47 protein-coding genes and 1 pseudogene are annotated in these 57,671 nt (G+C 42.5%); 24 read left to right on the top strand and 24 right to left on the bottom strand.

Going from position 1 to position 57,671, the window contains the following annotated elements; all coding sequences use genetic code 11:
• The first annotated feature begins 695 nt into the window (after positions 1-695).
• Complete coding sequence (locus DD657_RS11210; RefSeq protein WP_068691677.1) at positions 696-2,054, top strand: DUF389 domain-containing protein; 1,359 nt, start codon at positions 696-698, stop codon at positions 2,052-2,054.
• Positions 2,055-2,182: 128 nt separating this feature from the next.
• A complete protein-coding gene (locus tag DD657_RS11215; RefSeq protein WP_068691679.1) occupies positions 2,183-2,728 on the top strand; it encodes a DUF3332 domain-containing protein in 546 nt (181 codons plus the stop codon).
• 314 nt (positions 2,729-3,042) lie between these two features.
• Here the strand turns inward: DD657_RS11215 and DD657_RS11220 are convergent, their stop codons facing one another.
• Both DD657_RS11220 and DD657_RS11225 read right to left on the bottom strand, forming a co-directional pair.
• A complete protein-coding gene (locus DD657_RS11220) occupies positions 3,043-3,654 on the bottom strand; it encodes a response regulator (RefSeq protein ID WP_287049918.1) in 612 nt (203 codons plus the stop codon).
• Between the two features lie 191 nt (positions 3,655-3,845).
• Positions 3,846-4,115, bottom strand: a complete 270-nt coding sequence (locus DD657_RS11225) for a hypothetical protein (protein WP_021989128.1) — start codon at positions 4,113-4,115, stop codon at positions 3,846-3,848.
• Positions 4,116-4,353: 238 nt separating this feature from the next.
• On the opposite strand from DD657_RS11225, the gene DD657_RS11230 reads away from it, so the two are divergent.
• From DD657_RS11230 to DD657_RS11245, 4 genes are all read left to right on the top strand, one after another.
• Entirely contained in the window at positions 4,354-4,917 is a 564-nt protein-coding gene (locus DD657_RS11230) for an outer membrane beta-barrel protein (RefSeq protein WP_287049919.1), read from the top strand.
• Between the two features lie 122 nt (positions 4,918-5,039).
• Positions 5,040-6,035: a hypothetical protein gene (locus DD657_RS11235; protein ID WP_287049920.1), complete on the top strand. Its 996-nt coding sequence runs from the start codon at positions 5,040-5,042 to the stop codon at positions 6,033-6,035.
• 22 nt (positions 6,036-6,057) lie between these two features.
• Positions 6,058-6,642, top strand: coding sequence for a Yip1 family protein (locus DD657_RS11240; RefSeq protein ID WP_287049921.1), 585 nt, complete (start codon positions 6,058-6,060; stop codon positions 6,640-6,642).
• Between the two features lie 162 nt (positions 6,643-6,804).
• Complete coding sequence (locus DD657_RS11245) at positions 6,805-9,012, top strand: carboxypeptidase-like regulatory domain-containing protein (protein ID WP_287049922.1); 2,208 nt, start codon at positions 6,805-6,807, stop codon at positions 9,010-9,012.
• Positions 9,013-9,100: 88 nt separating this feature from the next.
• On the opposite strand, the gene DD657_RS11250 is transcribed toward DD657_RS11245, so the two are convergent.
• The 8 genes from DD657_RS11250 to DD657_RS11285 form a co-directional block, all read right to left on the bottom strand.
• Positions 9,101-9,856, bottom strand: coding sequence for a CDGSH iron-sulfur domain-containing protein (locus DD657_RS11250; RefSeq protein WP_287049923.1), 756 nt, complete (start codon positions 9,854-9,856; stop codon positions 9,101-9,103).
• A 163-nt stretch (positions 9,857-10,019) separates the two neighbouring features.
• Positions 10,020-10,787: a TPM domain-containing protein gene (locus DD657_RS11255; RefSeq protein ID WP_287049924.1), complete on the bottom strand. Its 768-nt coding sequence runs from the start codon at positions 10,785-10,787 to the stop codon at positions 10,020-10,022.
• A gap of 69 nt (positions 10,788-10,856) precedes the next feature.
• Positions 10,857-11,294 (bottom strand): TPM domain-containing protein, encoded by a 438-nt coding sequence (locus tag DD657_RS11260; protein ID WP_021989121.1) that lies wholly within the window; start codon positions 11,292-11,294, stop codon positions 10,857-10,859.
• A gap of 286 nt (positions 11,295-11,580) precedes the next feature.
• Positions 11,581-12,171 carry a LemA family protein gene (locus DD657_RS11265; RefSeq protein ID WP_021989120.1) on the bottom strand — a complete coding sequence of 197 codons (591 nt, stop codon included), beginning with the start codon at positions 12,169-12,171 and terminating at the stop codon, positions 11,581-11,583.
• 295 nt (positions 12,172-12,466) lie between these two features.
• Entirely contained in the window at positions 12,467-13,789 is a 1,323-nt protein-coding gene (locus tag DD657_RS11270; RefSeq protein ID WP_287049925.1) for an MATE family efflux transporter, read from the bottom strand.
• A gap of 315 nt (positions 13,790-14,104) precedes the next feature.
• Positions 14,105-15,055, bottom strand: coding sequence for a calcium/sodium antiporter (locus DD657_RS11275; RefSeq protein WP_021989117.1), 951 nt, complete (start codon positions 15,053-15,055; stop codon positions 14,105-14,107).
• A 93-nt stretch (positions 15,056-15,148) separates the two neighbouring features.
• Positions 15,149-16,075, bottom strand: a complete 927-nt coding sequence (locus DD657_RS11280) for a DUF3137 domain-containing protein (RefSeq protein WP_021989116.1) — start codon at positions 16,073-16,075, stop codon at positions 15,149-15,151.
• Positions 16,076-16,193: 118 nt separating this feature from the next.
• Positions 16,194-16,745, bottom strand: coding sequence for a LemA family protein (locus tag DD657_RS11285; RefSeq protein WP_287049926.1), 552 nt, complete (start codon positions 16,743-16,745; stop codon positions 16,194-16,196).
• Between the two features lie 86 nt (positions 16,746-16,831).
• On the opposite strand from DD657_RS11285, the gene DD657_RS11290 reads away from it, so the two are divergent.
• From DD657_RS11290 to DD657_RS11310, 5 genes and pseudogenes are all read left to right on the top strand, one after another.
• Positions 16,832-17,440: a LysE family translocator gene (locus DD657_RS11290; RefSeq protein ID WP_021989114.1), complete on the top strand. Its 609-nt coding sequence runs from the start codon at positions 16,832-16,834 to the stop codon at positions 17,438-17,440.
• A 62-nt stretch (positions 17,441-17,502) separates the two neighbouring features.
• Positions 17,503-17,946 (top strand): annotated as a pseudogene (locus tag DD657_RS11295) (lipocalin family protein); the annotation flags it as partial.
• 218 nt (positions 17,947-18,164) lie between these two features.
• Positions 18,165-20,039, top strand: coding sequence for a methylmalonyl-CoA mutase family protein (locus DD657_RS11300; protein WP_021989113.1), 1,875 nt, complete (start codon positions 18,165-18,167; stop codon positions 20,037-20,039).
• A 91-nt stretch (positions 20,040-20,130) separates the two neighbouring features.
• Entirely contained in the window at positions 20,131-22,287 is a 2,157-nt protein-coding gene (scpA, locus tag DD657_RS11305) for a methylmalonyl-CoA mutase (RefSeq protein WP_021989112.1), read from the top strand.
• A 116-nt stretch (positions 22,288-22,403) separates the two neighbouring features.
• Entirely contained in the window at positions 22,404-25,199 is a 2,796-nt protein-coding gene (locus tag DD657_RS11310) for a sensor histidine kinase (protein WP_287049927.1), read from the top strand.
• A gap of 52 nt (positions 25,200-25,251) precedes the next feature.
• Here the strand turns inward: DD657_RS11310 and DD657_RS11315 are convergent, their stop codons facing one another.
• From DD657_RS11315 to DD657_RS11325, 3 genes are all read right to left on the bottom strand, one after another.
• Positions 25,252-25,971, bottom strand: coding sequence for a pirin family protein (locus DD657_RS11315; RefSeq protein WP_287049928.1), 720 nt, complete (start codon positions 25,969-25,971; stop codon positions 25,252-25,254).
• A 228-nt stretch (positions 25,972-26,199) separates the two neighbouring features.
• Positions 26,200-27,528: an MFS transporter gene (locus DD657_RS11320; protein WP_021989109.1), complete on the bottom strand. Its 1,329-nt coding sequence runs from the start codon at positions 27,526-27,528 to the stop codon at positions 26,200-26,202.
• Between the two features lie 78 nt (positions 27,529-27,606).
• Entirely contained in the window at positions 27,607-28,242 is a 636-nt protein-coding gene (locus DD657_RS11325; RefSeq protein WP_287049929.1) for a lactate utilization protein, read from the bottom strand.
• A 144-nt stretch (positions 28,243-28,386) separates the two neighbouring features.
• Between DD657_RS11325 and DD657_RS11330 the strand changes: the two genes are divergently transcribed.
• Positions 28,387-30,066, top strand: coding sequence for a SulP family inorganic anion transporter (locus tag DD657_RS11330; protein ID WP_021989107.1), 1,680 nt, complete (start codon positions 28,387-28,389; stop codon positions 30,064-30,066).
• 93 nt (positions 30,067-30,159) lie between these two features.
• On the top strand, positions 30,160-31,305 hold the full coding sequence (locus tag DD657_RS11335) for an OprO/OprP family phosphate-selective porin (RefSeq protein WP_021989106.1): 1,146 nt from the start codon (positions 30,160-30,162) through the stop codon (positions 31,303-31,305).
• On the opposite strand, the gene DD657_RS11340 is transcribed toward DD657_RS11335, so the two are convergent.
• The 3 genes from DD657_RS11340 to tatA form a co-directional block, all read right to left on the bottom strand.
• Positions 31,295-33,409, bottom strand: coding sequence for a type IA DNA topoisomerase (locus DD657_RS11340; RefSeq protein WP_287049932.1), 2,115 nt, complete (start codon positions 33,407-33,409; stop codon positions 31,295-31,297). The genes DD657_RS11335 and DD657_RS11340 overlap by 11 nt on opposite strands.
• A gap of 251 nt (positions 33,410-33,660) precedes the next feature.
• Positions 33,661-34,461 carry a twin-arginine translocase subunit TatC gene (tatC, locus tag DD657_RS11345; protein WP_021989104.1) on the bottom strand — a complete coding sequence of 267 codons (801 nt, stop codon included), beginning with the start codon at positions 34,459-34,461 and terminating at the stop codon, positions 33,661-33,663.
• Between the two features lie 18 nt (positions 34,462-34,479).
• The gene (tatA, locus tag DD657_RS11350) at positions 34,480-34,662 is read right to left on the bottom strand and encodes a twin-arginine translocase TatA/TatE family subunit (protein WP_068692403.1); all 183 of its coding nucleotides are present in this window, start codon (positions 34,660-34,662) and stop codon (positions 34,480-34,482) included.
• Between the two features lie 145 nt (positions 34,663-34,807).
• Here tatA and DD657_RS11355 point away from each other — a divergent pair, with 145 nt between their 5' ends.
• The 4 genes from DD657_RS11355 (at position 34,808) to DD657_RS11370 (ending at position 41,392) form a co-directional block, all read left to right on the top strand.
• On the top strand, positions 34,808-36,226 hold the full coding sequence (locus DD657_RS11355; protein WP_021989102.1) for an amidophosphoribosyltransferase: 1,419 nt from the start codon (positions 34,808-34,810) through the stop codon (positions 36,224-36,226).
• A gap of 327 nt (positions 36,227-36,553) precedes the next feature.
• Positions 36,554-39,640 carry a beta-galactosidase, LacZ type gene (lacZ, locus tag DD657_RS11360; RefSeq protein ID WP_021989101.1) on the top strand — a complete coding sequence of 1,029 codons (3,087 nt, stop codon included), beginning with the start codon at positions 36,554-36,556 and terminating at the stop codon, positions 39,638-39,640.
• A 119-nt stretch (positions 39,641-39,759) separates the two neighbouring features.
• A complete protein-coding gene (locus DD657_RS11365; RefSeq protein ID WP_147379420.1) occupies positions 39,760-40,719 on the top strand; it encodes a hypothetical protein in 960 nt (319 codons plus the stop codon).
• Positions 40,706-41,392, top strand: a complete 687-nt coding sequence (locus DD657_RS11370; RefSeq protein WP_287049934.1) for an ATP-binding cassette domain-containing protein — start codon at positions 40,706-40,708, stop codon at positions 41,390-41,392. Before DD657_RS11365 ends, DD657_RS11370 begins: the two co-directional genes overlap by 14 nt.
• A gap of 99 nt (positions 41,393-41,491) precedes the next feature.
• On the opposite strand, the gene cydB is transcribed toward DD657_RS11370, so the two are convergent.
• From cydB to DD657_RS11385, 3 genes are read right to left on the bottom strand one after another with little or no spacing between them, the layout of a single operon-like run.
• Entirely contained in the window at positions 41,492-42,610 is a 1,119-nt protein-coding gene (gene cydB / locus DD657_RS11375; RefSeq protein WP_118773329.1) for a cytochrome d ubiquinol oxidase subunit II, read from the bottom strand.
• 36 nt (positions 42,611-42,646) lie between these two features.
• Positions 42,647-44,200, bottom strand: a complete 1,554-nt coding sequence (locus tag DD657_RS11380) for a cytochrome ubiquinol oxidase subunit I (RefSeq protein ID WP_273133655.1) — start codon at positions 44,198-44,200, stop codon at positions 42,647-42,649.
• A gap of 4 nt (positions 44,201-44,204) precedes the next feature.
• Positions 44,205-44,414 (bottom strand): DUF4492 domain-containing protein, encoded by a 210-nt coding sequence (locus DD657_RS11385; RefSeq protein WP_021989096.1) that lies wholly within the window; start codon positions 44,412-44,414, stop codon positions 44,205-44,207.
• A 138-nt stretch (positions 44,415-44,552) separates the two neighbouring features.
• Between DD657_RS11385 and DD657_RS11390 the strand changes: the two genes are divergently transcribed.
• Both DD657_RS11390 and DD657_RS11395 read left to right on the top strand, forming a co-directional pair.
• Positions 44,553-45,659 (top strand): AI-2E family transporter, encoded by a 1,107-nt coding sequence (locus tag DD657_RS11390; RefSeq protein ID WP_021989095.1) that lies wholly within the window; start codon positions 44,553-44,555, stop codon positions 45,657-45,659.
• Positions 45,652-46,236 carry an outer membrane beta-barrel protein gene (locus tag DD657_RS11395; protein WP_118773330.1) on the top strand — a complete coding sequence of 195 codons (585 nt, stop codon included), beginning with the start codon at positions 45,652-45,654 and terminating at the stop codon, positions 46,234-46,236. The genes DD657_RS11390 and DD657_RS11395 overlap by 8 nt, the downstream gene beginning before the upstream one ends.
• 117 nt (positions 46,237-46,353) lie before the next feature.
• Here DD657_RS11395 and lon read toward each other — a convergent pair whose 3' ends face one another.
• Both lon and DD657_RS11405 read right to left on the bottom strand, forming a co-directional pair.
• A complete protein-coding gene (gene lon, locus DD657_RS11400; RefSeq protein WP_068691719.1) occupies positions 46,354-48,768 on the bottom strand; it encodes an endopeptidase La in 2,415 nt (804 codons plus the stop codon).
• Between the two features lie 204 nt (positions 48,769-48,972).
• Positions 48,973-49,236: a type B 50S ribosomal protein L31 gene (locus tag DD657_RS11405; protein WP_021989092.1), complete on the bottom strand. Its 264-nt coding sequence runs from the start codon at positions 49,234-49,236 to the stop codon at positions 48,973-48,975.
• Positions 49,237-49,417: 181 nt separating this feature from the next.
• Between DD657_RS11405 and DD657_RS11410 the strand changes: the two genes are divergently transcribed.
• The 5 genes from DD657_RS11410 (at position 49,418) to DD657_RS11430 (ending at position 53,508) form a co-directional block, all read left to right on the top strand.
• On the top strand, positions 49,418-50,848 hold the full coding sequence (locus DD657_RS11410; protein ID WP_273133658.1) for a RapZ C-terminal domain-containing protein: 1,431 nt from the start codon (positions 49,418-49,420) through the stop codon (positions 50,846-50,848).
• Positions 50,845-51,594, top strand: coding sequence for a nucleotidyltransferase family protein (locus DD657_RS11415; protein ID WP_021989090.1), 750 nt, complete (start codon positions 50,845-50,847; stop codon positions 51,592-51,594). The genes DD657_RS11410 and DD657_RS11415 overlap by 4 nt, the downstream gene beginning before the upstream one ends.
• Positions 51,578-52,366 (top strand): peptidoglycan editing factor PgeF, encoded by a 789-nt coding sequence (gene pgeF, locus DD657_RS11420; protein ID WP_287049939.1) that lies wholly within the window; start codon positions 51,578-51,580, stop codon positions 52,364-52,366. Before DD657_RS11415 ends, pgeF begins: the two co-directional genes overlap by 17 nt.
• 103 nt (positions 52,367-52,469) lie before the next feature.
• Entirely contained in the window at positions 52,470-52,811 is a 342-nt protein-coding gene (locus tag DD657_RS11425) for a CidA/LrgA family protein (protein WP_021989088.1), read from the top strand.
• A gap of 7 nt (positions 52,812-52,818) precedes the next feature.
• A complete protein-coding gene (locus tag DD657_RS11430) occupies positions 52,819-53,508 on the top strand; it encodes an LrgB family protein (RefSeq protein WP_021989087.1) in 690 nt (229 codons plus the stop codon).
• A gap of 94 nt (positions 53,509-53,602) precedes the next feature.
• On the opposite strand, the gene DD657_RS11435 is transcribed toward DD657_RS11430, so the two are convergent.
• Genes DD657_RS11435 through sppA form a run of 3 tightly spaced genes read right to left on the bottom strand, consistent with a single transcriptional unit; the run spans position 53,603 to position 57,281 of the window.
• Positions 53,603-54,418 carry a purine-nucleoside phosphorylase gene (locus DD657_RS11435; protein ID WP_021989086.1) on the bottom strand — a complete coding sequence of 272 codons (816 nt, stop codon included), beginning with the start codon at positions 54,416-54,418 and terminating at the stop codon, positions 53,603-53,605.
• Positions 54,396-55,448, bottom strand: coding sequence for a tetraacyldisaccharide 4'-kinase (lpxK, locus tag DD657_RS11440; protein WP_021989085.1), 1,053 nt, complete (start codon positions 55,446-55,448; stop codon positions 54,396-54,398). The genes DD657_RS11435 and lpxK overlap by 23 nt, the downstream gene beginning before the upstream one ends.
• 30 nt (positions 55,449-55,478) lie before the next feature.
• Complete coding sequence (sppA, locus tag DD657_RS11445) at positions 55,479-57,281, bottom strand: signal peptide peptidase SppA (protein ID WP_021989084.1); 1,803 nt, start codon at positions 57,279-57,281, stop codon at positions 55,479-55,481.
• Positions 57,282-57,671: the final 390 nt, after the last annotated feature.

The following is a 57,671-nucleotide window of genomic DNA, read 5'->3' on the forward strand; positions in this document are numbered from 1 at the left end:
TGTTTTGATATAATAGCCATACGCTATACTTTTCGCAAGAAAAGTTTTTTGTTCTTTGGTTAAACTATTATCAGACGCTATTTTCTCTAAAAAACGGGTATATCCTGATCGTTTATGTAAGTATAATGTTTTTGACTTATGATATAGTCCATTCTGTTTATTACAAATCTAAAAAAGTAATCTTCCAAAAGCAAAAATGATGTCACTTTTTTGATATAATTTAACTAAAAATTGGAAGCTTAGAAGTGAGTAAGTTATCTAAAAAGGTATATTATTCTTATCTTGTTTATATAGATTTTGTTTAATATTTTATTGAAAATCAGTATGTTGTCATGGTTTTTGTTAGACGTATTGACGTGTGATCGGTTTATAATGAAATTATTACGATTGGGAGCAGATATTTTAAGCCGGCTTGATCAACGTGTAAAGAAAAAACTTAAAGACAAAAAATCAATATATCCGTTTTTCCGATAATATATCCGGAAGAATATCCGGGTTATTTTCCGGGGTGAGTTTTATTTTTTCGGGGTTTCCGGGTGATAGATATAATGATCTGTTATTCAATCGAATAATGTTGGTGTAAAATAAAAATGACGAATATTAGGTTGTGGACCTTCACCTATGTTTTTGTTTTCTTGTTTTATAGCCGGAAAAATCAGTAAATTTGCGTTTCGATATTTAAATTGAAAGTTCGTATGAAATTCTCGGAGTTATTTACCCAATTTAAAGATTATTTGAAAGGAATCCTTGATCCTTCCGGGGATCGCGAAGGTGAGGCTCAAACGGTGGAAAATATTTGCAGTGGAATTAACTTCAAAGGCAGTAATCTTTGGGTATTGATCTTTGCTATCTTTATCGCTTCTTTGGGGTTGAATGTGAATTCAACGGCCGTTATTATCGGTGCGATGTTGATATCTCCTTTGATGGGGCCGATCATGGGCATCGGTTTAGGGCTTGGAATTAATGATTTCGAGTTGATAAAAAAGGCATTCCGTAATTTAGCCATTGCTACGGTGTTCGGAATTCTGACATCTACGTTCTATTTTTTGATTTCTCCTTTAAACGAGGCCCGTTCCGAGTTACTGGCGCGAACGACTCCGACGATTTATGACGTTTTGATCGCTTTTTTCGGCGGGATGGCTGGTATTGTCGCTTCGAGTACGCGTTTAAAAGGGAATGTGATTCCCGGTGTAGCTATTGCTACGGCTTTAATGCCTCCCTTGTGTACGGCCGGATTCGGTCTTGCCAGCGGGAATTTCTCTTATTTTTTCGGTGCGTTTTATCTGTATGTGATCAATTCGGTTTTCATTGCTTTTGCTACGACATTGGGTGTAAAACTGATGCATTTTTCCAAAAAGTCGTTTGTCGATAAAGTGCGGGAAAAAAAGGTGCAGCAACTGGTTTATACGATTCTTTTCCTGACCGTGGTGCCGAGTGTTTATATTACATATAATATGGTGCGTACCAATATTTTTGAAACCAATGCGAACCGGTTTATCACCAACGAGATCAATTTCCCGAATACATTCGTCGTCAACAAGCATATACAGGCGGAAGCTCCGGAACGTAGCATATCCGTTTCGTTGATCGGAAAAAAAGTATCGGAAGAATCAATTGTGATGTTGCGTCAGAAAATGGAGCAATATGGATTGAAAAACGTTGCGCTGTCGATTTCTCAGGGACTTGGGGAAGATGAAAAAGAAGACGGATTGAATAGCCTTGTCCTACAGGATTTTTATCGTTTAAACCGGGAGAAAATGGTTAGTCAGGAAGCGGAGATCAGCTTGTTGAAAGCCCGCCTGACCAATTATACGGTTTATGATTCAGCGACCGTGGAGCTTGGACCGGAATTGAAGATTTTGTTTCCTTATGTAAAATCGATCGCTTTGTCCCGTATGGTACGTATAAATGTCGAATTACAGACAAACGATACTTTGAATGTAGCTTTTTTGTCTTATCAAAAGCCTCCTTCAGAGGATGATGAAGAGCGTTTTAAAACCTGGTTGGAAACCCGTTTGAAAACAAAACGTATAAAAGTGATAGAAGAAAAATAAGTAAAAGGAGATATAGGCCTTGATGTATTCTCTTTTTTTTCTATTTTTTTTAACTTTGCATAATAGAAGTATAATAGGGATTAAAATTTCTTAGGAACAATACTATAAATCTTTTAAATTTATCTATCATGAAAAAATTATTAACCAAATTTACTGTTGTTGTATTAATTGCTTGTACTGCAATTTTGATGTCAGGATGTTACGGATCGTTTTCACTTACTTCAAAGTTGCATCGTTGGAACGGTCAGGTTTCTAACAGCAAGTTTGTAAATGAATTGGTATTTTTCGGTTTGTGTATTCTGCCGGCCTATGAATTGTGCTGTTTGGGAGATGCATTGATTTTTAACTCTATCGAATTTTGGGGTGGTAACAATCCGGTAGCAATGGGAGCTGATGAAGTAGAAGAAATGGATGTGTTGCACGAAGGACAGATGTATAAGATGATTAAGAAACAAAATCAGTTGACGATTGCTTCGACGGACGGACAGGAAGCTGTGGATTTTCGTTATTTCCCGAAAGAAAAAGCGTGGTATCTGATGGACGGTGAGAATAAAACAAAAGTAGTGGAAATGCGTGATAAGAGTGTTTTCACTTATTTGCCGAACGACAAAACCCTGGTGTTCGATCAGACAACAGCAAATTTAATCGAGCAGGAAGTTATGGCTGCCAGATAATTTGTTTTTAGAAATACAGGAATCCGGATTTCATTGTGAGATCCGGATTTTTTATAGCAATAAAATGTCACTTTTACTTCATGATTTTGTCACAATGACGTGACAACGAATGTATATTTTTGAAACTGAAAAGAAATGATGTCTTTTTCGGGTGTAAATCTGAATTTTATCGATCGGTGAAGTGAAATTTCTGATTTTGATTTCCGGTTTGATTTAAAGAGATATTGATTTTCAGTTTTTGACGTTCGTTTTTTTCATAAGTTTTGGTTAGACAGGTTAAGTTCCCACCGTGATGGTCCGGGGACTTTTTTTATTTAAATCAGCTTTTCCGTAATAGCCAGTTTGACCATGGCTGCGGTGTTTTTAACTCCTAATTTTAATAGTAGATTTTTACGGTAGCTGTTAATCGTTTCAACACCTAAAAATAACTTTGAAGCGATCTCTTTATTTGTGTAGCCTTCTACGACGAGTTTTAGCAACTCGGTCTCCCGCAATGTCAGAAAAAGTTTGTTGTTGTTATGTGCTTGTAAAACATTGTCGGCTTCTTCGCTGAAATAAGAGTTTCCGTTATATACTTCCCGTATGCCTTCAATAATTTCTTCCGGTAAGGCATTTTTTAATAAATACCCGTTTGCTCCGTTTTGGAGCATTTTTTGCATATAGAAATATTCTTTAAAGCCGGTAAGAGCAATTATCCGGACAAAGGGATAAAATCCCCGTATATATCGACATAAGTCCATACCGTTGATATCCGGCAGATTGATGTCTAGTAATATGACGTCCGGTGTCGTTTTTTGCAATAATTCTTTGCAGTCTTTACCACAGAGGGCCGTCCCTATGGTACGGATATCCGGACAGCTATCGATTAATTTTTTGATACCGTCGGTTACAATAGGATGGTCGTCGACTACGATTACTTTTATCATAATTGTTTTTTGTTTTTAATTCGGTTTTTAAAGTGCACTGTCGAAACGGGACTGGGGCCAGTAAGTATTTCCGATATAAGCCAGGGGTGTGTTGGCCTGGGGGGATTGTTTACATCCCGTGCTATTTTGATCCTATTCTGGCAGCAATAAACGGATGAATCGTATTGTCCCATGTCATGTGTATATGGCGTTCAACAGGCATTGCAATTGTCCCTCTGTTTCCTGCTTTCCACATTCCTGTGCCCATTCACTCCTCCGACGGGCAAAATCATAGGCTTTTTGTGCATTTTGTATAGATATTTTCGTCCCCATCGTTCACAGAGAATGGCTTTTTCTGCCGTTCCGATTGACGGCTTGTAAAGACATTGTTCCAGTGAAGCCGGAGTTACTTCTGCCGGCAGGGTAAAACTTCCCATATACATAAGTGCAACAACCCAAAGGATTCTGTTTTGTATTTTCATAGGGATACGCTTTTTTATTAATACAAATATATAATTTTTAAGAAAAACATGACACCCCCATTTTGGGGGGTATTTGTTAATTATCAGTAGAATACCCCATTTTGGGGGTATTTTGGTGTATTCGTTTGTTTTATTTTTGTTGTAGTTCATTAATATGATAAAACAAAATTTAACTAACGACAGAATTGCGATCGCCGAAAAGCAAATAGAGTAGGCATTATTACTAAAATCAATCACCATGAAAACAACAATTATGAAAAGTTTCGTTTTGACGTTGGCTATTGCATTGTCCGGAATGTATGTACAGGCTCAGGAAAAGGGAGATGTGTCTGCCGGATTACGTCTGAATTTGGGGACCAGTCCTGCTGCCGGCTTGAGTTCGCAGTTCGGGGTGGGATTGGATTTCAATTGGAGTATTACGGATGCCATCCGTTTATCTCCGGAATTCAATTTCTTTTTCCCAAAAAAAGTAGCAGAGGCATTGGGTGCAGAGTTGAAATGGAATACCTGGGATTTCAGTATCAACGGGCAATATCTTTTCAAACTTGGGGATGTTGTGTTATATCCTCAATTCGGTCTTACGATACAGGGTGCGTCAGTCAAATGGGAGGGTGCAGACGAATGGGAGGAGTATGGAGGAGGTGCTGCAAAGTCGAGTGAAACTAAATTCGGTATCAATTTCGGAGCCGGTGTCGAATATCGGCTTTCAGAAGCCATTTCTCTTGATTTCCGGGCAAAATACAATGTGGTAAGCAACTGGTCACGGGCTGTGGTCGGTGTCGGTGCTGCTTATCATTTCTAAGGGCATATTCCTTGATGGGTGCCTGTCTTTTATAAGGCGGGCATTACATTATGCTGATTATCATTGTTTTTTTTGCCGGACACGGGATTTTTCGATTGTCCGGAAATTAATACAGATAAGTTATGAAGGCTAATAGATTTTTTATTTTGAACGTATTTGTTCTATTGACATATGTTCTTCTTGTTGTTTTTAGTTGCAGTGATAAGGATGATGGTCCGGACCGGAATCCTATCGAGAAAGAGTATTTCAGTATCAAAGAGGCGGAGTATGTCGGAAATGATTTCCCTCAGGCAACAGGAAGTATTGCTTTGGATCGGGTAAATATGAACAGAAATGTGCTGGCCGGAGGGTCTTCGGTTGTAACTTTAGTATCTGAAAGGCAGATTACGGAGGTTTATGTCGGTGTGGTAGGAACCGCAGGCTATTATCGTTATGTGCCCGGAACGGTCCGGGCCGATGAAGCCACGATATATCCGCTCGTGTTGTTGATCAGTCAGAGTCTGGATCATTCTTTTACGATCCGGATTGCTGCGCGTATGGCAGACGGAGAAATCACAGAAATATTTACTTCGGAAATCGGATACATACGTGCCGGAACGGGAGCTTTGCAAATCAGTCTTTCCTTTGACAATGAGAAAGATGTGGATCTGTATGTCGTACAACCTGACGGAGAGGTTATCTATTACTATAACGAAGGAGGTTATGATTATGAATTGGATTCCCTGCTTTGGGGGCTGGATATTGATTCGAATGCCGGTTGCGTTATCGATGGGATTAATAATGAAAATGTGTTTTATCCTGCCGAGTATGTACAGTCTGGTAAGTATGAAGTATGGGTGAATATGTATTCCAATTGCAGACCCGAGATTGCGACCAATTGGGTGATTACAACAATTTATAAAAATGATCTGATCAGGGTAACTTACGGTCAAAATCCGGCCGCAGGAGTCTTCCCTGCCGGAACAGAGAGTAATCCGATCGGCGGGGAGTTGACGGGTGCGCTCAAAGTCATGGAGTTTACTGTAAGTGGCGGATCTCGTGCTGTGATTACCCGGACGGCAGTACGCCCTCCTTTGTCTGCTTCGGCGAAGAAGAAGATGGAGGCTGTTCGTAATTGATGAATTCTTAAAAAAAAATATGATGAATCTTATAGAAAGAACGAAGAGCATTCTGATTTCTCCAAAAGAGGAATGGAGTAAAATCGGGCAGGAGAACGATACTCCGGTGAAATTGCTTACGACTTATCTGTTGTGGCTTGCTATCTTACCGGCTGCGGCTGCTTTTATCGGTTACGGATTGATCGGTTTCCGGATTCCTTTGGTGGGGCATATCGCCTCTTTGGAGTGGGGCATACGGATGGCGCTTTTGCAGTATGTTTCGGTTATAGGGGGTGTCTTTCTGACGGCTTTTGTTTTTGACATGTTGGCTTCGTATTTCGGGGCAGAGAAAAGTTTTAACAAAGCTTTTCAGTTGGCGACCTATTGCTATGCGGCTGTTTGTGTCGGCGGTATTTTTTACATTTACTGGAGTCTTAGTTTCCTGGCAGGAGTAGCTGGTTTGTATGCATTGTATATTCTCTATTGCGGATTAAAGCCAATGATGAAGGTGCCTGAAGAGAAAACGACAAATTATTTTGTAGCTGCTTTAATTACAATGGTTGTCGTTGCAGTTGTCCTGAGTGTCGTTTTGACGGCGATCATGGGCGTGCGTCCTTACATGTATTGACTCCGGGAGGAAGGCTTTACCGACGGTTTTTATTTTAAGGACAAAACAATCCTATCGCTGATAATTCGACGGATGAGGGACGGGCGAAAAACCGGAGGGTGGAGTTTATAAAGAAGTGACCTGTATTTTGATCTGAAACTTATAATTCTAAAACATACGATCATGAAAAAAAATGTTTCTTTTTGGTTATTTGCCTTGTCGACAATGATACTGGCTGTCGTGTGGGCTTGTTCGGACGATGGGAAGAAGGGAGAGGCCCCTCCCGGCCCGGATCCGGAGGTTCCTGATGTCGTTATGAAAAATGCGATGGTTTATGGACTCGTTAAGGATATCGACGGAGTGCTTTTGTCGGGGGTGAAGGTAACGACAGGAACTCTCTCGGCTATTACGGATGCAAATGGTGCTTTCCGTTTTGAAAGCATGGGAACCGTTAACAACCGTACCCTATTTCGTTTTGAGAAAGCCGGGTATTTTACGGTGACTCGTTCGGGAACGAGCAGTGAAGAAATCACGTTGGAAGTAGTGATGCATGAGAAAGGAAACAGTGATATCAGCACGAGTGCGACATTTGAAGCAAATTCGGGGCGGCTGCTTACTGTCGGGGATATGAAAGTGGATATTCCTGCTGCTAAAGTCGTGAAGAGTGACGGTACGGCTTATACGGGGACTGTAAATGCGGATATGCTTTACCTGGACCCGAATAACGAGACATTTAATGAAATGATGCCCGGGGGTGATTTGGCGGCAGTCCGTACGGATAATAGTGAAGTACAACTGGTGTCGTGGGGAATGGTGGAAGTTTCTCTTACCGATGGAAGCGGCAATGCTTTACAATTGAAAGAGGACGGGACTTCGGTGATGACTTTCCCTATCCCTGAAGGAATGGAAAGCAATCCGCCTGAAACGATTCCGTTGTGGTATTTCAATGAAGAGACCGGAATGTGGGTGGAAGAAGGGGTAGCCCGTCTGGAAGGAAATGTATACGTCGGCGAAGTAAATCATTTTTCGTGGCACAACCTGGATTGGCCGGAGGACCGGGTGACGGTGAAGGGAACGGTTACCAATTGCAATGGGCCGGTCCAGAATATAAAAGTAACGGTAGATCAAACCTATGCCTACACAAATAGCCGGGGGGAATACGAAGTATATATTCCGGCCAACACGTCGGTAACGGTCCGGATACTTTCCGAAGATTACGGATTGCTGCCGGGTGTCGCTCACGAGTTACCGGGACAGGCCGGGGGAACGACGGTAACCCGTAATCTGGAATTGCAATGTCCGAGGTCTGTCACGGGGAAAATCGTCAATTCCTGTGGAGAAATACCTGTTGCTTTTATTAATTGTGAATACGATCATGAGGGGAGGACCTGTACGATGATGCCGGTAAAGACAGACCGGGAAGGGCGCTTCAAACTGAATGCACCGAATATCAACGGTTCAGTTGTTTTACGTTTTACATTGAGTACCGGCACTACTTTTATACGGAATGTAACTCTTACCGGTACTGATATCACTTTACCGGATATCGAAGTCTGTGAGGAAGGAGGAGGTGAAGAAAATACGATGCTTATCGTAAAGGAAGAAGGGGAGAGTGTAAGGGTAAACTTTGCTCCCGAGAATATTCAAATGATGTGGTCGGATACCGTGTTGATGGTGGTGTGTTCAGAAAGTGATGATGAATCTTGCCTGCTTACGATCAATGGCTTTAATGGGAATAATGGGAGTTATAGAGGTAACATAACAATAGCGAAAGGCACCTTTGTTTTACAAGCAGAGGGAATCACAGTCGACGTTGTGCTACAAACAGATGGAAAATATGCTTTCGATGTGAGCGGTACGGGAGAATATGTGGAGGTGAACGGTTCGTCTTATACGGAAGGAACGGCGCAAATATTTGGTAAAATTGTCGCGTCTTTGTCTTTACGTATCGAAGTCCTGCGGGATGTCGAAAACTGGGAGGATACACAATTGGGAGAGGATTTCCCTGAATTGTTAACGCCGGTTGATGCATTGGTCCGGTTTTCCGGACAAACTTTGCAAACGACGACGGCTTTGGGGTATATTAACCGGCCCTTATCGGATTATACTGAGGTAAAGTCGCGTCTTGCGGATGCCGGCTTTTCTATCAGAGTAAACGAGGTGCAGGAGGAAGATTGTTATGCTATCGTTTATCAGAAAGGGAATACTGTTGTGATCGTGGGATATGATCCGAACGGAGATGAGGTAGACGGATGGGATGAAGAAAGATTTACCCTGCTGATATATGTCGGTACTGTGGATGAGACTACTGCTGTGACAGATATTCATAATTCGTATAGAACTTTACATAGCAAAATACAAAAAGCCATTCAAGCTTGTAAACAGAAATAATAGACAAAGGAAGAGGCTGCTACAAAGCAGCCTCTTTTTGAGGTTTATAACTCAATGATGTAAGTCTTGGTTTGTGTGAGTCTCGGATTTATTCTTTGTGTTTTTTCAGGGGTTTTAATCCGTCTTTAAAGTGTATGGTTGCGTGAGTTCCATCGCAATAGGGTTTGTTTGTGGAGGCCCCGCAGCGGCAAAGGGTAACCCGGTTCCGGATTTCATAGGCGTTGCATTCACAGTCTTCAATCGGAATGCCTCCTTTCACCCATAGCGGTCCGCTGCAATCTTCCTGAGGGTCTTCTATCAGGCTTAAAGAAGGCTTTAGAGACGGTTCCAGAAACCGGTCTTCTTTTTTATTCTTGATTTTCAATCTGCCGGAGGGACAATGGAAAGTTTCCCGGACACAAAGATCATAGGACTCTTTTTGGTCTGAATTGTTGATTTGTTCCCATACCGTACCTTTTGCCATACAGAAACGGGCGTGTACACAATAATCCGGATTATCGGATAGTTCCAGATATTGGCTGTCATAGGTTTCTGCCGAATCGAGCAAAGGTGTCCGGTCGGCAGTCAGACGGGGATCCCAGTCTGCTTGGGTATGCGCGCCGTCACAATAGGGTTTTGTCCGGGAATGTCCGCAACGACAGAGGGCTACAGGTTCTGCCTCCGTATTATACGTTTCTCCCGGGTGGTATTCCCAGGCTTCACCATCGGCATTAGGAACGATAAATTCCTGTTGTAGCCGGGGATGGCCGTATACGAAGTAGGGACCTTTGGTGTCGATAATTATCGAATAGTCTTTTCCCGGTATCGGAGTTCCTGGTTCGATAGATGGATTTTCTTTTTCCATGGGGTGTTTGCTTTTAATTGTTTGCCGGTTAAAAGTTTACCCTGTATTATACTTTATTTTGAAGGAAAAGTTTTGTCGGGAGAAGGGAAAGAAAATAGCGTTAAAGAAGTTTTGCTTGCTTTAACGCTATCTTTTGTTTTGTGTTTTTATCGTTCGGGATAAATTACCAGCTTCCACTGGCGCCTCCACCCCCGAAACTTCCTCCTCCAAACCCACCGAATCCGCCGAAACTTCCTCCGCTGCTGTGCTGTCCGCTTCCGAGGCCGCCCCAGAAAATAAAGGGGCCTCCACTGTTTCCGCTACCGGTATAATTCCCGTCTCCGTGGTTGTGGTTTCCGCCTTTGCGTCCCAATAACGGAAGGATAATGAAAAGAATTATAAACGGGACGATAAACCATGTCCAATTTTCGTCATCGCCGCTTTTCTCTGCTTTGTATTCTCCGGTTGCCAGTCCGATCAGTTTGTCTACGGCTTTATTTATACCGTTGTAATACCTGCCTTTTTGAAATTCCGGAATAATATCATTGCGTATAATCCGGGAGGCGACAGCATCCGGAACAACCCCTTCCAGACCGTATCCAACGGCAATGGCTACTTCTCCTTTTTCTCTCCCGGTTTTGGGTTTAACCAAAACGAGGATGCCGTTGTCTTTTCCTTTTTGGCCGATGCCCCATTTTTCTGCCAGTCGTTGCGCATAGTCTCCCGGTGCATATCCATGTATATCCGGTACGGTTACTACAGCAATCTGGGTAGAGGAAGTATCATTGAAATGACGAAGTTTCGTTTCCAGAGCAGATTGTTGTTCCGGAGTAAACATTGCTGTAAAATCGTTGACGATCCGCCGCGGATACATCGGTTCCGGAAAATCCTGTGCCCTTCCGTTAAATGATAGAATAAGGATAAACAGTAACGATAGAAAATATTTAGTCATAGGTTATAAATTACAGATGATCCGGTTTTAGATCGTAAATTTTAATGCACTTTATACAGAATTCGTTATCTATTCTTTAAACGATAAATCGTCCGGTAGTTCATTGATGTCGTCTTTTTGGTAAGGGAAATAGGTTTTCAGTTGTTTCCCCGCTTCTTTTACGGCTTCACAGACACCTTCACAAATCTGTCCGCTTTTGAATTTTTCGACCATACGGTTTTTTATGTCATCCCAAAAATTTCCACTTACTTTGGCATTGATGCCCGCATCTCCGAGGATGGCCATTTTTTTGTCTTTCAGAGCGATGAATATGAGTACACCGTTGCGTTGTGCCGTTTCATGCATTTTCAGTTTTTCAAAAACCTCGACGGCATTATCCAATGGATTTGTCTGACAATGATTCTGAAAGTGAATCCGGATTTCTCCGGAGGTACACTTCTCAGCTTCCTGAATCGCTGCTACCATTGCATCCTTCTGGGCTTGTGTAAAATATTTTTCGGGCGACATGTTTAATTCTGTTTTTGTCTATGGCTTTACCCGGGATTTAATAGGTCCTGGTAAAAAACTATTCAGTCTTTAACCATGGATTATCCGTTTTTCAGGCCTGGCCTTTTTTAAAAGTTGTTTTCCACCTGGTTTTAATTGTAGATTTTAGATTGTTTGACTACCTGATTCGTCATCAGATTTATTTAATCGTAAATCTAAAATCGTAAATCTACAATTTTTTAGCTTCCGGGCTATGGGTATAATCTAAAATCGTAAATCGTAAATCTACAATTTTAATAAGTCCGGTTTAAAATTCTACTTTCGGGGCTTGTTCGGCACCTTCATTTGCTTCGAAATATGGTTTGGGCGTAAATCCGAACATACCGGCTATGATATTTTTAGGAAATTGGCGGATATCGGCGTTGTAATTTCTAACCGATTCGTTGAATTTCCGTCTTTCGACTGCTATCCGGTTTTCAGTTCCCTCCAGTTGTGCTTGCAGTTCCATAAAGTTTTGATTGGCTTTCAAATCAGGATAGCTTTCGGAAATAGCCATTAATCTGGAAAGGGCAGAAGACAATTCTCCCTGGGTACGGTTTAGTTTTTGCAAAGTTGCCTCATCCAATTGGTCGAAATTGATCTGTGTTTTGGTTGCCTGTGCCCGGGCATTTACGACATCGATCAATGTTTGTTCTTCATGGGAGGCATAACCTTTTACGGTATTTACCAAATTCGGTATCAAATCGATGCGTCTCTGGTATTGGTTTTCTACATTTGACCATTGAGCAGATACGGCTTCACTCATTTTCACCATGCCGTTATATGTTCCTTTAAACCAAAAGAAGATAGCCAATATGGCTACGATAATTACAATCAATACAATATATCCTTTTTTCATCTTGAATAATGTTAGTTTATAGTACAAATATCGTTTTTTTTATGACAATACCCATGTGGACGGAAGATATATTTCGCCACTATACGTTAAAACATTTGAACGTCTGCCGGGTTTACGATGTTTTACGGACTTTAAAGCACATATACATTTTAGATTTACGATTTACGATTATGCCCATAGCCCGAGCTAAAAAAATTGTAGGTTTTAATTGTAAATTTTAGATTGTAAATTATTTGACTACCTGATTCGTCATCAGATTCATTTAATCGTAAATCTACAATCGTAAATCTACTATTTATTTTAAAATGCGTTTATTTTCCCATTTTCCTTTTTGGAGATACAGTAAAGACAGTACAAATAATACAGTGACGTATACCTGTTCGGAGGTCCAGAATACGGCGAGTGGAATACCCGGGGTATTTGTTAATATAAACAGATAGACTAGATAGAGCATTATGTTTATCATTTGAAATACGAATGCTATTTTTGTGTTTCCGGTACCGATTACGGCATTGCAATAGGTATATGCTGGTACAGAGATAATAAATGTGGAAAGCATTACACAAAAGGGATAAAATGCCGTTTGAACAACTGCTCTGTCGTCGGTAAACAACTGTAAAAGGTCTTCTGAAAAAGCGAATGCTAACAGAATGAGCGGGATACCTGTTGTATAGGTCAACAGGATGCTACGGTGGCAAACAGGTATTACGTCTGAAGTCTGTTTTCCGCCGATAAGGTTACTGACCAGAGAAATTGTTGTCGTGGCAAATGAATTGACGATTACAAAGAATAACATGGAAATGCTTCTTACAATGTTTGCTGCTGCAAGTTCAGATTCTCCCAGATGTTCAATGGCAACAAAGAAGAGAAACCAGGGAGCAATACAAAAGAATGAGCGTACCATCGTCCACACAGATATACTGATGAGATGAAGTGATAACTTAAAATCAAAAATTGCACTTAATCCATATCGTTTGCCGTCAACCTGTTGTATATGCCGAATCAGAAACAGCAGGCCGATGAATTCTGCAAGTGATGATCCGATTGCGGCTCCGCTGATTCCCAGGCGGGGAAACCCTCCGTTTCCGAAAATTAGCAGATAGTTGAACAGGATATTGCAGAGGATTATAATCACCGAATTGAGCGTAAGGATTTTGGTATGTGTCGTTCCGATGAAAAAAGCACGTATGGCCAATAGTGGGAAGGCAGCCAGGTAATTATAATCCCGCCATTCGATGTATTGCAGTGTAGCCCGGTAAACGCTGTCCGACGTGATGGCGATCCGAAGCAAGGCGGGGGAAAATAGTTTGGATAATCCGAAAATAACAATGGCAAAAAGGGACAGAAGTAGTAATCCCTGATAAAATACCCGGCCGGTTTCCGTGTATTTTCGTTCTCCGTTCCTTCTGGCAATTACAACCTGTATGCCCAGGCTGAATCCCAGACCGAGCATATAAATAGCCGTATAGTACATTGTTGCGAGTGCTGATGCCCCTAAGGCTGTCGGACTGACATGTCCCAGAAAAACAGAATCGGTAAAATTGATCAATTGTTCCATAAGCAGGCTTACCATTATGGGCAGGTTGATAAGCCATATTTGTTTGTATGTATAGTTCATGATTTGACTTCATTGGGTATGACTCTCAAGCATTACCGGTTGTAATGCTGTGAATCGGAATTGAAATGTAATTGAAAAACTCTGTGAATGAAGGGTACGGAAATAACGGCCGAAGATCAATTCCCCGGCCCTCCCGAAGCATTTAAGCTATATACAGAGTTGCCATTTCATAAGTCGGACAATAAAATGAACTGCTTTCGGCAAGCAAAGGTAATTATTTTCTGTCAGGTTGATTGCAAAGGAATATTTAATTGTAGACAGAGTGAATTTGTAATTGTTCCGGTTGATCGGACGTCATTCTTCGTAGTATCGATATTAGTATATCAACAGGATCATATATCCGATATAGAAGATTAAAAAAATAATGCCCTCCCATCTTTCTATTTTCCGGCCTTTTCCTGTAAAAATGAATGTAAACAAAAGCAAGGTTGCCAGCAAATTGACGAATATGTCTGTGAGGTTGTCCAAAGACATGGATACGGGTGTTATTACGCCGGATATTCCGAGGATCAGAAATGTATTGAAAATATTTGATCCGACGACATTTCCGATTGCCAGATCGACGTTTTTCTTTTTGGCTGCAATCAGGGACGTTGCCAGTTCCGGCAGGGAAGTGCCGATCGATAAAATTGTAATGGCGATGATACGTTGGGAAACGCCGAGGTTCTCGGCGATGTGTACGGCTCCGCTCACCAAAAGGCGTCCGCCGAGGATGAGTCCGGTAAGGCCAAGCAGGATAAAGACGATGGATTTCGGTAATGAATACGGTTTTATTTTAATTTCTTCAGCTTCTCCTTTCCTGGCCAGGATGAATGTGTAGGTGATAAAGAAAACGAAAAAACAGAGCAATATAATTCCTTCTATGCGGCTGATTACATATGGAGTGGGGGTAGGCCAATGGTTGTTGCCGAACATGATCAGCAGTAAAAATGCAGCAAATACGGCCAGGGGTACCTCAATCCATGTGGTTGCTTTTTTTATGGCTATGGGATAAATGGTTGCCGTGACCCCAAGAATACATAGAATATTGAAAATATTACTTCCCAAGACATTACCTAGTGCCAGTTCTGATTTCCCTTCCAGGGAAGAGATGACATTGACGACTAATTCCGGCGCGGATGTGCCGAAAGCAACAATTGTCAGACCGATGACGATATTGGGTATTTTTAGCCGGAAAGCCAATGCGGACCCTCCGTCGACTAAAAGATTGGCTCCGTATATCAGAATGACAAAACCCAGTAACAGATAAAGAATGTTTAGTAGCATAATAAATTGTTAAAATTTATCCGGACAGAAAGATCAAGAAACCGGAGTATTTTCGTGTTGTTGATTGTACTTACGGACATTTCCCGTTTTTGTTTATTCCTTGCTCCATATCCTTAAATTCAGGTTCAGGTCGTCGATAATACCGATTAAAGCTGCAAGTGTATGGAATTCTTTTTCGATGGTTTGGTTTTTCATGGTACGCCAGATGCCGGCTTCAAAATGATTGCAGGAGTCCGGAATGGCAATGATAACCTGGGAATTGAAAAAGCTGACGGTGATTTTACCCGGAAACTTCCGGTCCAGGGCCAATAATTTTTCCATCATGACAGGGGTCAGAATATAGCGGGCTTCAACTTGATCCGTTGAATAGACATCGAAGTTTTTTTCAAAATCCGGGTTTTCCAGTTTTACGCGGCGGCCTCCGGAATGTAGTTTGAACCATGAATTCCGGAAAACAATGGTTTGACCGTTGAAATTTTTGTGGAAATCAGCCATAAACAAGAATCCCCGGAAGATATCGACCCAATGTTCCGAGCGACGTCCTTTGGAATCGGTGGTGACTCTTTTTTCTTCGGCAATAACTTCTGCGCAATCGAAGGTAGTTTTATCGAGTTGTCCGCTGATCCTGTCTTCGGAACGGTATCGGTCGGGTGTTGCTGCAAATAATCCGGTTGCAGAAAATGTCGTCCGGGAAATACCGCTTTCCGGGAGATACTGGATATCCTTGCAAAGCGAGGTGAGGAGGACTGAGATAATGTTTTTCTTATAATAAGCAGATAATTCTGCAGATTGCGCATTGATATAGCTGAATACAACGAGAAGGGCGATAATGAAGGCAATCGTTGCCCCCAGCCATCCTCCTTCGGCGCATACCGATATAATGATGCCTATCAGGAAAAGAATCCCTCCGGCGATACTTCCTTTTTTACAGCCCTGTGCCTTTAATTTTTTTCTTTTTTCTTCCAGTTGCAGGATCGACGGTTCGATTCGGGAATATACAGAATTGAAATCTTGTACCATTACATTAGGTCCATTGGCTTATTTATAAAATTTTGCGTTGTATTTTATGTGATGTGCCCAAATACAAAGTTGTTATGCTATGAATATACCGGTTAGTTATACACGGAGTATTTGTTTTTCAGGATTGGAACAGATCTTTTATTTGAGGGGTTACTTTTTCTGCTTCCGGAAGAGTCAGAATCTCTTTGGTTTTAAAGCCGAACATATTGGCGATTATATTGGACGGGAAAGTCATGACAGCATTATTATAGTCGGTTACGCTGGCGTTGTATGTACGCCTTGAAGCGGACAGTTGCTCTTCTGTTTCATTCAATGTCCGTTGCAGGTGCATGAAATTTTCCGAAGCCCGTAGTTGCGGATAATTTTCTGCCAGCATGAAGAAATTCTTTTTCACTTCATTGAAATTCCGGTCGAATTCAGTTTTTTGCTGTTCTGAAAGTGAATCGTATGCTTGGTTGCGAAGGGCTGTAATTTGGGAAAAAGTACTTTCTTCGTATTTGGCGTATTGCTGTACTGTAGCTACCAGGTTCGGAATTAAATCGAATCTTTTTTTCAACATGGCATCGATGGAGCCGAATGCGTTTGCTGTTTCATTGCGTTTGCGTACAAGAGAGTTGTACATTACGATAAAAACGATGAGGATAATACCCAGAATCAGAAGTACAGACATGATTGAAATTATTTTTAGTGATGTACAAAAATAGTTTTTTAAGTTATATAACTTAAATTTACCGTCGGAATTTTAAGCTTACCAGGATGAATTTAGGTGGATTTATCAGTGCTGCCGTATTGCTGACTCTCATGCCGGGGCCCGATATTTTATTCGTTATTACGCAGGGGGTTACCCGGGGACGGAAAGCTGCTGTCGTATTTGCGGCCGGTTTATGTACCGGGCTTCTTTTTCATATTGCTGCGGTTACTTTAGGGGTATCTGCTCTGGTTGCCGGTTCGGATATTGCTTTTACCGTATTTAAATTTGCCGGAGCTGCTTATTTGATTGGGTTGGGAGTAAAGGCCTTTTTCAATCGTAATCGGGTTGAATTGAGATTTACAGAAGAAGGAAAGCACACGCTGCAATTATATAAACGGGGTATTTTGATGAATATTTTAAATCCGAAGGTAATTCTGTTTTTTTTGGCTTTTTTCCCTCAGTTTATAGATATTCGGCAAGGCGATCCGATTATACAGATGTTGGTGTTGGGGGGCGTATTTATTGTGCAGGCACTTGTCGTATTTTCTGCCGTCGCCGTGCTGGCAGATCGGTTATCCGCCGGATTTATGAAAAATCCGGGGGTCGCTTATTGGATGAATTGGGCTGAAGTCGTTATTTATACGGCAATCGGGATAAGTATCTTCTTTATTTGACTTAACTTCCTGCTTCCCGTTTCCGTAAACAGGATAAAAAATGGATTATGGGAATGGCGATAGATAAAAGTACGGTACGACATTTGGATTTGAATCGTTACATGGGAAAATGGTATGAAATTGCCCGTTTCGATCATCGTTTTGAGCGGAATATGGAGTGGGTGACTGCCGATTATACACTTCTGCCGGATGGGAAAATAGCTGTAGAGAACCGGGGATGGCGGAAGGGAAAGTGGCATACGGCAAAAGGGAAAGCCAAATTACCCGATCCGGAGGAGCCCGGTAAGCTGAAAGTCGCTTTTTTCCTGTCTTTGTATAGTGATTACTATGTGTTGGAACTGGATGAGATCGATTATACTTATGCGATGATCGGAAGCTCTTCCGACAAATATTTATGGATATTGAGCCGTACGCCTAAAATACCGGCAGATACACTGACGATGCTGTTGACAAAGGCGTGTACACGCGGATATGATACCAACAAGATACTTTTCGTAAAGCAATAAGAAAAAGATTAATTCCGGATTTTCAATTGAATGAATTTGGGTGCGGGTTCATTTTATTGTCAATTCGAACATTTGTATTCTGCCATTTACGACCGGCGATGTGTTTCCCCAAACGTTTTAAATACGGAAAAAAGGCGTTAAATAATTTTTTTAATCCCCTAAAAGGCTTAAATTTGTTCGTTTTTTACAATAAACAGTTACAGTTAAATATATAAATTATGGCAGAAAAAGAAAATCAGAAGCTTTTCAGTGAATTTGCGCCAAACACAATGCAGGAGTGGGTGGACAAAGTTACTGTCGACCTAAAAGGGGCCGATTTTAATAAAAAGCTTGTATGGAGAACCAATGAAGGTTTTGATGTACAGCCGATGTATCGGTTAGAAAACATGAAAGACCTGAAAAATCTTGATTGCTTTCCGGGAGAATTCCCTTTCGTCAGAGGTAACAAGAAAGATAATAACGACTGGTATGTTCGTCAGGACATTAAAGTTGATAATATTGTTGAGGCAAATAAAAAAGCTTTGGATGTGCTGAACCGCGGTGTAAATTCTTTGGGATTTATATTCACCGGTTGTCGCGAATTCAGTAAGGCTGATATGGAGGCTTTGCTGAAGGATATTTGTCTGGAGTGTGTAGAAATCAATTTTGTCTGTGAATGTAAAAAATGTTCGGTAGTCGATGCTTTCAAGGCTGTTGTAGCGGAACGCGGTATCGCTCCGGAAAAAATACACGGAGGAATCAATATCGATCCGTTGACCAATCTGACATTGAAAGGAAAAATCTGTTGTGAGAATCCTTTCGGTGCTCCGAAAGAAAATACGGAGAAAATGTTGGATTTCAAAAATTTCAAAACAATTGAAGTCGGTGGATATGTATTCAATAACTCAGGTGCTTCTATCGTACAGGAGTTGGGGTTCAGTTTGGCTGCCGGAGTTGAATATCTGGATAAGCTGACGGATGCCGGGATGAGTATAAACGATGTAGCTCCTCATATTCGTTTCCATTTTGCTACAGGTTCCAAATATTTCATGGAGATTGCCAAGTTGCGTGCTGCCCGTTATTTGTGGGCTCATATCGTAAAGGCCTATAATCCTTCCTGTGATTGTGTCTGCAAGATGAACATCCATTCCGAGACTTCAGAGTGGAACAAGACGGTTTATGATCCGAATGTAAATATGTTGCGTACGCAAACAGAAGCTATGTCGGCTATTTTGGGCGGTGTAGATTCTTATCTGGTACATCCGTATGATTATATATATGAATGTGAACCTTCCGAATTGGGAGAACGTGTGGCTCGCAATCAACAGTTGTTGTTGAAAGAAGAGTCTCATTTTGCTAAAATTGCCGATGTGCCCGGCGGTTCATATTATATTGAAGAGTTGACCGAGAATATTGCCGAGGCTGCCTGGAAATTGTTTTTACAAGTGCAGGAAGAAGGCGGATATGTAGAAGCTTTCAAAAAAGGTTTTGTTCAGGCTGCTATAAAAGCAACGGCACAGGCCCGGGATTTGGCCATCGCTCAACGGAAAGAAAATTTTGTCGGTACGAATCAGTTCCCGAATTTCAATGAGAAGATTGAAAAGGCAATTTGTTCCTGCGTTCTCGAACCGGAGGATCATACAGCAGAAGGAGCTATGGTAGAGACGTTGAAGCCCTATCGTGGAGCGCAGGCTTTTGAAGCTTTGCGTTTGAAAACCGATATGTATGCCGCTAAAAACGGTCGTCCGGTTGTGTATATGTTTCCGATGGGTAATCTGGCAATGCGTAAGGCCCGTGCTCAATTTGCATGTAACTTTTTCGCTTGTGCCGGATTCCAGGTAATGGATAATAACGGTTTTAAAACTGTGGATGAAGGTGTAAAAGCCTGTCTGGAAAATAAGGCCGCTATTGTCGTATTGTGCGGTGCCGATGACGAATATGCAGGATTTGCTCCGGAAGTTTTAGAGAAACTGAAAGATAAGGCTGTTGTCGTAGTTGCCGGTAATCCGGAAAGCCGTCCCGAATTGGAGGCTAAAGGTCTTCTGAACTACATACACGTTAAGAACAATGTATTGGAAGAACTGAAAGCTTATCAGCAGAAAGTGGGAATTTAATTAATTTTAGATTTTAGATTTTGGATTTCGATGGAGGTGAAACGGCCTTGTAATCGTAAATCATAAATCGTAAATCATAAATCAAAAAACGATGAAACCGAATTTTAAAGATATAAATATTAAAGCGACCGAAAAGGCTACCGCCAATGCTGCGGAATGGGAAAAAGCCAACCATATCGCTAAAAACTGGACGACACCGGAATTGATACCGGTGAAACCGGTATATACTGCAGAAGATTTGAAGGGAATGGAGCATCTGGATTATGTATCCGGTATTCCTCCTTATCTGCGTGGACCGTATTCAGCTATGTATCCGCTGAAACCCTGGACAATTCGTCAGTATGCCGGATTCTCTACGGCAGAAGAATCCAATGCTTTCTATCGTCGTAATCTGGCTGCCGGTCAGAAGGGATTGTCTGTGGCATTCGACTTAGCTACACACCGTGGCTATGACTCCGATCACCCGCGTGTAATCGGGGATGTCGGTAAGGCCGGGGTTGCTGTCGATTCGATCATGGATATGAAAATTTTGTTCGACCAGATACCGTTGGATAAAATGTCTGTATCTATGACAATGAACGGTGCTGTGCTGCCTGTATTGGCATTTTACATTGTTGCCGGACTGGAGCAGGGAGCTACGCTGGATCAGTTGTCCGGTACGATCCAGAATGATATTTTGAAAGAATTTATGGTGCGTAATACTTATATTTATCCGCCTAAATTTTCGATGAAAATTATTGCCGATATTTTCGAGTATACGTCCAAAAATATGCCGAAATTCAACTCAATTTCAATCTCCGGTTACCATATGCAGGAAGCAGGTGCTACTGCCGACATTGAATTGGCTTATACTTTGGCAGACGGATTGGAATATTTGCGTGCCGGAGTAAATGCCGGAATGGACATCGATGCTTTTGCTCCGCGTTTGTCATTTTTCTGGGCTATCGGTATGAACCATTTTATGGAGATTGCCAAAATGCGTGCCGGTCGTTTATTGTGGGCTAAGATTGTCAAACAATTCAATCCGAAGAACCCGAAATCATTGGCTCTGCGTACCCACTCACAGACTTCAGGCTGGTCGTTAACAGAACAAGATCCGTTCAATAACGTAGGACGTACCTGTATCGAGGCTATGGGAGCTGCTTTGGGACATACCCAATCCCTGCATACCAATGCTTTGGATGAGGCGATAGCTTTGCCGACTGATTTTTCGGCACGTATTGCCCGTAATACCCAGATTTATATTCAGGAAGAATCTACCATTTGTAAGGCTGTTGATCCGTGGGCCGGTTCTTATTATGTGGAAAGCCTGACTCAGGAGTTGGTAGAGAAAGCCTGGGCACATATCGAGGAAGTTGAAAAACTGGGAGGTATGGCAAAAGCGATCGAATCCGGAATTCCGAAATTACGTATCGAGGAAGCTGCTGCCCGTACGCAAGCCCGCATCGATAGCGGTGAGCAGACGATTGTCGGAACGAATAAATACCGTTTGGATAAAGAGGACCCGATTGATATTCTGGAGATCGACAATACTGCCGTACGTGAGGCACAGATTGCCCGTTTGAAAGAATTGAAGGCTAACCGGAATCAGGCTGAGGTAGAAGCTGCTCTGGAGGCTATTACCAAATGTGTGGAAACGGGTAAAGGTAATTTGCTCGAATTGGCAGTAGATGCAGCTAAGAAGCGTGCTTCTTTGGGTGAAATTTCTTATGCATGTGAAAAAGTTGTCGGACGTTATAAAGCAGTAATCAGAACCGTGAGCGGAGTATATTCAAGTGTTGCCAACGAAGATGATGACTTCAGAAAGGCGAAAGAATTGACTGATGAGTTTGCAGAATTGACGGGACGTCGTCCGCGTATCATGATTGCAAAAATGGGTCAGGACGGTCATGACCGCGGTGCTAAAGTTGTAGCTACCGGTTATGCCGATATGGGATTTGACGTAGATATGGGACCGTTGTTCCAGACTCCGGAAGAAACTGCCAAACAAGCTGTCGAAAATGACGTGCATGTCATCGGTGTTTCTTCTTTGGCTGCCGGACACAAGACGCTGGTACCCGCTGTTATTGCAGAATTGAAAAAACTGGGACGTGAAGACATTCTGGTATATGTCGGAGGTGTTATCCCTCACCAGGATTATCAATTCTTGTTTGATGCCGGCGCTATTGCCGTTTTCGGACCCGGTACGAAAGTATCCAAGAGTGCTATTCAGGTTATGGATATCCTTCTTGAGTTGGCAAAGAAATAATAAGGTTGCCGATTTATCAATATGAACAGTTGCCCGGATAACGGGCAACTGTTTTTTTTGTTATATTGTTTCGGTTGTTGTAAAAAACTATCTTTGTTCAAAGAAATAGCTAAATAATGTCGAGAGAATTAATGGATGAAACAATACGTCTCCGGAAAATCGTTTCATTGGCCGGAATTAGTTGGTGTGAATTTGAGTTGGAAAAGAATGTATGGTTGTTTTCTAAGGAGCTGGTTGCTTTGTTGGGACTGCCCGGAGAATGGCTTCCTTCCTCCGGCTTTATTGAAAAGGTCAGGGAAGATTATCAGGAACAGGTTTCCCAGGAATTCGGTTTTCTTTTATGCGGAGCTGTATTGGATGTGAAATTTCCTGTAAAAACGCCTTCCGGAAATGTATGGTTGCATTTATACCTTGACAGTTGTGCCGGTAAACAGGAAAATCAGAAGAGCGTACTCGGCTATATACAGAGAATCGAATCGCTTGAAAAGGGTGGGCCGGCAGGTATGGAATCTGAGCGTATAAATAATTTGCTGTATCAGCAAAATGCGATTTCCCGCTATTTGCTCGATTTTTTACGAAACGGGGAGATCGATGAAGTCATTAATTCGACTCTTGCAGCTATATTGAAGCAATTTCAAGGGGGACGGGCGTATATTTTCGAGTATGACAACGCCAGGCATATCCAGCGGAATACATATGAGGTCGTTAATGGTAACGTAGCGCCTCAGATGCATTTGCTACAGAATTTGAGTACGGATATGACACCGTGGTGGAATCGCCAGATGGCAGAACTGCGGCCTATTGTACTTAATACGATGGCTGATTTCCCGCCGGAGGTAACAGAGGAGGAAATACGCATTTTAGTCGATCAGGGGATTAATTCTTTGATGGTCGTCCCTTTGGTCAGCGGAGAGCAAACCTGGGGATACATCGGTATAGATGTCGTTACCGGATCCCGTCAATGGAGCCGGCAGGATTATCATTGGTTTACTTCTTTGGCCAATATCATTTCTATTTGTATCGAGCTTCGTAAAGCCAAGGATAACGCTATCTATGAACGGCGTTTCCTGCACAATCTGTATACCCATATTCCGATGGGATATCTTCGGATAAGTTTTGTAAAAGATAAGGAGAATGACACGTTCGATTGTCGTTTGACGGATGTTAACGAATTGGGGGCTAAGTTTACGGGTAAACCGTTGCAGGATTATATCGGGCGGCAGGTTTCGACCCTCGAACTGGGAGATGGAATAAATACGGAGATGTTGGTACAACTTTGTAAGGAAAATAAACACAGGGAAATCGATTTGTATTATCCGGCTTCCGGAAAGTATTGCCATGGTATTCTTTATTCTCCGGAAATGGGCGAAGTGGTTATGTTGCTGCTGGATATTACGGCAGCTATCGAGGCAGATAAGGTTATCGAGCGTAGTCAGCGGATGTTTAAAAATATTTTCGACAGTTGTCCGATAGGAATCGAGATATATGATAAGGATGGCTGTCTGATTGATTTGAATCATAAGGATCTGGAAATATTCGGTGTTTCCCGGGAATCTGCACTCGGTTTGAATTTTTTTGCCAATCCGAATGTCCCGGTCAGTATAAAAAAACAGGTACGTAATAATGAACCGGTCGATTTCCGGCTCTCTTATTCTTTTAAGAATGTGGAAGGAGAAAGGTATTATTCCAGTGTCCGCAAAGGTAAAATCGATTTGTATTCAAAGATTAGTCCTTTGTATGATGCACAGGGTAATTTTATCCATTATCTTCTGATTAATATCGATAATACGAAAGAGCACGATGCTATTACCCGCATTCATGATTTTGAAAATTATTTTCTTCTGATTTCGGATTATGCCAAAATAGGTTATGTCAAAGTCAATCTGATTACGAAAAAAGGGTACGCTATTCAACAGTGGTATAAGAATATAGGAGAAGAATCTGACAAAGAGTTGAAGGATATTCTTTCTAATTATGACTACATTCATCCGGATGACCGGAAATATATTTTTCAATTTTATGAAAATGCCATTGCCGGAAAACAGAAAAGCTATAAGGCTGAAATTCGTGTACGTAAACCCGGAACTGCAGACGGGTGGCGTTGGCTTCGGGTGAATACGATGGTAACGGTATACCGGCCGAAAGAAGGGGAGGTGGAGATTGTCGGCGTGAATTACGATGTGACGGAGCAAAAAGAGACGGAGTTAAAGTTAATTGAAGCGAAAAATAAGGCTGAAACGATGGATCGGTTGAAGTCTGCATTTCTTGCTAATATGAGTCATGAAATCCGGACTCCGTTGAATGCTATTGTCGGGTTTTCCAGTTTACTGTTGGAAACGGAAGATGTGGAAGAACGTAAGCAATACGTGAGTATTGTTCAAAAGAATAACGAGTGTTTGTTGCAGTTGATTTCAGATGTTCTGGATTTGTCGAAAATAGAATCCGGAAGTGTCGATATTAATTATACGGATGTAAATATATATGAAGTTTGTCAGGATATCCGGCAATCTTTGAGTATGAAGGTCGGTAAGGAGGTAGAATTTACCTTTGATTCGGATTTACCGGAATACCATATATTTTCCGATGCATATCGGATTCGTCAGGTAATCGGTAATTTTGTAACGAATGCCATCAAATTTACTTCTGAAGGCTTCATTAAAATCGGTTATGAGTTGCTGGAAGATAAAGAGCTACTGGTTTATGTACAGGATTCCGGTATTGGAATCCCCCGGGAAAAGCTTGACGATATATTCGAACGTTTCGTTAAGCTGGATGACTTCGTACAGGGAACCGGCTTAGGCTTGTCGATTTGCCGGAGTATTATCGAGCGTCTTCATGGAAAGATCGGGGTCGAATCGGAAGAGGGGAAAGGCTCTCGTTTCTGGTTTACACTCCCTTATATTTTAAATTAGATGTTGCGGGTTGAGATAAGTACGGAGTTCAGAAAACTGAACTCCGTGTTTTTTACTCTACTGCAGGGACTTCAATAAAGAGGACTTTAGCGTCTTCTTTGATTTTGATACCGAAGGTTTGCGTATCGTAAATACCTTGTCCGTCACGACGTTGTAGTTCTTGTCCTTCGACGACGACAGTACCTTCGATGACGAAGATATAGACTCCGAAGCTGTGGGGCGACCGGAAATGATAAATGTGGTCGCTGCCTTTCGTCAGCTCGCCGATGGAGAACCAGGCTTGTTGGTAAATCCATAATCCCCGGTCAGTGCCGGGGTAAGGAGATACGATGGTTGTGATTTCGTTGCGGCGAATGAGATTACTGATACGGGCGGTTTCGTAACGTGGGGTGACGTTCATCCGGTCTGGAATAACCCAGATTTGTAAGAAATCGGTTTTTTTGTCTGCACTCGCGTTGTGCTCACTGTGTACGACACCCGTGCCGGCACTCATAACCTGTATTTCACCCTGGTGAAGTACGGTTTCATTTCCCATATTGTCCCCGTGCTTTAATGCTCCGCTTAAAGGTATGGATACGATTTCCATGTTTTTATGAGGATGGAAGTCGAAGCCTGTGCCCGGATCGATGGAATCATCGTTTAATACGCGTAGTGCTCCGAAGTTGACGCGTTGGGGATTATAATAGTCTGCAAAACTGAATGTGTGTGATGTACGTAGCCAACCGTGATCGAAATGTCCGCGTGTATTGGCTTTGTGTAATACTGTTTTCATTGTTACTGTTTTATTGGTTGATGTCTTTAAAGTCCTTAAAGCTCATGGAAGCTTTAAGGATCGATTTTGATGTAGTTAAAGGTTTAGCCGCTGACTGGCATATGTATCAGAAGCTATAATGTCAACGATTAAACCTTCCATTCTGATCTGACATTGTAAATCGAGGTCGTTTTTGATCCCTTGGGGTATACGGTATTTTCCCTTTTGGGGTTTCTTGGGGAGATTTTTTTAAAATTTTTCGGACCGGTTGATTCCGACGGCAATCTCCTGAATGATGCCTTTTTTTATGTATACGGGGCGGGCATGTTTCCGGACGAGCGGACGATAATGTTCAAAAATCATACTCGACAGTATGCAAAAAATTCCGGAGATAAGGATAATATTTTCCAAACCGGTGTATTTTTCAATGTAACCGAGTGCCATACTTCCGATGGGGGATATTCCGGTAAATGTCATGGCCAGATAACCCATGACACGGCCTCGTTTATCTTCGTCGGAAAGGGTTTGCAGAAGCGTATTGATGGAGGCGACAGTGAGAATGATGGAAAATCCGGCAGGTATACAGACAAGGGTGGCCAGCCAGGGTGTGGAAATAAAGGATAAGAAGGTAAGGGCGATGCCGAGTATAATGGCTGCCAGGGTGACGACCTTGCCCAGCCCTACGACGCTTTTCCGGGCAGCCAGAAATATGGCAGCACTGAAAGAGCCGATTCCGATACAGGAAAGTAATAGTCCTAACATCTGACTGTCTCCTGAAAGAATGTCTTTTACGTATGCCGGGATAAAGGTGACCAAGGGGAGTCCGAAAAAGCTGATTGCCGTCATCATCAGGAGTAAGGTACGGATAGGAATATTACTGGTCACATAATGGAAGCCTTCTTTTAAATCTGTGGAAATGGCTGATTTTAGCTTCTTTTTTCCTTGTGGGGCCAGGTGCATAAAAAGTAAGGCTATGATAACTCCCAGATAGCTGATACCGTTTGCCAGGAAGCAAATACCTTCTCCCAAGAGATTGATGAGTACTCCTCCGATGGCCGGGCCGATAAGCCGGGACCCGTTAATAACAGCGGAGTTTAGAGCGATGGCATTTCCCAGATGATCCGGAGCAACCAGACTGGGATAAAAAGCCTGGCGGGTCGGATTATCAAGAGCATTAATCAAACCGATGAGCAGGCTCAAAACCATCAGATGCCATACCTCTGTTTGTCCGCTGAGGGTGAGTGCAGCTAATATCAGTGCCTGAAGGGCCGATAGGGATTGGGTGAATAAAAGTATATTCCGTCGGTTAAAGCGGTCGGTCAGAACGCTCATAAACGGTGTTGCCAGTAATATGGGAATTTGCGCCATGAACGTGATCGTAGCAAGCAGGAATACAGAGCCGGTTAGTTTGTAAACCAGCCAGCTCATAGCGATTTGTTGCATCCAGGTACCGATCAGGGAAACACACATGCCGTAAAAGTACAATCTGAAGTTCCGGGTTTTTAGGGATACCCAGATTTGTGATAAGGCCGTGCGGTTATCGGGTAATAACTCTTTCCAATTCCCTTTGATTTTCATGTTATAATGTAATCTGTAAGATGGAGATGGTTTTTGACCGTTCCGGTTTTACAATAATTGGGGGGATTTGATTTTCGGTTAAATGCCCAGTTCTTCGTCAATCAATATAATTTTTATTCTTCCGGCCGGCCACGATTTTTCAGTGATGGTCCAGGTATTGCATATCCGGTGAGGGCTACGGCAATCCATACACGTTCCGGTTTTCCGGCAGGGAGTATTAAAGCCTTCATGACGGAGTATATTCTGTGGTGCGGCCCAGGTCCGGATTCTTTGCATGGCGGATTCCAGATCGGGAACGATTTTGTTAATCCCGATGAAAAGTACGACATTTTTCGGCCCGAAGGTAATGCCTGCTACACGGTTTCCGATCATATCGAGATTTACAAGCTGGCCTTTCTGAGTCAGGGCATTGGTGCCGGCAAGAAATAAATCGGCTTGCAAAGCCTGACGGCGCTGATATATTTTTTGTGCCCTGCTCATGTGTTTTCCGAATGTATGGATTAAGGCAATTTCTGTATTTTTTTCAAGTTCTTCCAGAATATGACAGGCTTTCACGGTTTCGGAATCTCCCCAGCTAACCGTTGCCGGACATAATTTGCCGAAAATTTCAGAAAAGAAGATGTTCCGGGCGGCTTGTGTATTTTCTGCACGATAGACGTCAAAGTTATTGGTTTGTAGAGCTTTCAGGGTGTTTTCAATGATTTGTTTTTCCATAGGATAAATTTTTTACAAAGGTAACTAACACATCGGAAAGGGAAAGAGAGCCCGGATAAATTTATGAGATTATGATTTTTTATATAATTTTGCCACTCATTTACTTATATCCCGGTATGGGATGCTTAGGATCAATTGTCTGATATGAAAAATAAATTTGATTTTCAGCCTGTATTCTTTCTGACATTGAAGAATTATTCAGGGAAAAAATTTTTCACCGACTTGATGGCCGGTATTATTGTAGGTATTGTGGCTTTACCGTTGGCTATTGCTTTTGGTATTGCTTCCGGGGTAAGTCCCGAGCAGGGATTGATAACAGCTATTATTGCCGGGTTTATCATTTCCTTTTTGGGAGGAAGTACGGTGCAGATCGGGGGACCTACAGGGGCTTTTATTGTCGTGGTATACGGTATTATCCAGCAATTCGGTTTTGAAGGATTGGCTATTGCTACCGTTCTGGCAGGTATTATGTTGTTGCTGATGGGGGCGTTGAAGTTAGGGACCGTGATCAAATTTATTCCCTATCCGATCATTGTCGGATTTACCAGCGGTATTGCTTTGACGATTTTTACGACACAGATAAAAGATTTATTCGGTTTGGAGATGACGGCTGTTCCGGCTGATTTTTTATCCAAGTGGGGAGCTTATTTTGAGTATGTGTCTACGATCAATATCGGGTCGATGGTGGTTGGTATCGGCAGTATTCTTTTGATTGTCCTGACACCGAAATTATCGAAAAAAGTGCCGGGCTCTCTGGTGGCTATTATTGTGATGACGGCTGCCGTTTATGTGTTGAAGAAATATGCGGGGATGACAGGAATAGAAACGATTGGGGATCGGTTTGAAATCAATGCGTCTTTACCTCAGCCGACGATGCTTTCTGTAAATATGGAAACGCTCCATTTGCTTTTTCCTGCAGCTTTTACGATTGCTATTTTAGGGGCTATCGAATCTTTATTATCGGCTACGGTAGCTGACGGTGTGACCGGGGACAAGCATAATTCGAATACGGAGTTGATAGCCCAGGGGGCTGCCAATCTGATTGTGCCCTTTTTCGGCGGTATCCCGGCAACCGGGGCTATTGCGCGGACGATGACGAATATTAACAACGGAGGGCGTACTCCGGTGGCCGGAATTATACATGCGGTCGTTTTGTTATTGATATTGTTGTTTTTAGGTCCTTTGACAAAGCATATTCCGATGGCTTGTCTGGCAGGGGTATTGGTTATTGTTTCCTATAATATGAGCGAATGGCGGACATTTCGTTCTTTACTTAAAAATTCAAAATCGGATGTAGCCGTTTTATTGACCACTTTCTTTTTGACCGTCATTTTTGACCTTACAATTGCTATCGAGGTCGGATTGTTGCTGGCGATGTTGCTGTTTATGAAACGGATGAGTGAAACGACGAAGGTGTCTGTCGTGAAAGATCGTCTCGACCTTTCTTCGGAAGGTGAAATATTGCATGAGGAAGAAAAGCTGAATTTGAAAAAGGGGGTGGAAGTTTATGAGATAGACGGACCGTTCTTTTTCGGAATCGCCAATAAGTTTGACGAGTGTATGAAGATATTGGGAGATAAGCCTAAAGTCCGGATTATCCGTATGCGTAAAGTACCCTTTATGGATACGACCGGATTGCATAATTTGGAAAGTTTGTATCGTTTGGCAGAAAAGGAAAAAATACGGATTGTCCTTTCAGGTGTGAATGAAGAAGTACATAAGGTACTTATGAAATCGGAATTGTCGGGTAAAATCGGAGAGGAAAATATTTGCAGCAATATCCAGGAAGCTGTGGAAAAAGCAAATGCGATGGTTGAAAAGTAACCGGAATTGTCGTTTATTCTGGATTTACGATTAAAATGCAGGGGCTGAAGCAGGAATAATTTATGAATATATCGGAAACCAATCGATAAGTGTATGAGTAAAAAAGTTTGTTTATTTTTTATCATTTGTTTTTTATTACCGTTGTCGGGGAAAACCCAGGGATTTGTAAAATCGGAGAAAGAAGATTTCGAATGGCGGGTGATCGGCCGGGCTTTATTTGACGGTGGGGCATTTTTCAGTGATTCGACGGAAATGGGAAACGGTGTGGTTATAAATGATTTGCGATTGGGGGTCGTGATGCGCTTTTTAACTAATTGGCAGGGACGGGTAGAAATCGGTTTTTCAGAAAGTAAAGTTTCTTTGAAAGATGTTTATGTTGCTTATCATCAGGGGGCCCATACCTTGAGAGCCGGACATTATTTTGAACTTTTCGGAATAGAGAACCGTGTTGCGACGACAACCTACCGTTTGATGAATATGTCGGTGACAAACAGTACTTTCGGTGACAGGCGGAAAATCGGTTTCAGCTATATGTATGATAAGCTTCGCTGGACGGTAGCCGGGGGAATTTTCAGCGATAGTGATGTCGATAATAATAAAGGTTTGAATGAGGGATATACGCTTGTCGGAAAATGGGTCGGACGTCCGGTTTTCGATGAAGATAAGTTGTTACATATCGGATTGTCTGCCCGTTTTAGCGAACATGATAAAGCGGAAAGGCAGGAATTGATATACAAAGCCGGGGCGCCGACAAACGTATTGAAGAAAGATGAAAATCAGTTTCTTCGGGCCTCGGTAACGGATATGATAAATCAGTGGCGTTGGGGAACGGATGTGATATTACTTTATAAAGGAGCGTATTTGCAAAGCGAGTGTCTGGTGGCTCATGTAAATCGGGCTGGTGCCCCTGATTATACGGGTAAAGGAGGATATGTACAGGTCGGATACCTGTTGTTAGGCGACCGGAAATATACCTATAACCGGGCACAGGGATGGGTAGATAATCCGGCTGCTTCCAATCTCGAACTGCTGTTCAGGTATAATGTTACCAGTATGAATGACCGGAAGGCGGAAATAATGGGAGGAAAAGAGCAGGATATTACTTTAGGCGCGAATTATTTTATCAATAAATATGTGGCTGTCCGCCTGAATTATACTTATATGGTTACGGATAAATACGCCGTAAACGGGAAAGAGTCCGTTAATTTTATTCAAGGCCGTTTGCAATTCAGTTTTTAGGGCGTTCTACGTATAGCTGATAATTGGAGTCCAGTTTTAATATGCCGTTGAAACTGTTTCCGGCTTCGTCTTTAAAACCGTTGATTGTTCCCGTTTTGCCTTTTTGTATCAAGGTATCTATTTGTTTTTGCGTCAGCTTTTTTTCGTGTATGGACAGCGGGATTAAAAAATCACAGGATTTTCGGTAGAGGGTACATCCCCAGGCCGTTTTCCCTTTTACTACGCTGCCTTGTCCGCATTTGGGACAGATCAGTACGGGAGCGGGGGTTGCCGTAGAAGCTGTCCGTTTTTTCTTCTCTGTCGTTTTTTTCTTTTCTTCTTCTTCCGGAACTACGGTTATGGTTTTTGCGCTGGCATATTTCACCCGGTGGACGATTTCGTTTACCATGACTTTGAGTTCTTCCATAAAGCCATTGACTTCGTATTTGCCGTCTTCAATCATCCGGAGTTTTTTCTCCCATTGCCCTGTCAGTTCGGCCGATTTCAATAAATCGTTTTGTATCGTATCGATCAGTTCTATGCCTGTCGGCGTTGCCAGGAGGCGTTTTTTATCTTTACGGATATAGTGCCGTTTTTGTAATGTTTCAATAATGCCGGCCCGGGTAGACGGACGTCCGATGCCGTTTTCTTTCATCAAATCGCGCAATTCTTCGTCTTCGACTTGTTTGCCGGCAGTTTCCATTGCACGTAATAAATCCGCTTCCGTATAATATTTGGGCGGTTGGGTTTCTTTTTCCAGAATTTCGGGGGTATGCGGGCCGTGTTCTCCTTTTTCGTATACCGGGAGTACATTCTCGTCGTTCTGTTTATCTGTATTTACGCCGAAAACAACACGCCAGGCCGGATCGATGATTTGTTTCCCGGTAGCTTTGAATTCCTCTTCACCGGTTTTTGCCATAACTGTTGTGTTGGCAATCTCACAATCGGGGTAAAAGGCTGCGATAAAACGCCGGGCGACGAGGTCATAGACTCTTTTTTCGTCCGGACTCATATCGTAACTGAATACGCCGGTCGGAATGATGGCGTGGTGGTCCGTAATTTTTTTATCGTTGAATACTTTAGACGATTTTTTGATTTTACCACCTGTTAAAATCGGTTGCACCAAGTTTTCGTAAGGCTTTAATCCTTTCAAAATACCCGGGACTTTTGCATATTGGTCATTGGGCAGGAAGTTTGTATCTACACGCGGATAGGTGGTCAGCTTTTTTTCGTAAAGCGATTGGATGATTTTCAGCGTATTGTCGGCTGTAAATGCATATTTCCGGTTGCATTCCACCTGCAGCAAGGTCAGGTCGAATAGTTTCGGAGGACTTTCCATCGCTTTTTTACGTTCGATGCTGAGAATTTCCAATTCTTGTGTCTGGATTTTTTCCAGTAAAGCTTCGGCTTCGGCTTTTGTATTAAAGCGGCCGCGGGTATAGGAAAATAAGCCTCCCCGGTAGTCGGTCCGGATTTCCCAATACGTTTCGGGCTTGAAATTTTCAATGTTTTTTTGTCTTTCGACGACAAGCGCGAGGGTCGGAGTCTGTACCCGCCCGATCGAAAGAACGTTTTTTCCGTTACCGTATTTTAAGGTATATGCCCGGGTTGCATTCATTCCGAGTAGCCAATCGCCGATTGCCCGTGCCGACCCTGCTGCATATAACGTATCGAAATCTTTTGACTCCATCAGCTTATCGAAGCCTTCCCGGATGGCTTCCTCTGTCAGTGACGATATCCACAGGCGTTTGACCGGGACGTTGCATTTGGCTTTTGTCAACACCCAGCGTTGAATCAATTCTCCTTCTTGGCCGGCATCTCCGCAGTTGATGACCATTTCGGCTTTTGAGACGAGTTCTTCTATGATGGCAAATTGCTTTTTGATGCCCTCGTCGTCGATAAGCTTGATCCGGAATTTAGAGGGGATCATGGGGAGAACACTCAGGTTCCATTGTTTCCATTTTTCTGTGTATTCGTTAGGCTCCTGCAAACTGCATAAATGTCCGAATGTCCAGGTAACACAATACCCGTTCCCTTCCATATACCCGTTCCGGCGAACGGTGGCTCCGATCACATGGGCAATTTCTTTCGCGACACTCGGCTTTTCTGCTATACACATTTTCATACTTCAAACTGATGCTGATGAGAAGACAAAGATACGAGAAAAACCGTTGAAAACCGTAAATTCAAAAACGAAACAGATTGTTCGGAAACGTATAAATTTATGATTTACGATTTATGATTTACGATTTTAGATTGAGTGCACAAGCCAACGCTAAAGAAAATTTTAGATTGACGATTTTAGATTAAAAGAATTTGATAACAGATCAGTTGTCAGGCAATTTACAATCTATAATTTGTTATCGGCTTTGTCACTCAGGCCGTTTTATCTTTGGTGACTTTTTGTACCACCCAGATGCTTAGTTCATAAAGCATATACATCGGTATGCCTAAAAGGAAAAGACTGAAGAGGTCGGGAGGGGTAATAATTGCTGCAACAATCAATATGATGACGAGAGCATGCCGCCGGTATTTTTTCAGATGTTTGGGGGTGACAAGTCCGATTTTAGCGAAAAAGAAAGCCAAAACCGGAATTTCGAATACGGCACCCATAGCAATCGACAGTGTTGTAAATGTAGACATGTAAGATGACAGTGTAATTTTGTTGGCGACGATTTCGCTTACCTGGTAGGTCCCCAGAAACCGGAATGAAAGGGGGAACACTGCATAATAATTTAATAGAATGCCGCAGAAAAACAGGATGAATGCAACAATGAGCGTCAATGTTGAATATTTTCTCTCTTTTTCATATAATGCAGGCTTGACAAAGCTGAATAATTGATAAATAATATAGGGCGACGTGATGACCAGGCCGGCATAGAAGGCTGCACTTAAATGAACCACGAACTGGGAAGATAGTTGTATATTAATTAATTCTACATGAAAATCTTCCGGACAGATGGAAGGTATATGCAGTAGCTGGCCCAATTGGCATAAGGCCCTGTAGGTAATGAAGTCGGAGCGGTGGGGAGCCAGTATGATATCGAAAAGCAGTTGTTTGTTGACGAAAGCAATAACAGCAACCGATACAACGGCAATAGCAATACGAAAAATGACTTTTCTGAGTTCATCCAGATGATCCCAGAAAGTCATGTTCTGTTCTTTTTCCTCCTCCATCGGGTTTTCCACTGCTGATTATTTCTCTTTCTCGGTATTATTTTTGTTGTCATTTTTGTTTTCTTCATCGAGGCCGTTCATGCCATCTTTGAAACTTTTGACACCTTTGCCAAGCCCTTTCATCAATTCCGGAATCTTTTTACCACCAAAAAGTAATAATACCACCAACACAATAACGACGAGTTGAGTCGTACCGATCATTAACACTGTATTCATAAATTTTTTTATTTTATACCCACAAATATAGTGGAAGATTTTAAAAAATAAAATGAAAAGACTGAATTAATGCTATTTTTATTGTATCGGATTTGTTGTATTTTTGCCGCGGATCATTAAAAAAGTATTTATGAGCGGATTTTTTGGCTGCGTGTCACGCAAAGAGTGTGTTGCCGATGTTTTCTATGGTACGGATTATCATTCTCATCTCGGTACTAAAAAAGCAGGTATGGCTTTTTATAACGGACAGGATTTTGTTCGTTCCATCCATAGTATAGAAAGTGCTTATTTCAGAAATAAGTTCGAACCGGAATTGGAAAGATTCAAGGATTCTTATTTGGGAATAGGGGTAATCAGTGATTTGGAATCCCAGCCGATAACCGTGACTTCGCATTTGGGACGTTTTTCGGTTGTGACGGTGGGGCGGATCGATAATATAGACGAGATTGCGGAAAAATTGCTGGCTGAAAAGATTCATTTTGCGGAGTTATCCGGATCGTCGATCAATCCGACTGAGGTGGTGAGCATATTGATTAATAAAGGGGAAACTTTTAAAGAAGGGATTGAGATCGTACATAATGCAGTCAAGGGGTCTTGTTCTTTTTTAATATTAACGGATAGTTGTATTTATGCTGCCCGGGATAAATTCGGACGTACACCGGTGATTATCGGTAAAAACGAATTCGGCTATGTTGTAGCCAGTGAAAGTTCTTCGTTTACCAACCTGGGGTATTCGATTGTGCGGGATCTGGGCCCCGGAGAGGCTGTCCGGATTTCGAAAGACGGCGTTACTCCGATCATCACTGCCGGTTGCCGGAAACAAATTTGTTCTTTTCTTTGGGTGTATTACGGTTATCCGTCGGCTTATTATGAGGGTATAAATGTGGAAGATGCCCGTTATCGTTGTGGGGCTGCAATGGCTATGAGGGATGAGCTGAAAGCGGATTTTGCTGCCGGAATCCCGGACTCGGGGGTCGGACATGCGATCGGTTATTCGAATGCCAAAGGAATTCCTTATAAAAGACCTTTTGTAAAGTATACTCCTACATGGCCGCGTAGTTTTATGCCTCAAAATCAGAGTATGCGTGATTTGGTAGCGAAGATGAAGCTTTTGCCGAATGAAGCCTTTACGCGGGGAGCCCGTATTGTCTTTCTGGATGATTCGATTGTCAGGGGGACACAATTGAAAGACAATGTAGTGAAGTTACGGGAGTGCGGGGTGAAAGAGGTACATATCCGTATTGCTTGTCCTCCGTTGATCTATCCGTGCTGTTTTCTGAATTTTTCGACATCGCGTTCAACATTCGATTTGTTTGCCCGCCGGGTGATACGTGATTTGGAAGGTACTTCCGAGTTGACGGAAGAAGTTTTGAAACCGTATTCCGACCCTGATTCAGATAAGTACAAGGAAATGGTAAAAGTGATGTGTCAGCATTTGCAGCTTGATTCGTTACAATTCCAGCGATTGGACGATTTGGTACAGGCTATCGGCTTGCCTAAGGAGCAATTGTGTACGCATTGCTGGGACAATTCCAGCTATATGGAATAATTTTTGATTTACGATGCAGATAAATTTTCAGTTGCGTGCGTGTTTTGCTGAATAATTGAATCCGGTCATTCGTAATGTATTGAAGGACCTGCAGTTGTTTTTGTTTTTAACAGTACTGCAGGTCCTTTTGTTTTTGATACTCTAACCTATTCTCTTAAATGTTATTTTTTTGTCTTTTTGAAATTGAAAATTAGCCCTTTTAAGGCTTTTTGCGGGCGAATCGTTCTTATTTCTGCTTTTTTAGAGCATAATTCTGCGTTTAAATTCATTTTATTTGTTATTTTTGAACACACTTTGTAAAATATTTTACACTAAAATAAATTGTCTATGAGAAAATTGTTTTTATCTGTATGTGTGCTTCTGTCAATGGCAACGTTTGCACGTCAGAAGGAATGGCTGGATCCGGAGGTGAATGCGATCAACCGGGCGGCGATGAGGGCGGCTTATTTTGCCTATCCTTCTGTTGAATCGGCGCAAGCAGGCATTAAAGAAAAAGCGTCCAATTTTATGTCTTTGAATGGCATGTGGAAATTTAATTGGGTGCAGAATGAAACGGAGAAGCCGGTTAATTTTTATCAGGTCGGTTTTGAGGATCAGTGTTGGGTCGATTTCCCGGTACCGGGTATATGGGAAGTGAACGGATACGGTGATCCTTTATATAAGAATGTGGGGTATGCCTGGTCGAATCAGTTTCGTAGCAATCCGCCGCTGGTGGAGTCTGCAAATAATCATGTCGGATCGTATCGCAAAACGATTGATTTACCTGCCGATTGGAAAGGCAGGCAAGTGTATCTGCATGTCGGTTCTGCGACTTCGAATCTGTATGTATGGGTGAACGGTAAATTTGTAGGGTATAGTGAGGATAGTAAAATGGCGGCAGAGTTTGATATCACTAAATATTTGCAGCCGGGAAAGAATCTGATTGCTATGCAGGTCTATCGTTGGTGTGACGGTAGTTATCTGGAAGATCAGGATTTTTGGCGTTTATCGGGAATCGGCAGGGACGTTTACCTGTACGCAAGGACTCCGGTGCATATCGAGGATATTTTTATTACGCCCGATTTGGATGCTGCTTATAAGGACGGAAAATTGGATGTTGTAGCCAATGTTACCCGTGGTGGCGGATCGGTAGAGTTGGAATTAAAGGACATGAATGGGGCGACGGTCGGTAAAAAAGAAGTACGGCCGGATGGTAAAGGAAATATCCGGACTTTTATTGAAGTAAGTAATCCGGCTAAATGGAGTGCCGAAGAACCGAATCTTTATACATTGACGTTTACTTTAAAAAATGCTGCCGGTAAGGTACTGGAGGTTATCCCTCAACGTGTCGGATTCCGGAAAATCGAGTTGAAAAAAGATTTGGGACAAATATGGGTGAACGGTAAACCGGTGTTGTTTAAAGGAGCAGACCGTCATGAAATGGATCCGTTGACAGGGTATTATGTAAGTCGTGAACGGATGATTCAGGATATTCAGGTTATGAAAGAGAATAATTTGAATGCAATCCGTACCTGTCATTATCCGGATGATCCGGAATGGTACAATCTGTGTGATGAGTACGGTATTTATCTGGTCTGTGAAGCCAATATCGAATCGCACGGAATGGGATACGGGGAAAGAACTCTGGCGAAAAATCCCGCTTATGCCAAAGCTCATCTGGAAAGAAATCAACGGATGGTGGAAGCTTTTAAAAATCATCCTTCCATTATTTTCTGGTCGCTGGGAAATGAAGCCGGAGACGGGCCTAATTTTGAAGCATGCTATAAATGGATCAAAGAAAGAGATGGGAGCCGTGCCGTACAGTATGAACAGGCTGGGAGCAAAGCCCACACCGATATTATGTGTCCGATGTACGATGATCTGAACTGGATGGAAAAATTTGCCAAAAGTGATGATCCGCGTCCTTTGATTCAATGCGAGTATGCTCATGCGATGGGAAATTCACAAGGGGGATTCAGAGAATATTGGGACCTGATCCGTAAATATCCGAAATTGCAGGGTGGTTTTATCTGGGATTATGTAGATCAGGGATTGCGCGGTTATTCCCGCGACGGTTCTATGATTTATACGTACGGTGGAGATTTTAACCTTTATGACGGCTCGGATAACAATTTCAACTGTAACGGTTTGATCAGTCCCGACCGTGTACCTAATCCCCATATGAATGAAGTTAAAAAGGTATACCAATCTATTTGGACGACTCCGGTTGATTTGCAAAAGGGCCTGGTGAATGTTTACAATGAAAATTTCTTTATTGATCTCTCTGATTATTACATGGAGTGGACGTTGCTGGCAGACGGAGAAGCAATTGAAAGCGGTGTTGTGGCTCAGTTGAACGTTGCGCCCTTAGCTACGGAACAGGTGGCTTTGGGATATCAATTGCCTCGTACCGAAAAGGAACTGTTGCTGAATGTGTCGTATAAATTGAAACGTGCCAAACAACTGTTGCAAGCAGGTTATGTTGTTGCTGAAGACCAACTGTCGGTTCAGCCTTATACCGGTTTTAATGCTTCTATTGCCGCATCCGATAAGGCTGTGAAGATATATGAAGATCTGGTACATGTTGTATTGACGACTGGCGAAACTCAGGTGACTTTCGATAAACGTAACGGCTGGATTCGCGGACTTTCCATGAACGGATTGGAAATGCTGGAATACGGTTATAGTTTGCAGCCTAATTTCTGGCGTGCTCCGACAGATAACGATATGGGTGCGAATTTGCAAAATCGTTTCCGGAGCTGGAAAAATCCGGAAATGAAAGTCAAAGGTTTCAAAGCCGAACAGAACGGTACGAATGCTCTTGTTACCGTCGATTATGAAATGCCGGGAGTGTCTGCTGCCTTGAAGATGATTTATGAGATAAATTACGAGGGAGAGATTCGTATCTGTCAGGATATGAAGGTCGATAAGAGTAAAGAAAAAATGCCTCACCTTTTCCGTTTCGGTATGCAGGTGGTTATGCCGGGAGGCTTTGACCGTATTGATTACTACGGACGCGGACCGGTAGAAAATTACAGTGACCGGAATTTCAGTGAGAATATCGGCCGTTACCGGCAGTTGGTGAAAGATCAGTACTATCCGTATATACGTCCGCAGGAATCGGGCACCAAGACGGATATTCGCTGGTGGAAGTTGACAGATATCGACGGACGTGGATTGGAAATCCGTTCCGACGTGCCGTTCTCTGCTTCTGCATTACCCTATCTGCAGGATGATCTTGATGAGGGTACCCGTAAGCACCAACGTCATTCGGGTGATCTGAAAACGCGGGATTTGACAACCTTGTCGTTTGATCTGAAACAAATGGGACTGGGATGTATCAATAGCTGGGGCGCATGGCCGCTGGAACCCTATTTATTGCCTTATGACGATTATACGTTTAATGTAGTGATTACGCCTGTCAGAAAACGATAAGCGGAACAGGTATATTTTCTCGCAGATTGCGCAGATTTTGCAGGTAAACAATTTATCTGTGGATTCTCCGGAATCTGCGGGATTTTTTGTAGATTTATTTTCTCCAATACATATATAAGATGAAGACCCGAGTATTTCCCCGTTTACTATGGATCCGGCTTATGCAAATCTGGCGCTGGATGGGTGAAATCGGTCTGTTTCGTATCATTTTCGTATGGTGTGTTATTGTGCCGTTTGGCTTTTTGTTCCTGTGGCAAAAGATGGGCGGTCAACCTTATAACTGGGGGATACTTTCCGTATCGGCTGTTTTGTTTTTATTGCTTCACCGGAAAAGAAAAGATTTTTTGTTTTTATATAAACAGGTTTCACGGCCCCAGTGGCTTTATTTCGGGGAATATTGTTTCTATTCATGCTTTATCATCGGCTGCTTGCTTTTTCATGAAGAGTATACTCCTTTGTTGTGTTATATACTGGTTTTATTGGGTATTGCTTTTGTTCCGCCATTGTCAACAGCGGTTTGTACATACACTGTTTTTCTTCGTCCTGTGCCGGTTACTTGTTTTGAATGGCGTTGCGGTATCCGGCAGAATGTGTTGTCACTTTGGCTGTGTCTTTTTTTAATGATGGGTGGAATCTTCTTTTGGGGAATAGCGATTGCTGCATTCGTTTTTTTTACGTTGCTCGTACTTTCTTTTTATCTGGAAAATGAACCGCGTAACGTACTGGAGGCTACAGCTCTTACTCCAAGTCTTTTTTTGAATCGGAAACTGATCCGGCACACCGGTTATTTTGCATTGGCTTTGTTGCCTTTTTGCTGTATTGCATTTATACATTATTCTTATTGGGTATATACGCTGTCGGCTTATTTTGCCGCTTTGAATCTGTTTGTGTTCGGAATATTGATGAAATATACATATTATCGTCCGAATACTTATAGCACTGTCCGCTCGTTGATTATTTCAGCCGTGGGCTTATTGTCGCTGCTGCTGCCTTTTGCGGGTATCGTGTTTGTTGCCAATTTATTTTTGTATTATAGTGCATTGAAGAATTTAGATACCTATTTTTATGCTTTCGATTAAAGAATTATCGGTTTCATACGGCAACACCAAGGTGTTGGAAAATTTATCCGTCAATTGGAAAGCCGGGTGTGTGCACGGAATTGTCGGATTGAACGGATCCGGCAAAACAACTTTCCTGAATGCTTTATTCGGGATAAAGAAAAAAGATAGCGGAACTGTATTGTGGAAAGGGCTGCCGTTGAAGCGGACTGATATCGGTTTTTTGGAAACCGAGAATTTTTTTTATTCACGTATAACAGGAACTGAATATCTGAGTTTGTTCCCGACGAATCTGCCCCGTTACAATCAGGAGGAATGGAATCGCTTGTTCAATTTGCCTTTGCAGGAATTGATTGAAAATTATTCTACCGGAATGAAACAGAAGCTGGCTTTGATGGGGCTAATGAAACAAAACAAACCGCTTCTGATATTGGATGAACCGTTTAACGGTTTGGATATGGAAGCATCGAGAGTTTTGATGTTGATATTGGACAGATTGAGAGGACAAGGGACGACGATTCTGCTGACCTCCCATATATTACAGTCTCTGACGGGGATCTGTGATTACATACATTTGCTTCGCGGCCGTAAGATCGTATTGACGAGGAGCCGGGATGAGTTTTCAATTTTGGAAAAGGATTTGTTTCAGGAGCTCGATGCCGGTTATCGCCGGATCATCGGGGATATATTGTAAATATCCGGAATCTTGAACATTTTACGGGAGTGTTCCGGTTGCTTCCCGGACAGAATAAAAAACGACACAGAAGTTTTTGCTTCTGTGTCGTTTCTGAGTTTAATATTTATTGTCTGATTCTTCCAGGTCTTTTATATTCATCGCTTTGCGTGTCATGGAACGCCATGCATACCAGATGTAAGCAATAACAATGGGAACGATCAGCGATACCCATGACATGGCTTTCAGGGTGTAAAGTGAAGACGACGAATTATAGATTGTCAGTGAGGAATCCGGATCGACGGATGAAGGATAGAAAGCCGTGTTGTTGAATCCGGCAATGATGAACAGTCCGACGACAGTCAATACGGTGCCGGCTCCGGCAAACCAGATGCCTTTATTCCACTGTGGAACCAGAATAGCCCGGATAATACCGAATAAAACCCCGATTACTCCGATAAGAAGAATGACTGTGTTTAACGGCATTTCCAGCAGGTTCTGAAAATATTTGTATTCTACGGGTGCTATTGTTCCGTCCGGAGTAATGGCATATCCTTTGCCTATGAGGATGGAGCCTAAAAACAACAGGAAGAAAAGGACAAACGGAAGCGAGTTGTAAAGTACTTGTTTATGGCTTCTGGTCCGGATGTCTTTGTTGTCGACGGTGAGGATAAAGTAAAGGGCTGCCAGTGTCCGGGCCAGGAAAAATACAGCCAAAGCCAGGAAATAGTTGGTGATGACGAATAAAGCGTCCAATCCCCGCCAGGGAGTGGTCCATTCTACATCGTGCATCATACCCAGACGAAACGGAGAACCGGTAAAAAATGTCGCTACTGCAGCTCCCAGTAGAAGTGGGGCCGCAAAACCATTGACCATTAAGAAAACTTCATAGGTACGGGTGCCTAAGAAATTTCTCGGTTTGTTACGGTATTCAAACGATACGGCCTGGAGTACGAAGCAAAAAAGGATCAGCATCCATACACCGTATGCGCCGCCGAAGCTTGTTGAGTAAAACAGAGGGAAACTGGCGAAAAAGGCTCCCCCGAATACGACAAGGGTTGTGAACGTAAGTTCCCATTTGTGACCGAGACTGTTGACGATCAGATCCCGTTCTTCTTTGTTTTTACCCAAGGTATATAGTAAGCTTTGTCCGCCTTGTACAAATAGCAGGAATACCAGTACCCCCCCTAAAATGGAGATTAATATCCACCAATAGTGTTGTAAGAAATATAATGACATAATCGGAATGTTTTAGTTCGTAAATCGATTTATAAATTATAATGTCTCTTTCGGGCCTTTCTTGATTTGAGAGAACATAATACCGATCTCTGCGATCAACAGAAGGGTGAAGAGTATGGCAAACATCCAGAATGTGGTTACGACCCAACCGGAGGCAATGCGTGTGATGGCGACATTGACGGGCATCAAATCCTGTATGATCCAGGGTTGGCGACCGACTTCCGCAACGATCCAACCGCATTGGGAAGCAATATAAGCCAGCGGAACACAAATTATGGCGAGGTACGGAATGAATTTAAATTTGTCGAATTTTCGTTTTTTGGCATACCACCAGGACAGGATGAATAAAGCGACAAAGAGCATTCCCAGACCGACCATGATACGGAAGCTGTAAAATACCAGCGGAACCGGAGGAATTGCATCGTAGGGTGATTCCAGATAGCCGTATCCGAAATCGGAATAATTTTCTTTCAAGACACGAAGTGTACTGTCTGCTACCTGTTGGTTGTCGTCCTGTACGGCTTTTTTATAGCTTTTTAAAGCCTCTATCGCTTTCCGGCCGTTGGCCATTCGTTGTTCAACAGAGGGATACGTAATACCTTCATAGGAAGTATAGCCGTCCAAAATATTCCGGATACCGGGCACAAAGGCTTCCGTATCTCTGTAACTCATCAGGGAGAGAAGTTTGGGGAGCGTAAATCCGTACTCGACGGTTTTCATTCTCGGACTGGGCAATGAAGGATCTGCCGAGAGAATGCCGACTACGGTGAGACCGACACCTTTACCGCCTTCGTTAAGACCTTCCATGGCTGCCAGTTTCATCGGCTGTGTACGGGTAACGTCTTGTGCCGTCGTATCGCCGGTGAAGATGGTGACCAGGATACTGAATATACCGAATACCGAGCCGAGTAGAATGCTTTTCCGGGCAAACTCCAGATTCCTTTTTTTCAGGATAAACCAGGCGCTTACGCCGACAACAAAGCAAGCCGAAAGGGTGTAGGCTGATGTGACCGTATGGAAAAATTTGTTCATGGCTGTCGGCGAGAACAGTACGGCCCAGAAATCAGCCATTTCATTGCGGGCGCTTAAAGGATTAAATTCAGTGCCTACCGGATTTTGCATCCAGGCATTGGCTACCAATATCCATAAGGCGGAAATATTGGAACCGAGAAATACCATCCAGGTCGATACCAGATGGAATTTTTTACTGACTTTATTCCAGCCGAAGAACATGACGGCAAAGAAGGTTGCTTCCAGAAAAAAGGCAAATAATCCTTCTATAGCCAGCGGAGCGCCGAAAATATCTCCGACAAACCAGGAATAGTTCGACCAGTTGGAGCCGAATTGAAATTCCAGTATCAAACCCGTGGCGATTCCGATGGCAAAGTTGATGGCAAATAGCTTCATCCAGAATTTTGTTGCATTTAACCACTCTTCTTTACCGGTACGTACCCACATGGTTTCCATGACGGCGAGTAAAAACGATAATCCGAGGGTGAGAGGTACAAACATGTAATGGTAAATGGCTGTCATGGCAAATTGCCAACGAGACCATTCCAATAAAGAATCCGATGAGATTTCGTATAGCATAATTTTAGGGTTTTGTTGTTAGTTCCTTAAAAACATGATTACTTTTTTCCTGATCCGTAGTATAATGTGTATTCAAATAGTTCGGCATAAGGCTAAATTTGAATACAATAAACATGATCAGTAGCTTGGCTATGACGATTACACATACAATTCTTGCCCAGCGCGGCAAATGACGGAATCCATCATAATATAAGTTCCAGATGCGTTTTAACATGGTAATAGCCTAAAGTGTTAAAAACGAAATAAAGATATGAATGTTTTTCAATATTCCCATTTTTTTTAATTTGAAATAAATAAATTTTTTATATGTCAATATTTCTTTATTTTTGACTGTTCTACAAATATTATAAGTATGAATAATTTCGGCAAATATTTTTTAGGATTTATCGGGTTGATATGTGTCGGTTTATTTTGCTGGTATTTTTCGACGATTATCGCTTATGTATTGGTTGCGGCAGTGATTTCGTTTTTGGGTAAACCGATTGTAAACCTATTGGGTAAGGTTCGGATTCGCGGGCATGAATTGCATGACGGAATAAAAGCCGGTTTGACATTACTTGCTTTATGGACGGTTTTTGTCTTGTTTATCATAACGGTAATACCTGTTGTCACGCATGAATTTGAGAATTTGGGAACGATCAGTGTCGAGGGGGTGATGAGTAAGTTGTCGGGGCCGGTGAATGATTTCGGCAATGTATTGCGGGAGTACGGAATTATCGAGCGGGACAGGGATGTGGGCGAGTACATTTCGGAAGGATTGAGTTCATTGGTCAGTGTCACGAAAATCCGTTCTATTTTCGATTCCTTGGCAGGCACTATCAGCGGTATTTGTGTGGCTCTTTTTTCCATTACGTTTATTTCTTTTTTCTTTTTAAAGGACAGCCGGCTTTTTAGCGGGATGGTTTTGGCTGTATTGCCTTCTAGGTTTGAAGAAGGAGGGCGGAATGCTTTAGACTCGATACAGAATTTATTGATCCGCTATTTTGTAGGTATTATTGTTGAAGTGATCGGGGTGATGACGATAAATACGCTGGGCTTGTTGCTTATCGGATTCAGTTTCCCCAATGCCATTTTGATCGGTTTGATTTCCGGGATATTGAATGTTGTCCCTTATATCGGGCCGTTGATCGGAATTATCTTCGGGGTATCGGTTGGTATTGTTTTGAATATCGATATGCCTTTTTATACGGATTTATTGCCTTTGTTGATATACATGATCATTGTAATGCTTTTCACCCAATTGATAGACAATGTCGTTTTCCAGCCTTTTATCTATGGAAATAGTGTGCATGCTCATCCGTTGGAGATATTTCTGGTGATCTTGATGGCTGGGAATATCGCGGGAGTACCCGGAATGATTTTGGCAATTCCTGCTTATACCGTATTGAGGGTTATTTTGCGGGAGTTTTTTAATAAATATAAGTTAGTCAAAAAAATAACACGAAGCCTCGATGAATAGATGGACTTTTTTTATTTTACTGTTACTTGCGGGGACGGCGGTTAAAGCCCAATACAGTCAGGAATGGGTGATTGGAGGACGAATTAATTATATGAATGGGGGACGGGTGTTGATGCCGGACGGGGAACGGAAAAAGGCCGGGTACACAATAAAAGTTGCCCCCTCTTTGGCTTATTTTATCCGGAATGGCCTGGCTGTCGGTGTCGGAGTCGGGTATGAATATACGAAAGATTTGCGGGGACGCCAGCATACGGGAGAGATTGTACCTTTTATCCGTTATGATTTCGGAGGAGGACAGGTACGTCCTTTTTTACGCGCAGAAACCGGTTGGGGCTGGGGACGCAGTTATATGAAAGAAGGAAGTGACGGAAAACATTTTCTGTGGACATCGACATTGAAGCCGGGTGTCTGGATCCGGATTACGGATCGTTGGGCTGCCGAAGCTACTTTCAGCAGTTTGCAATACAAGCGTGTGAAAGCGACAGACCTGGAGACCGACGAAACGATTACCCGGGACAAATGGAAATTCCGTTGGTTGGATATCAGTTTCGGGTTTGCCTGTATTTTCAGATGGTGATCTTTCGGTGGCTTGGGGAAACGGGGAAATGAATTTCGGAAAGTTATTGGCTAAACCATGATTTCCGGTAAAAAATAACGTGGCAAAAGCTAAGCTTTTGCCACGTTTCTTTTGTTATTACAATAATGCATATTTCAGCACTTCTTCTATGGTATCTACGTAGTGGAATTTCAGACCTTTCAGATATTCTTTCTTGATGTCTTCGATGTCTTTCCGGTTCTCACTGCACAGGATGATTTCCTTGATACCGGCACGTTTGGCTGCCAGTATTTTCTCACGGATACCGCCTACCGGTAGCACCTTGCCTCTCAATGTTATTTCACCCGTCATGGCCAGGGCTTTTTTTACTTTTCGTCCTGTCAGAGAAGATACGAGGGAGGTGACCATGGTGACTCCGGCGGAAGGACCGTCTTTGGGGACAGCTCCGGCAGGAACGTGGATGTGGATATCCCGGTCGTCGAATAGGTTTGTATCCAGTCCGATTTCGGCTGCATGTGATTTGATGTATTCGAGCGCCAGCGTGGCTGATTCCTTCATTACATCTCCCAGATTTCCCGTTAGGCTCAGGTGTCCTTTCCCTTTGCTGTAGCTTGATTCGATGAACAGGATATCACCGCCTACGGCTGTCCATGCCAAACCTGTGACAACTCCCGGAAGGTCGTTGCCCTGGTATTCTTCTCTGGAAAAAATCGGAGAACCGAGGTATTCTTTTAGCTTATCGGCGTCCAGAACGATGTGGAACTTTTTGTTCATCGCTACCTTGCGGGCAATCTGCCGCATGATCTTGGCGATGATTTTATCCAGACTTCGTACTCCGGATTCCCGGGTGTATTTGTCGATGATCATATCGATTATATCATCCGGGATCTCTATATTTTTTTCACTTATCCCATGATTTTCCATTTGCTTGGGTATCAAATGGCGTTTGGCAATTTCTCTTTTCTCTTCGATCAGATAACCGCTGACTTCTATAATTTCCATACGGTCGCGTAAAGGCGGAGCGATTGTCGAAAGATCATTCGCTGTTGCAATAAACATAACCTTCGACAAGTCATAATCAACGTCCAGAAAATTATCATGGAAATTGGTGTTTTGCTCCGGATCGAGCACTTCCAGTAAGGCCGATTGCGGGTCTCCCCGGAAATCATTACCGACTTTGTCGATTTCATCCAGAATGAATACGGGATTGGATGTGCCGGCTTTTTTTATGCTTTGGATAATACGGCCGGGCATAGCACCGATGTACGTTTTCCGGTGTCCCCGGATTTCAGATTCGTCATGCAAACCACCCAATGACATGCGTACAAATTCTCTGCCGATGGCTTTGGCAACGGATTTTCCCAATGAGGTTTTGCCGACCCCCGGAGGACCGTAAAGGCACAATATCGGCGATTTCATATCGGCTTTCAGTTTTAATACAGCCAGGTATTCCAGTATCCGGTCTTTTACTTTTTCCAGTCCGTAATGGTCCCCGTCCAATATTTTCTTTGCATGATTGAGATCGAGATTGTCTTTGGAACAATGGTTCCACGGAAGGTCGATCAGTTCCCGCAGATAGTTGGATTGTACCGAATAGTCGGGGGCAGCCGGATTTAATCTTTTGAGTTTACTCAGTTCTTTGTCAAAAACAGCCCTGACCGAATCACTCCATTCCTTCTGGGAAGCTTTTTCTTCGAGCTCTTTGATTTCTTCATCGGCCGGATTACCTCCTAATTCATCCTGAATGGTTTTCATCTGCTGATGAAGGAAATATTCCCGTTGTTGCTTGTCGATATCGCTTTTAACCTTTTTCTGGATATCATTTTTCAATTCAAGTAAGCTCACTTGCTTACTTAATATCTCCAGTAATTTGATGGCCCGTTGTTTAAGGCTGTCAATTTCCAGTAATTCTTGTTTGCTTCTGTATTCCACATCCGTATTGGAAGATATGAAATTGATCAGAAACAACATACTTTCGATGTTTTTCAAAGCAAAACCGGCTTCGCTCGGGATGTGGCTGGAATATTTCACGATCTTAGAGGCCATGTCTTTTAAAGATTCGGCAATGGCATTGTATTCCGGATCGTTTTCCGGCATCCGTTCTTCTTGTTTTAATATGATTTTTCCGACGTGGTACGGATCATCGTATAAGATATCTTCCAACAGAAAGCGCCTTTTCCCCTGAACGATAGCTGTCGTTGTGCCGTCCGGCATTTCCAGAATTTTCAGGATAGAGGCTACGGTTCCGATTTTAAACAGATCGTCGAACTCCGGATTTTCTGTGTTTGTATCCTTTTGTGCGATAACACCGATTAAGGCGTTTTCTTTGTAAGCATATTTAATTAGCTTTAACGATTTATCTCTGCCGATATTTACGGGAATAATTACGCCCGGAAATAGAACGGTATTCCGAAGCGGTAATATTGGCAGTGTGTCAGGTATGTTGATATCGTTGTTCAACAGCTCTTTTTCATCACCAATGATCGGTAAAAAATCCGAAGATTCCTCTGTAATCTCATCCAGCAGCATTTTTCTGAAATCTATTTTATCCATTTACTTCTCCTTCTCAATTTTAGTTATTACAGAATTTATAGATGATCTAACTGACATTTTGTCAATATAGTGCAAATATAATGTTTATCTCCCTATAGGGCAATTCTCATGCCAAAGGTGTAAAAGGTATACGAGCCTCCGAAAAATATGACCAATAAAAAAGGCCGCTTTTTAAGGCGGCCTCATTTATTTTTCATGCAGAAATTATTTTTTTCTGTTTTCCATATGTGTTTTGTAACGGTTCATGAACTTATCAACACGTCCTGCCGTATCGACCAATTTCACTTTACCGGTATAAAACGGATGTGAAGAATTGGAAATTTCCAATTTCACCAACGGATATTCAACACCATCAATTTCAATCGTTTCTTTTGTTGCAGCGGTTGATTTGGTAAGAGTAGTCGTTCCATTAGACATATCTTTAAACGCTACCAGTCTGTAATTTTCAGGATGTATGCCTTTTTTCATCTCGTATCTATTTATTTATAATTTTCTTCATTAACGGCTTGCAAAGATATGTCATTCATTATAAATTACAAAGAAATTTGAGAATAATTTGAAACCGGTTTTTTAAAAGTCCGATTTCCCGGCCTGTAAATTCTGAAAATTTCGTTTTTAAATTGTATTTTCGGGGGCTAATTGAGCATTTATGGATACATCAGGATTGACCGAATTGTTTTTATCGGATACGGGCGAGCGTCCCGGCGAGATCGTTGCATTGTCGGCTGCCGGTTCGAACCGGCAATATTTCCGCATGAAAAGTATGCACTACATACGGATCGGGGTAAATGGGACTTCGGCTGAAGAAAACCGGGCTTTTGTTTATATGTCGGAATATTTTATCCGGCAAGGGTTGCCCGTACCCCGGGTATATGCATTGAGTGATGACGGGATGTGTTATTTGCAGGAGGATTTGGGGGATTGCCTGCTGTTCGATGGGTTGGCGGCGGCACGCCGGAGCGGCTGTTTCGGAGCGGCTGAATACAGCTTGTTGCACAAGACGATAACTCTTTTGCCGGATATACAGTTTAAAGGGGTGAAAGAGCTGGATTTTAACCGCTGTTATCCTTTGCCGGAATTTAACCGTCGCTCGGTGTTTTGGGATTTGAATTATTTCAAGTATTGTTTTCTGAAACCAACGGGGATTGATTTTCAGGAAGATGATCTGGAGAATGATTTCAATCTGCTGGCAGATGTTGTGCTGGCAGAGATTCCGGAAGCTTTTATGTACCGGGATTTTCAGTCACGGAATGTCATGATACGTGACGGTAATCCTTATTTTATCGATTTTCAGGGAGGACGGAAAGGTCCTTTTTATTATGATGTGGCTTCTTTTTTGTGGCAGGCCAAAGCGATGTATCCACAGGAATTGAGGCGTAAGCTGGCAGAGGAATATCGGTTGGCACTTCAGAAATACGTCGTAGTCGGTGAGCAGGAGTTTTATGCCCGTTTGAAACACTTTGTATTGTTTCGTATGCTTCAGGTATTGGGTGCTTATGGCTTTCGGGGGTATTTTGAAAAGAAGGCACATTTTATCGAAAGTGTGCCTCCGGCAATTGCGAATTTAAAAGAATTGTTGCGGGAAGGTTTTCCGGAGTATCCTTACCTTTCTGTTTTGTTGTTGAAAATGACAGAATTGGAATGTTTTGCGGAGAGAAAAAAGGAAGATGTTTTGACAGTTCATGTTTATAGCTTTTCTTATAAAAAAGGTATTCCGGAAGACCGTTCCGGAAATGGAGGGGGATTTGTATTCGATTGCCGGGCAATCCACAATCCGGGTAGATACGAGCAATACAGGCAATCGACCGGATTGGATGAATCTGTAATCCGTTTTTTGGAAGAGGATGGGGAGATCTCGGTTTTTCTTAAGCATGTTTATGCTTTGGTGGATACTTCTGTGCAACGTTATCTTGAAAGAGGATTTACGAGTCTGACGGTTTGTTTCGGGTGTACCGGCGGCCGCCATCGTTCTGTATATGCAGCACAGCATCTGGCGGAACATCTGTATAAAACATATGCTGTCCGGGTACATTTGATACACCGGGAACAAAATATTGAAACTTATTGGGGAAATGTATGAAAGCAATGGTATTTGCAGCCGGATTGGGAACCCGTTTACGGCCTTTAACGGATAATTGCCCGAAGGCATTGGTGGCGATTGCCGGGAAACCGATGTTGGAACATGTTATCTTGCGTTTGAAAGCTGCCGGTTTCGATCACATTATAATTAATATTCATCATTTCGGACAACAGATTATCGACTTTCTCCGTTTGCATGAAAATTTCGGTTTGAGAATCGATATCTCGGATGAACGGGAAGAATTACTCGATACGGGAGGAGGAATCCGGAAAGCTGCCTGTTTTCTGGATGATAACGAACCTTTTCTGGTTCATAATGTCGATATTGTTTCCGATTTGGATTTGAGGTTATTTTATGAAGCACATATCCGTTCGGGGGCATTGGCCTCATTATTGGCCGGAGAAAGGAAGACTTCGCGTTACTTGCTGTTTGACGGGACTCAGCGATTGTGTGGTTGGGAAAACAGAAAGACCGGGGAGGTGAAATCTCCTTATCCTGATTTTCAGCCCGGACATTATACGGCTTATGCTTTCGGAGGAATCCATGTGCTTTCGCCCCGGGTATTTCAATGGATGAATAAGTGGGAGGGGAAATTTTCGATTATCGATTTTTATTTGTCAATAGCTGCGCAAACAGAAATCCGGGCCTATTGTCCGTCCCGCTTGCAATGGATGGATGTCGGAAAACCCGAAACATTAGCTGCTGCAGAGAAATTAATGGATAGCAGGTATGCAAAAAATAGATAACGGACTGTTCCCTTTTTACCGTTTTGAAAATCTGTCCGTTTTCGGAGAGATCGTACATTTTGTTGCTTCGGGAGAAAAGAATATCGGTTTTACCGAAGGCACTGATTATGAAATGATCCGGGACAATCGAATGGATTTGGGAAAGGCTGTCGGTTTTGAAGTAAGCCGGATGGTATGTGCTCATCAGATACATTCTGACCACATTACTGTTGTGAAAGCTGAAGACAGGGGGAAGGGAGCTTTGGATAAAGAAAGCCGTTTGCCGGATACGGACGGGATGATTACGGATGTCCCCGGAGTTTGCCTGCTCGTCTTGTCTGCCGATTGTGTACCGGTGTTGTTGTACGATCCGGTAAAGCGGGTTATCGGAGCCATACATGCCGGTTGGCGTGGCACCGTTGCCGGTATTGCGGGTAAAGCTGTGGCCGGGATGCGGGAAAATTACGGTTGCTGTCCTGCAGATATTATTGCCGGTATCGGGCCTTCTATCGGGAGATGTTGCTTTGAAGTGGGGCCTGAGGTGGCGGATGTTTTCCGGAAAAAGTTCGGAAATATGCCGGAGTTGGTTACAGCTTCGGAAGTTCCGGATAAATTTTTTGTCGATTTGTGGATGGCTAATTTTCATGTATTGACACATGCCGGTGTGTCTGCCCGCCATATTGAAATTTCCGGGTTATGTACCCGGTGCCGGCCGGATGAGTTTTTTTCCTATCGGTATGCAGGAAAACAGGCCGGACGTTTTGGTGCCGGTATTGTGTTGTGTGAAAAATGAAGACGTTTCCGTGATTTATTGATTGAAAAAGGATGACTGTGAAAATATTCCCCGGGTAAAAGTTCTACCTTTGTGTCCTGAACTGTATTTATAGGCATTTTTTATGGCCGGCATTTTTATTGTATTGTTGTTTTATGTATTGGGCGAGTTGGTCGGTTGGCTGATCAACGGATTTATTCCCGGTAGCGTAATCGGGATGATATTGCTTTTCGCGGCATTGTGTCTGAAACTGGTAAAACCCGGACATATCAAGCCTGTGGCTAAATTTCTATGTGATAATATGGCGTTGTTTTTTGTTCCGGCAGGTGTGGGGATTATCAATGCGTTGGATATTTTATCGGCCTATTGGCAGGCTGTGCTGGTAGCTTGTGCCGTGAGTACGGTGGTTGTGATTATAGTGGTCGCTTTTACCCAGCAATGGTTTGAAAAAAGAAAACAACAGTGATTTTGTTATGAAACAGCTTTTAAGTTCTGAAATATTTATACTGACACTGGTGATCGGGGTCTATTTAGCAACGCTTGCGTTGTACCGGAAGACGAAATTGCCATTGCTGCATCCATTGCTGGTTTCCATACCGGTACTTGCCTTGCTGATACATTTTTTAGGTATTTCTTATCCTGATTTTGAGCGGGGGAGCCGTATGATTAATTTTATGTTAGGACCTACGGTGGTTGTGTTGGGGTATTTGTTGTATGAACAAGTTGCGGCTCTGAGAGCGAATGCTGTATCTATTGTAACTTCTGTATTTGTCGGATGTGTGACCGGCATTGTCAGCGTGATATTCATTGCCCGCTATTTTGGTGCGGACCAGGCGTTGATTGCTTCGTTGGAGCCGAAGTCTGTGACGACTCCGATTGCGATGAGTATTGCGGAAAGATCGGGAGGAATCCCTTCCATTGCAGCGGTTGTCGTTATTGTCGTCGGTATTTTTGGCGGAATTGTCGGTCCTTTTATTTTGGAAAAATTAGGAATACAAAGCCGTATTGCTAAAGGTTTGGCTTTGGGAGCGGCAGCGCATGGCCTGGGGACGGCCCGGGCTATGGAAATCGGAACGATAGAGGGAGCAATCAGCGGTTTGGCAATCGGAGTTATGGGAATTATGACGGCTGTTTTGGTGCCTGTTATCGAATGGATACTGTAGCATTTACGATTTTTGATTTCTGTGTTTTCCGGTAAAATAAAAACAGGGGCTTTCAATTTTATTGAAAGCCCCTGGCGTCTTTTATAGATGTGATTCAGAGTTTTTCGATGATTCCCCGGAATAATGCGGTCATTTTAGGTTGGGCTGTGTTGCCGATGTCCTGGACCTCTGTATGATTGGTTTTGATTAATTCCGGAGAAGCGGTACTGTTGGTAATGACAGACATACCGAAACATTCCATACCCATGTGACGGGCTACAATGATTTCCGGAACGGTAGACATGCCGACGGCATCTCCTCCGATTACCCGAATCCAATGGTATTCTGCGGGCGTTTCGAAAGAAGGGCCTTGCAAGCCGGCATACACTCCCCTGCGCAATTCCAGGCCTAATTCCTGGGCCGTCTGTTCTGCCAGGGCTATGAGGCGGGGACTATAAGCTTCTGTCATTCCCGGGAAACGCGGTCCTAATTCATCTATATTTTTGCCTCTTAAAGGGTGTTCCGGGAATAAGTTTATATGATCGGTGATGACCATTAAATCTCCCACCAGGAAATTTGTATTGACACCTCCGGCTGCATTTGAAACAAATAGCCGGTTGACGCCGAGCTGATGTAAAACTCTTACGGGGAACGTAACCTCCTGCATCGGATAACCTTCATAAAAATGAAAACGTCCCTGCATGGCAATAACGTTTTTATTGCCGAAGCGCCCGATCAAGAGATTTCCTTTGTGTCCTTGTACTGTAGATACCGGGAAATTCGGAATTGCTGCATACGGAATCGTGTGTTTGATTTCGATGGCTTTGCCGAGTTCTCCAAGCCCGGTTCCCAATATGATCCCAATAGAATATTCCTCTCTGTCTAAAAAGCGGGAAATGTAAGCTGCGCTATCTTTTATTTTTTGCAACATAGGTCTTTAATTCGTTGATTAATATATCTTTTTTATTAAAAAATATAGGTTCTACCGGTATGTAATATATTCTTTCCAGGATATCTTCCGGGATATTACAATCTTTTAAACGCATGGCGTCCTTTTCTGTCGTAAAAATATATTTGTTCATATTCCGGATGCTTCGGAATACTTTTTCAATCTCGGCGATGTCTTTCGGCTTGAAGTTGTGGTGATCGGGATAGCGTATTACTGTGATATCGCTGGAAAATTGTTTCAGGTATTCGATGTAAGGTTCCGGTTGAGCGATTCCCGTAATGCAAAGAACCGATGCTTTTTTTTCCGGTTGTGCTATCGTTTTTCCGGAGCATAAGCTTGTGATTGAGCCATAACCTTGCCGTGTAAAAAAAAGCTGTTGATAAGGTTTGATTTTCAGGTGCTTAAAAACCAGCCGTTTTTCGATGGGCGTAAGTTCCGGCGGGCATTTGCTGGTTATGATATAATCGGCCCGCCGCAAAGCGTAAGGAGTCTCCCGCAAGCGTCCTGCCGGTAAAAGGTAGTCTTTGTATACCGGCCGGTTATAATCCATCATTATGATATTTTTGCCGGCTTTGACATATCGGTGTTGGAATGCATCGTCCAACACGATGACCTGCGGAGGGGCCGGTAATGCCAGTAGTTTTTCAATACCTCGGCATCGTTTTTCGTCTACCGCGACAATAATATCGGGGAATTTTTTTTTGATTTGCAACGGCTCATCCCCGATATCATTGGCTGTCGATTGAGCATCGGCAAGCCGGAATCCTGTGGTTTTCCTTTTGTAGCCCCGGCTAAGACAGGCCACCTGAAAATCTTTCTGCAATTCCGCCAGGATAAGTTCCGTATGAGGTGTCTTGCCGGTTCCGCCGACCGTAATATTACCTACGCATATAATGGGAACATTGAATTCCTTGGATTTCAGTATTCCCATATTGAAGAATGAATTCCGTATACCGACAATCAGTCCGTATACGAAACTCAATGGTAATAATACGATTCTTGCAAGAAACATTATCTGTAATTAAATATGTTAATGCAAGGCTTATTCGATGGCTAAGTTGTAAGGTATCCGTGCCATCAGACCCTGCGGTATATTTTTAAATTCCTGTAATTGCCGGAATGTTTCATAAAAATTGCCCAATTCTTCTTTCATAATCCGTGTTTTGGCTGAAGAAGAGAAGTTATTGAGTAATTCTTCCAGAAAATCTTTTTCTACAGGGTATTCTGTAATTCTGTATTTTTCAATTCCGGCTTTGTATGCAGCAATTTCAATCGCTTGTTCCAAACCGCCCAATACATCAACCAGACCTACCTGTAAAGCATCAGCTCCTGTCCATACACGTCCCTGGGCAATTTCGTGCACTTCGTCTCTGGTCATGTGACGTCCCTGAGCCACCCGGGACAAGAATGTTTCATAACCCCGTTCAATATATTTTTGAAGGACTTCTTTTTCATAGGTAGTTAACGGACGGTTACTGATAGGCAAGGGAAGCGGTGCGCCTCCACCGAAATCACTGTGAGCATTTGTTTTAACAGTACTTCCCGTGATGCCCATTTTGTCTTTGAATAGTTTTTCTCCGGAGAAGAATTGTCCGAAAATACCGATCGATCCTGTTAACGTAGTCGGGTCGGCAACAATTGTGTCGGCAGCACAGGAAATATAATAGCCGCCGGAAGCAGCTACGTTACCCATGGAAACGATAAACGGCTTGGTTTGGCTGGCCAACTGAACTTCCCGCCAGATGATATCGGATGTTAAAGCACTTCCTCCCGGAGAATTGACACGCAGGACGATGGCTTTGATGTTTTTATCTTTCCGGGCTTTACGTACTGTTTGTGCCAGTTCCGGCCCGATTGTTGTTGCCGTTTGGGATATGCCGATTTCTCCCGAAGCATATATGACGGCAATTTTATCTTTTATAATTTCGCTTTTTATATTGGGAACAGCAGCCTTTTTATAATCGTTTAAACTGATAAAGTTCAACTTATCTTCAGGCTTTATACCACATTTCTCTTTTAGTATATCGAGCATGGTGTCTTCATAGAAAACGCCGTCAAAAAGACCGTATGCTTTGTCTGTCTCAGGAGTGCGGATTTCCAGATGATCTGCCAGCCAATTCAGAGAATCGACACTGATCGGACGGGTTTCGGAAATGCCTAGTAACAGATGTCCCCAAAGTGATTTTAAATAGGTTTCGATCTGTTCGCGGTTGGCCGGACTCATTTCTGTTTGCGTAAACGGTTCTACTGCTGATTTGTATTTGCCGACTTTTACGATGTCTACTTTCAAGCCGATTTTATCCAGCATGTCTTTGTAGAAAAAGCTGGTGCCTCCCATACCCGCTAAAATCAGCGGACTTTCCGGATTTACAAAGACGCTGTCGGCAATTGTTGCCAAATAATAACTTTTTTGGGAATATCCTAAATTCGAATAACTGTAGATGAATTTGCCGCTTGCTTTGAATTCTTGTAATGCATTGCGGATTTCAACTGTTGTGGCCAATCCTCCGAAATTACTTTCAATTTCGGTAAGGTCCAGATAAATACCTTTAATCCGGTCGTCTTTTTGGGCTTTTCCGATGTTTTTTAAAATGTCGTTCAAGCCTGTAGATTCTATCGATTTCATGGACATAAAGTTAAAATTGTCCATGGGGTTTGCGGAAGCTCTGTCCGGGATATTTCCTTTAAACTGAAGATGTAAAATGCTGTTGTTTTTTACTTCAGCCGGCTTGTCGCCGAAAGACGCGATAATTCCGATAAAACCGAAGAATATGAAAATCATCAGAATATGTACGATGATCACTCCGACGATGGTTGCAAGGGTGTATTTTAAAAAACTTTTCATAGAATTTATATTAATCGTTTTGATTTTAGATGTCTGTAGTAAATAACCGGGTCGATTAAATCATTTAAATAATTGCTGTTAACCGGAACATTGTTTACAAAAGTAGCCATATAATTTTTTTGACACAAGGGCAATGTCGAATATTTTTTGTTTTACAGTAAAATAATGTACTTATAAATTTTAGATTTACGATTTACGATTTTAGATTGAACGCACAGGCCAACCTTAAAGAAAATTTTAGATTTACGATTTATGATTTTAGATTAAACGCACAGGCCAACGCTAAAAGAGAATTTTAGATTTTAGATTTATGATTTTAGATTATACCCACAAGGCAATCCTAAATAAAATTTTAGATTTATGATTTACGATTTTAGATTAAATGCACAA

Origin of the sequence: Culturomica sp., from assembly GCF_003524185.1 — a bacterium.
GTDB lineage: Bacteria > Bacteroidota > Bacteroidia > Bacteroidales > Marinifilaceae > Culturomica > Culturomica massiliensis.

What these genes read in the sequence shown, in the direction of transcription:
- DD657_RS11325 (WP_287049929.1), bottom strand. Translation starts at nt 28,242, where the DNA reads ATGGAAAAACAAATCATTGAAAACACCCTGAAAGCTCTACAAACCAAT.
- DD657_RS11430 (WP_021989087.1), top strand. Translation starts at nt 52,819, where the DNA reads ATGAAACAGCTTTTAAGTTCTGAAATATTTATACTGACACTGGTGATC.
- tatA (WP_068692403.1), bottom strand. Translation starts at nt 34,662, where the DNA reads ATGATCGGTACGACTCAACTCGTCGTTATTGTGTTGGTGGTATTATTA.
- DD657_RS11395 (WP_118773330.1), top strand. Translation starts at nt 45,652, where the DNA reads ATGAATAGATGGACTTTTTTTATTTTACTGTTACTTGCGGGGACGGCG.
- DD657_RS11380 (WP_273133655.1), bottom strand. Translation starts at nt 44,200, where the DNA reads ATGCTATACGAAATCTCATCGGATTCTTTATTGGAATGGTCTCGTTGG.
- DD657_RS11290 (WP_021989114.1), top strand. Translation starts at nt 16,832, where the DNA reads ATGAATTTAGGTGGATTTATCAGTGCTGCCGTATTGCTGACTCTCATG.
- cydB (WP_118773329.1), bottom strand. Translation starts at nt 42,610, where the DNA reads ATGTCATTATATTTCTTACAACACTATTGGTGGATATTAATCTCCATT.
- DD657_RS11320 (WP_021989109.1), bottom strand. Translation starts at nt 27,528, where the DNA reads ATGAAAATCAAAGGGAATTGGAAAGAGTTATTACCCGATAACCGCACG.
- DD657_RS11265 (WP_021989120.1), bottom strand. Translation starts at nt 12,171, where the DNA reads ATGAAAAAAGGATATATTGTATTGATTGTAATTATCGTAGCCATATTG.
- DD657_RS11330 (WP_021989107.1), top strand. Translation starts at nt 28,387, where the DNA reads ATGAAAAATAAATTTGATTTTCAGCCTGTATTCTTTCTGACATTGAAG.
- DD657_RS11340 (WP_287049932.1), bottom strand. Translation starts at nt 33,409, where the DNA reads ATGAAAATGTGTATAGCAGAAAAGCCGAGTGTCGCGAAAGAAATTGCC.
- DD657_RS11315 (WP_287049928.1), bottom strand. Translation starts at nt 25,971, where the DNA reads ATGAAAACAGTATTACACAAAGCCAATACACGCGGACATTTCGATCAC.
- DD657_RS11210 (WP_068691677.1), top strand. Translation starts at nt 696, where the DNA reads ATGAAATTCTCGGAGTTATTTACCCAATTTAAAGATTATTTGAAAGGA.
- DD657_RS11335 (WP_021989106.1), top strand. Translation starts at nt 30,160, where the DNA reads ATGAGTAAAAAAGTTTGTTTATTTTTTATCATTTGTTTTTTATTACCG.
- DD657_RS11435 (WP_021989086.1), bottom strand. Translation starts at nt 54,418, where the DNA reads ATGTTGCAAAAAATAAAAGATAGCGCAGCTTACATTTCCCGCTTTTTA.
- DD657_RS11245 (WP_287049922.1), top strand. Translation starts at nt 6,805, where the DNA reads ATGAAAAAAAATGTTTCTTTTTGGTTATTTGCCTTGTCGACAATGATA.
- DD657_RS11230 (WP_287049919.1), top strand. Translation starts at nt 4,354, where the DNA reads ATGAAAACAACAATTATGAAAAGTTTCGTTTTGACGTTGGCTATTGCA.
- DD657_RS11365 (WP_147379420.1), top strand. Translation starts at nt 39,760, where the DNA reads ATGAAGACCCGAGTATTTCCCCGTTTACTATGGATCCGGCTTATGCAA.
- lacZ (WP_021989101.1), top strand. Translation starts at nt 36,554, where the DNA reads ATGAGAAAATTGTTTTTATCTGTATGTGTGCTTCTGTCAATGGCAACG.
- DD657_RS11255 (WP_287049924.1), bottom strand. Translation starts at nt 10,787, where the DNA reads ATGACTAAATATTTTCTATCGTTACTGTTTATCCTTATTCTATCATTT.
- DD657_RS11280 (WP_021989116.1), bottom strand. Translation starts at nt 16,075, where the DNA reads ATGGTACAAGATTTCAATTCTGTATATTCCCGAATCGAACCGTCGATC.
- DD657_RS11260 (WP_021989121.1), bottom strand. Translation starts at nt 11,294, where the DNA reads ATGTCGCCCGAAAAATATTTTACACAAGCCCAGAAGGATGCAATGGTA.
- pgeF (WP_287049939.1), top strand. Translation starts at nt 51,578, where the DNA reads ATGCAAAAAATAGATAACGGACTGTTCCCTTTTTACCGTTTTGAAAAT.
- DD657_RS11235 (WP_287049920.1), top strand. Translation starts at nt 5,040, where the DNA reads ATGAAGGCTAATAGATTTTTTATTTTGAACGTATTTGTTCTATTGACA.
- DD657_RS11355 (WP_021989102.1), top strand. Translation starts at nt 34,808, where the DNA reads ATGAGCGGATTTTTTGGCTGCGTGTCACGCAAAGAGTGTGTTGCCGAT.
- DD657_RS11425 (WP_021989088.1), top strand. Translation starts at nt 52,470, where the DNA reads ATGGCCGGCATTTTTATTGTATTGTTGTTTTATGTATTGGGCGAGTTG.
- DD657_RS11240 (WP_287049921.1), top strand. Translation starts at nt 6,058, where the DNA reads ATGAATCTTATAGAAAGAACGAAGAGCATTCTGATTTCTCCAAAAGAG.
- DD657_RS11275 (WP_021989117.1), bottom strand. Translation starts at nt 15,055, where the DNA reads ATGCTACTAAACATTCTTTATCTGTTACTGGGTTTTGTCATTCTGATA.
- DD657_RS11370 (WP_287049934.1), top strand. Translation starts at nt 40,706, where the DNA reads ATGCTTTCGATTAAAGAATTATCGGTTTCATACGGCAACACCAAGGTG.
- DD657_RS11300 (WP_021989113.1), top strand. Translation starts at nt 18,165, where the DNA reads ATGGCAGAAAAAGAAAATCAGAAGCTTTTCAGTGAATTTGCGCCAAAC.
- DD657_RS11270 (WP_287049925.1), bottom strand. Translation starts at nt 13,789, where the DNA reads ATGAACTATACATACAAACAAATATGGCTTATCAACCTGCCCATAATG.
- lon (WP_068691719.1), bottom strand. Translation starts at nt 48,768, where the DNA reads ATGGATAAAATAGATTTCAGAAAAATGCTGCTGGATGAGATTACAGAG.
- lpxK (WP_021989085.1), bottom strand. Translation starts at nt 55,448, where the DNA reads ATGTTTCTTGCAAGAATCGTATTATTACCATTGAGTTTCGTATACGGA.
- DD657_RS11310 (WP_287049927.1), top strand. Translation starts at nt 22,404, where the DNA reads ATGTCGAGAGAATTAATGGATGAAACAATACGTCTCCGGAAAATCGTT.
- DD657_RS11385 (WP_021989096.1), bottom strand. Translation starts at nt 44,414, where the DNA reads ATGTTAAAACGCATCTGGAACTTATATTATGATGGATTCCGTCATTTG.
- DD657_RS11225 (WP_021989128.1), bottom strand. Translation starts at nt 4,115, where the DNA reads ATGAAAATACAAAACAGAATCCTTTGGGTTGTTGCACTTATGTATATG.
- DD657_RS11410 (WP_273133658.1), top strand. Translation starts at nt 49,418, where the DNA reads ATGGATACATCAGGATTGACCGAATTGTTTTTATCGGATACGGGCGAG.
- DD657_RS11405 (WP_021989092.1), bottom strand. Translation starts at nt 49,236, where the DNA reads ATGAAAAAAGGCATACATCCTGAAAATTACAGACTGGTAGCGTTTAAA.
- scpA (WP_021989112.1), top strand. Translation starts at nt 20,131, where the DNA reads ATGAAACCGAATTTTAAAGATATAAATATTAAAGCGACCGAAAAGGCT.
- DD657_RS11390 (WP_021989095.1), top strand. Translation starts at nt 44,553, where the DNA reads ATGAATAATTTCGGCAAATATTTTTTAGGATTTATCGGGTTGATATGT.
- DD657_RS11220 (WP_287049918.1), bottom strand. Translation starts at nt 3,654, where the DNA reads ATGATAAAAGTAATCGTAGTCGACGACCATCCTATTGTAACCGACGGT.
- DD657_RS11415 (WP_021989090.1), top strand. Translation starts at nt 50,845, where the DNA reads ATGAAAGCAATGGTATTTGCAGCCGGATTGGGAACCCGTTTACGGCCT.
- tatC (WP_021989104.1), bottom strand. Translation starts at nt 34,461, where the DNA reads ATGGAGGAGGAAAAAGAACAGAACATGACTTTCTGGGATCATCTGGAT.
- DD657_RS11250 (WP_287049923.1), bottom strand. Translation starts at nt 9,856, where the DNA reads ATGGAAAAAGAAAATCCATCTATCGAACCAGGAACTCCGATACCGGGA.
- sppA (WP_021989084.1), bottom strand. Translation starts at nt 57,281, where the DNA reads ATGAAAAGTTTTTTAAAATACACCCTTGCAACCATCGTCGGAGTGATC.
- DD657_RS11215 (WP_068691679.1), top strand. Translation starts at nt 2,183, where the DNA reads ATGAAAAAATTATTAACCAAATTTACTGTTGTTGTATTAATTGCTTGT.
- DD657_RS11285 (WP_287049926.1), bottom strand. Translation starts at nt 16,745, where the DNA reads ATGTCTGTACTTCTGATTCTGGGTATTATCCTCATCGTTTTTATCGTA.